The following is a 57,671-nucleotide window of genomic DNA, read 5'->3' on the forward strand; positions in this document are numbered from 1 at the left end:
ATTCATTTTTAATCCGATTCTTTTTGCTTTTAGATCTTTTTCCATTCTTTTAACCATAGTAATTGAAAAAACATTTCCATCAAAGCCCACAACGCTTCCTTCATTAAGAACATCTGCTAACCATTCCGAATAAAAGGGTACCCCTGGATCCACCATTCGAAATAATCTGATTCCTGAGCCCTCAAGCTGCTTTTCTGCTTGAATATAGTATCTACCATCTGTCCATAACCCAGCATCCTCTAAGGTAATAACTACTGTACCTGCAGACCCTGTAAATCCTGATATCCACTCTCTACATTTCCAATGCTCTGCTACATATTCACTCTGATGTGCATCAAAGCTGGGAATGATATAAGCATCCATTTGATTTGTTCTCATTAGCTGTCTTAACTTTTCGACCTTATCCCTGATATCCATTTCCAATACCTCCATTTTCCTTAGGACCAAATGCATTAAAAGCTATTATATAAATGACGAGTTCTTAATAATCCTACTCCCAAAATAATGGCAAAACAAATATTGGTACCTCCTCATTCTAATCAATCGAGGGAATTTTGCTGTTTTCCGGAAAAAGATGCTGCGATAATACAAGCAATTGTTTATTTACGGAAACCTGCTTGTGCGAGAGTCGCTTAGCAGGTTTCTTTGTTGTGTACAGCGTGTTGGAAGTGTGGTGAACCAGCGGATATAGGGAGCGTACACCCGTAATTCCCAACAAATTTTATATAAAAATAAGGGGATATTCTGCCGATAATTATCTTGTTACAAGAAAAGTATGAGTCTGAAGGGGCATTTACGATTAACCCAGACGGTAGAGTCTAAGGAGGAGAAGGATTTATGAGAAAAAAATGGCTTGTTTCATTTTTGGTTTTATTAATGTGCGCGTCTGGCAGTACGGTTTATGCTGAGGCGAAGACTTCGGCAGACTTCACTGATCTAAAGGATTTGGATGCGGCGACGAAGGCAAAGTTTGATGCAATGATTAGCGCTGGGATTTTCGATGGCGTCAGTGATACGACGTTTGGGCTCAAAGAGGAGATGAACCGCGCCCAGTTCGCAAAGGTTGCGGCATTGATTACGGGTATTGAAGTCAATAAAGATCTGAAGATGTCCAGTTTCAGTGACGTCAAGGCGAATGATGCCGCCAATGGTTATGCGCTGCCCTACATTGAAGCACTTAAAACTGCTGGCGTAACGGACGGCTATGGCGAAGGTACATACAATCCGGCTGGCAAAGTGACCAAAGAGCAGTTGGCTACGTTCTTGGTTCGAGTGCTAGGCAAGGACGCGGAAGCAAAAGCGAAAACTGGTACCGATACAACCGTATCCAAATGGGCGCAGGGCTATGTGTCCGAGGCATTGGAGCTTAAATTGTTATCCAATGGCGCTGATGGTACGTTTGGCGGCAAAGCAAATGCTACGCGCGATTTGCTGCTTACCGGTGCCTACGAAGCGAAATCACAATATATAGCGCCGACACCGACACCGACACCAACACCGACACCAACACCAACACCAGCACCAGCACCAGCACCAGCGCCAGCGCCAACACCAACACCGACACCAGCGCCAACACCAACACCAACACCGACACCGACACCGACACCGACACCATCGCCGACGCCGACACCAGCACCAACACCAACACCAACACCAACACCAACACCAACACCAACACCAACACCAACACCAACACCAACACCAACACCAACACCAACACCAACACCAACGCCAACACCAACACCAACACCAACACCAACACCAACACCAACACCAACACCAACACCAGCACCAACACCAACACCAACACCAACACCAACACCAACACCAACACCGACACCGACACCAACACCGACGCCGACGCCGACACCAAAACCGACACCAACACCAACACCGACACCAACACCGACGCCAACACCAACACCAACACCAACACCGACACCAACACCAACACCAACGCCGACACCGACGACGACACCAACACCGACGCCGACACCAACACCGACACCGACACCAACACCAACACCAACACCAACACCAACACCAACACCAACGCCAACACCAACACCAACACCGGCGCCATCCAATGTCGCACTAGATATGATTAATGCATCTGTTGGGACATGGATCAATGTTGATGAGACGACTTTTGCTGAAGCCGGTATTACGGGCGTAACGACATCCAATGTATCAGCTGTTCAAGATGCACTTGACTCTGATGGAAGCTCTCCGTGGACGGTTTCAGAAATTCAGGCCATCGTCAATGCGGTTATTGACGGTATTACGAAGCAAGCGGCACTGGATTTGATCAATGCTGCATCGGCTTCGGGTTCATGGACGAATGTTGATGTGACGACTTTTGCCAATGCAGGTATTACGGGCGTCACATTAGAGGACCTTTCCTCCTACGAATACGCATTGGAAACCGGATTAACACCACTTCCAAGAACATTGTCTCAAATTCAAGCGATTGTTGACGAGACTAATCAGGCAATTATCTTAGCTGCAATCTATGATTATTTGAATCCTTTCAGTGAAGGATCTACTCCTAACGAAGAAGTATTCGCTCTAGCTGGTATAACCGGAGTGACAGCTTCGAACTTAAGTGAGGTCTTATCTGCCCTTGAATCGGCCTATCAGGAGGCCAAAAACAATCCTTTTGGAACGCCTATGTCTACTAAACAAGATATCCAGGACGTAGTTGACTTTGTCTTAGGCTACTATACGGATTAAGAAAAGTCATAATCGTAACACCGCAGAGGGGTTGCTTATTCTATCTTGAGTTGAAGGCAGCTCTTCAGCGAGAAGAAAATTTCAACTAGAAAAATAACGGCGTAAGGGAGGCTATCCCTTCACCGTTATTTTTTGATTTTGGTTCAATGGCGGTCTCACCCCAAGTAAACGTGTATTGATGGAGCGATGATCTCCTTGACCAATTCTCAGATACTGCTCACTACCTACCCCAATCGCAGAGTCTGCCGTCCGGGCATTTATGTACGCCATAATCTGACCGCTGCCGCTGTTGGATTCGCTCCCGCCATCATATCGCCAGAACCATCCCTTTGGCTACCTATACAATCTCTTTATTAAAATGTCCTCTTGTGTCTGTTTCCTGATTAAAGACAGCATTATTCATTGAGCCATTTAATTTACCTGACGCCATATTAATGACTTTCACAACCTGCTCTTTTGATTCAACTGTGAAGTTTAATCTGAGCGCCTCGATTCCTTTGATGTTTTGTAGCTCATCTAAAAGATTAAGCGTCTTCCCATTAAGGAGAGTCGTTGTACAATCATTATGGGAAATTATAGGGAACGTTCCGTGCTCATCTTTTAACTCATAGCTCTTCGTTTTGCAAATTCTGCATTGATTCATTTTTTTCATCGGACAATATTTTGTAAACATCAAAGGAACCTTACCATATATAATCATTTCCAGTGCAGGATAGCCGTCATTTTCTTCATAATAGGCATTCATTAAATCTTCAATTTGGCTCTTATTCAATTCATAAGATAAAGTGACTCGTTTTGCACCTAATTTATATAATTCATAGCAACTAGTAGCATTAACAACATTTAGAGAATAGTCCGTAACAAACGGATTAGTTTCTCTGTAGTGATAAATTCCACCATATCCTCCGATTAGTAGCTGCCCTTCTTTTTCCTTATAATCATTCTGATTTCTTCTAACAACGTTTTTAAAATAGATTTCCTTAATTCCATAGCTCACGCAAGCATCGTACTGCTCCTTAGTCGTTACAGAGGCCGTAAGGTATGGTTTTTCAGGGGCAAAGCTTATTTTTTCTTTTGCTTTCAAAGCCTTGGTTCTTTTCTTTTGGCTGTTAAGCTTTAAGTCATATAAGCCCAGTACAATATCTCTTCTTGCTGCATTTAACAGTTTAGCTGGAATAAATGCATTGCATTCCTCAAAATCGACATGATTAAGTTCGAATATAGTATCATTTAATCTTGAAAATTGCTTTATTACCTGGCCTTTCGTTGTTGGATTATTAATGGCTTCGCCTAATATTTCCTCGCTTTCATATGAATAATTAAAGCCTAAGCCCTCCGCATCTATGAAAAGCTTTGAATCTGGACATGCATATACTCTAATATCGAGGTTAAACCGCTTAAATTCTTTTTCCAGTGATGATTCTAATTCTTTGGAATAGAAATAATCCTTCGTTTTATATACTACATCTCCCATAGACATCTTTTCTTTGATTTTGATATAGCAGACATCATCTGCTTTGTTGATTAATTCGCCCTCTTTATCGTACAGTTTTACAACAGTTAAATTAACATCTTCATTGTTGTGACTTATTCGAATGGTATCGTTCTGATTTAAAGGACGTGTAAGTGTTATTTCATACCTATCTTTAACAATCTTGCTGATTGTTCCAATTTCATAACCAAAGTTATTAGGTCTTAAGATGTTTGTAATATTTCTCCTATCTTCGTGAAACAAATACCCTTTAGTAAATGTTCTATTGAATGTTTTTTTCAGATTTTCTTTATCTTCGTCGGTTATTTTATTATCTAAGGCCATGCGATATTTTGATACAACATTAGCAACATACGTAGGCACTTTCATTCGACCTTCTATTTTTAAAGAATCGATTTCTTTTAAATCATGAATATAATCGATTGTGTTTAAGTCCTTAGTAGATAGAATATAGTTTTTCCCTAAAGATGTATCTGTTGTCTTATCCATTAGTTCATACTCCTTACGGCATGAACCCACACATCTTCCGCGATTTGCGCATCGATAGCCGATTAATCCTGACATTAGACAGTTTCCCGAATAAGATACACATAAAGCACCGTGAACGAAAATTTCTAAAGGTATTTCAGCTATTCTTTTGATCTCTTTTACTTTTTCAATCTCAACCTCACGGGACAGAACAACTCTTTTAGCACCAAGTTCTTTAAATAATAAAGTTCCGTCTAAATCGTCTATTCCCATTTGAGTTGAACAATGTGCTTCCATATCAAGAAAGTTTTTAACGATATAATTGAAAGTAGTCAAGTCCTGGACGATAATGCCATCAACACCGATTTTATTTAATTCGTGTATCTGCTCTTTCATCTCTTCAACTTCGTTTTCGAAAACGATGGTATTCATTGTAACATAGAGTTTAACGTCCCTCAGGTGCGCATACGTAACAGCCTCTTTTAACGATTCTAAATCAAAATTAGATGAGTATGCACGTGCACCAAATTTTTGCATTCCTAAGTATATTGCATCACAACCATTAGAAATTGCAGCTTTTAAAGCCTCCATATTTCCTGCTGGAGCTAGTAATTCAGTCATTTTTTCCTCCTTATGACCCATAAATTATACGCTAGTTAAAGCGACATTTCTTTATCAAAGATATTTTTTGTTATGCCTATATAGCCCTGGTCTTTCGGCAGCTCAGACTCAGCACCATTGATCATAAAATAAGAACTACACTTAAGCTACGGCAAAAAGCACAAACCAATGGCTTGTGCTTTTGATTCTAACGACCTTATTTGCCCTGAGAGGCTTGCCTCATAATAATTCTTTATTCACATCTAGAATCAGTTAGCTACCCCTGCCTTATGTGATCGACGTTCCGGTTCATAAGATGCCGAACCACCCTGCTATAGATTATTTTCTTGAATGGACTGAGCCCTTGCGGATGACCCGTGAAGAAGGCATCAGGGCTGTCATAAATCCCGAAATCCTGAACGATTCCTTCTTTTTGCACGTAGGTATCATTTTCGTTCCAATGTATATCCGGCTTTTGAAAATTATCGGTTGCAACGCCATAACCGCAAAATGAACCCGTACACTGTTCAAATTTTTGCTGAAGCTTGGTCAAATAGGGAATATCCAGTATAAATCCTTCGATATTCAACCACTTGCCTTCATATAGCACTTCAACCCAGCTATGAATGATCTCCTGGGGAGACAGTTGGTAATACCACCCTTTCATTGCCCCCTTTTGCAGCTTCTTATCAATGGCAAATCCATGCATACAGCATGGCACTCCCACAGCCCTTAGCAACGCCATAAAAAGCACACCCTTTGTATTACACTGACCGTAGCCATCCTGTAATACTTCCGATGCCGGAATATCATCTGCCCGGTTATAGCCGAACCGGATTTCGTCACGCACGTAGTTATATATGCCAAGAATTTGTTCCCTCCTGGACATCGAATCCCACTGGCGGCTGTGAACAATTTGCTGGATCAATGGGTGAGAATAGTTTAGTAATTCGGTTTCCTTCAAGTATGCACTCATGGAACACACCTCCTGCACCCATTGTAAGGTTAATACAGGCAAGAAACTTTTAAAAAGACGCTATCTTTGCGAATACCCTTCGCCGTCATTCCCAGCAACTGCTTGCTGGTGGCGGCTAAATGTGACGGACTGTCAAATCCTGCTGCCATAGCCGCATCCGTAATGCTGAGCCCCTCAAAAATTAAATAGGTTGCCTTCTGCAGCTTGTGCAGCACCATGTACCCGCTAAGCGAAATGCCTGTATTTTCTTTAAAGAGGTGCGACATTCTGCTGTTGGATAAACCAAATTGCCGGGCGTATTGACTTACGGAGTGTTCGGAGTTCGTGCAATCTTTTATGAGCTGAATAAACTCTCTTATTCTCGGATCAACAATAGCTGTATTCACCTGTTCTACGCCCAATAGCATCATGAGTTGTCCCAGAAAAGAACGATAGCTGTCCGGGTCCTTAACGCCAGCATACTCTTTTTGCACAAATTCGCGAATGCTCTTCATCATTCCTTGCGGAAACACATAATACTGCTGCCCCTCCAGATACCGCCTAAAGCTTGCAGCCATCTCAGAGGTGCTATCTATCAGAAGAAGCATCAACGGGTGTCCCGCCTCTTTTAAGCGATGAACGACGTTCGAATTGATAATGATTCCTGGACAACTCAAGCTTTGCCCCGCTACATCAATATCAAATTCTCCTGTTAATGAGATCGTCACCTGTAAAAAGGAATGCCGGTGTTCTTCCGCATCAATAGCGTCTGACACCACCATCAAGTGATGCTCCGCTCCATATAAATTCATCATCCCCTAATCACTCCATGTTCATCTCTTTATAGACTAAGTATATCAGCTCATATGTTAGGTCGTTACTGATGGTCATATCAAGCAAAAATCTTTATCTCGACATGTTTTTAAGCAAGTAATTCGGATATCTCTACATTTTTAAAAACATTGCTCAATAAAAGGATTACTTTCTAAAGCCAGTGGCTTGTGCGTTTACTTTCAATGACCTCATTTGCTCTGAAGGACGTATCTCATAATAATTCTTTAAGTACATTTTTCGCCACGCGTATCTTCTCGTCATTAGCGTCACGAAGCATACTTACAATATCCTGAATATCGCTCTCAGCTGAAGTAACCATAAACTCTTCATTCTGATATGCAAATAGCTGAACTAAATTAACTTCAAGCGATTCTGCTATCTTATGTAAATTCAATAAAGAAATTATTCTCCCTTTAAAATCACAATTTTTCCTCGTTTGGGTTGTTGTTCACTTTTACGGTAGGCATCGAACAAACCATTAGCAGTAAATGGATATATTTGATCTACATGAATCTTGAGCTTTTCTTCTTGCATTTTAATGGGAATTTCGTTCAGGTCGAACCGATTAGGATTTGCTTGGAAAAAGATCGGTTCAATGTTACGAACTCTTGGAGATATTCCAATACCGAATGATATGATTGAAATATACTTTCCAGCATCCTTCAAAATAGCATAGCTATTATCTCCAAACTCTCCTGGCAGTCCTGTTTCTAATTGTTTTTTTTCCAACATAGCTGTATCAAGAACAATATCTACAGGCTCTGATATACTTTTAGTGAAGTCAATTTTTGTAAAGTCAATAAACTCATCAGCACCTAAACCCATGACAAATTCGCGATTATGCTCTCTTGCAGTTGTAATTACATAAGCACCGTGCTGTTTTGCCAACTGAATGGCTACATGTCCTACACCACCTGCACCACCATTGATAAAAATACGTTGACCTGCTTGAAGGTTGCCGTGCTTAAAAAGTGCTTGCCAGGCCGTCAAGGCTATTGTGGGTGCGGCACTGGCTTCTTCAAAGGATACATTTTCCGGTATTGTCGTCAAGGTATTCTCTTCTACTGCCACATAATCCATATATGAGCCGCCACGAACCATACCCATAACACGATCACCAAGTTTAAGATGGTGTACCTCCTTTCCAACCCCCCTTACAATTCCTGCAACATCACCCCCAAGAAAATGAGGGAAATGAATTTTAAATTGATCTCCTACTGCACTCTGCATTAGATCGCCGGAACGTAAATGATTATCGCCAGGGTTTATAGATGAGGCATACACCTCCACAAGAACTTGTGTATCTGTTAACTCAGGAATTGAAATTTGACACTCTTCAAAAGATTCAGGGATACCAAAACCGGTTAGAGCAATAGCTTTCATAGTATTTTCCTCCAATTAGATTATTTAACACTCGTTGAAAATTCAACGTTTGTTTGATAAAATCACAATATAAAAAATCAAAGGAATGTTCAATCGCTAAAACGATTATAATTGTTGAATAATCAACAAACACCTAAGGAATGTTTAATATTCTGACTCCGAAGGAGAAATAAATGGACAGACGTATTCAAAAATCCAAAAAGGCTATCATGGATGCTTTTATAGAGCTATTGTCGGAAATGGACATTGAAAATATCACAATAAATAAAATTGCTGATTTAGCAAATGTAAATCGTGGAACGGTATATTTACATTTTCTAGATAAATATGACCTGCTTGATCAATATTTAGAAGAACAAATTAATCAATTATTAGAAAAGTGTGCTCCCAATGAGGTCACAGATAAATTCACTTCGAAATCCACATTGCTTCGAGTTTTTGAATATTTAGAACAGAACTCCAATTTGTATTCAACTATGCTGAAAAATAGAGGAATACCTGTCTTTAGGAATCGCTTACTTCTTATTGCCCAACAAAGTCTCAGTAAACAATTTGATTTAATCTCTTTCGGGCCAGATTTTAATAAAGAAATAACAGTACAATTTCTAGCGTCAGCTATAATAAGCTCTTTCGAATGGTGGATTACCAATTCGATTCCATATCCAGCTTCAGTTATGGCAGAACAGATTTGGGCATTGTTAGAACGGATGATGATAACGTCTCCATGAGCAGAAACCCTGCGTAGAGCTGCAGATCAGCTAATTTCAAGATAGATTATTGCAGGACATCACCAGTACACATTCAGTCAAACTAATATTATGCGTAATAGAATTAAACTCCAGTTACTTCAACGAAAAAGGGAGCAGCTGCCTGCCACGGCGATCTGCTCCCTAATTATTTAACCAACGTTCCCAGTTAGCTTAACGCCATTTCAGGAAGAGTAGTTAGTTCTTTGTAAATCTTATCTGATAAATAGTCATATCCAAGTTCACCAAAATGAAGCCCATCATTTCTGAGACCTCTCAAAATTTCGGGCAAATTATGAAGGTTGACCATGCTTGAGAATATTTCCATATAATGGCTGCTAGTTGCTTCGCTCACTCTTCTTACGATACTGGCCGAAGAACGGCTGAAGGAGTTGCATTTGTCCAACCGCTTTCGTTAAGACCAAATTCTCGGAGGCTTTTAATTATTTTTTCATATGCATAAGCTTCCTTGAGCGGATACTCATTCGGTTCTAAATGATTTAATCTATCGGGAAGCGTTATATTATTTTTAGCTGTTTTTTTCCTCATTGTATTCTCCTCTAATAGCTCAGTCCTTTAAATAAAATGGAATTGTTCACAAGAATGGATTGATATTCCAGCGCATGTGATAATACCATTAAATGGTTACAAGATCCAAAGACAGATCCATGCACAGGAGACAAACCTAAAACCGTTCATCTCGGCTTGCTTGTGTTAATCAGGCTGGACGATAGGAGGCGCGTCGGTAGCGTCATGCTGGCCTTTGAGATACCATCGGCTAATTTGCTCCTGTGTCGGCTTGAGTTTCTCATTAACTCAATACCTTTTACATACCAACTGATTTTGGATATGTGTATTCAAACCCGTATTTCTTATATAGATTATCTGCTGGTATATCGGCGATTAAACTAACATAGGAACCCTTCGGAGCCTTCTCGTCCAAATATTTTATTAGCTCGGACATAATCCGTTTACCAAGCCCTTTTCCTTAATGGATCGGATCGACTGCAATATCAACAATATGAAAAAAAACAGCCGCCATCTCCAATAATTCTACCCATTCCAACTAGCTTATCAGCTTCCCTCAAAGTAACAATAAAGAGGCTGTTTTGAAGGGCTATTGTCGAGCCTGCCAAATCTTTTGGGCTTAGACCAGCAGCAACCCTTAAGGAAATATATTCTTCGGTTCAGGTCAGCAGTTCTTTATCTCAATGCTACTTGATATTTAAATCCTCCATTTAGGCTCTAACATCTGAATTCTTCAATAGTTCGCCCTACTTATGATACGGTTCCCCGCGCTAGCTGAAGCGGCAAGTTTCATTTCAGCAATAAGAAGCTCGCAGGAATAAACCAATGTATCATTATGATAAATCAATCACCATTAACGAGGCGACACGCTCATTCCTCTCCGTTACTCTGATTAGAAAGGTAATTAGCTCTTCCACTGTTAAACACATATACTGGCTTTGCTGTCCGCTTTAAGCATGTGAATGAGCTAATCCCATTCAGATCAATGCATAAGTACGTCCCTGAAAGTTCTCCTGCAGCTCCGAGGGCAACAAAAATATTAAAACAAGTAAATCCACACGTTATCGTGCTCCACAAAAAAAGCACTTGAATACACAAAAAGTGTTTTCAAATGCTATATTATATTCCAGCCAATTTTGTATGTTTGAACAGGTATGACTCTTTTTTGATACAATTAACTATTACACAACACAAACCTTGTTCGCCTTCAAACATATACCTATTGTGTGCCTCAGCAAGCGAGTCAATACATTAAATTGGAATTCCCATGCTAATCATTTTCTTTTGTTGAGAATTTAATACCGAATTATCTAAAAAGATACTATTCTGCTTTAGATACTCACAAGAAATTTTCCTTAAATCATTTTTTTTATCTATTTTCAAGACATTAAACAAATCGATATTTTTTTGTTCCCCATCATAGAATGCTTCAATAAAACGCTCCGAATTATTACCCATACTTAAAAGTAAATCAAAAACAACCTTGAAATTGCTCATGTTAGATTTTGAATTTAACTCAGTGGTAATATCCATTAAATAGGTAAGTGGTGTTTCAAATGATGTGGAAAGTACGAGATATTCAAAGTCATCGCAACTCAACTGTAATAATTCGTAACCTTTCATCATTATCCCCTCCTTACCGGGTAATCAATTTATTATAACACAGTTAAATTTCAAAATAAACCCTATACCTTATGGTAATGGTCGATAATGGAAAATGCGTCGGTTATGAGTCCTTTTGCTTCCCCTAAATTTTCAATTATTCTGGTATCATCAAAAGCTATATCTTGATCTGCCCAATGAAATAATCTGTGGCGTTGGGTTTGGTGAAAATTATAAGCGTCTTCAAGATTCCTTACCTTATGTGTGTTATTTATTTGATTGGAATATTCCTCATCTAATCTATATCTTCCCCCATTAGATTCACGTCTAAACATATTGAAGCAACTGTTGAACCCTAAGGGAATATTATAAGAATGCAAAGAAATTTTCAAGTGACCTTCAACTGCCCTAAGTGCGGGAAATACAAGGTATGAGTATTCAAACATATCCCCTTTTAGCTGTAAATTATATATCCCTTGGTGGAGAACTTTTTTATACTTAATACCATGTTTATCATGCGATGATGGGAAATAGTACTCGTATTGTGCTTCAACGTCAGACTTTTTCACATCAACCTTGTAGTTATCATTAAAGGTCTTTGGTAATTCATCTAGATCAATAAGTTCAGTTATACATACAACTGCCTCGTTATATAATAATAGTGGTCTGCCTTGTATCATTACGGTTTTTGTTTGATAACGGTGAATGACCAAGTTTTCATCATATATTCCAGTAAAGCGATAGCTACCATCCGTATGATTACAGTAGGATTTTGTGTACTCACTTATTTTTAGCAATTCAATAACAGCTAAAAAATCATCCTCTTCGATATTTTTCGCAACAAACCACTGGTTATTAGAGTTTCCCATTGAACATTCCGGGTCATCCTTTATAAAATTAGCCAATTCTTCCTTGAATTCATTAGTTATACCACTTGATAAGTCAATAGAAGTGCCTCCTTTACTTAGAAATTGAAAATCAATATATGTACTGCATTCTCCATTAATATATATTCTTCTTCTCGTTCCACCAAAAGGTTCAAAAGATGAAAGGGTACATGTCAAACTTTTCACCCTCAGGAACTTATCAATAGAACTATGTATTTTTTCTCTATTTAAGTTAAGATTCCTAAACAATATAATTCCCTCCTAATTTACTAACATGTAATATCAATTTCTGACTCTCACCGTTCTTAACCTTTATGTTCATAGTTATTTTAATATCTAAATTTTCCCATTCTAACTGTATTTTCAGATCCTCAATTTCGTTTATTTTATGACCGGTTTCTTTCCAGAAGGTTTTTGCAAACTTCCTTAGCTTACTTTCAGTTATTTCAACCCCATTGTGAATAAAAGAAATTTTATTCTTTACGTTATCGTTTTCTGCCATAATTGAATAAAAAAGTTCTATTTCCTTGGTCTTTTGAGAGCTATCCAACCTAGACATTACTAAATTGTTATTTATATATTTTTGTATAGCACTTTTAGCCAATATATCCGCTTCTTCATTGTAACGAACGCCGGTATGTGCTGCTACTTTAATAAATTCAATTTTTATAACTTGCCTATACTTTTCTATAAATTCAATGTAACCCTTGGTACCTTTTTTTTTTGCCCTCCAATCTCCACTAGCCCACTTAGCAATACCTTCATAATCATGGTAAATTGTAATATTTTTATGATTATTATTACTAGCCCACTCAATAGCTTTCATAGCACCGGTTAACTCACCCGCTACATTCCATAGATCAATTAAATCCACATCATTTCCTACATCAGACAATCTCTCGATTTTATCTCCATCAATTATTATACAACCATAAGAGTATAGGGAGTTTTCCTTTGAGTAACTTCCATCGACATATGCCCTTAATGTTTTGGTTTTGGTTTTATTTTCAGTTACATCTGTATATCCTTTTACTGATCCCGATTTACCTGTACTAGTTGAAAGTCCTAAATATTCGTTAGCTTCCTCAAGTGTTGAAAACCCCTTATATTCAGCATTACTATGTCCTTCAACCTGCTTTTTGCATTCGGTCCAACTATTATAAATGCCTGCTTCCTTCCCGTTTCTCACTGCATAGTATTTTGCCACATTAGATCACCGCCATATTTGGACTAAACATATTATATAAGACAATCACAATTATATTTGTCAAATATTGTCGAACTGTTATTTAATTTTAGCAATTATGAACATAAATTAAAAAATGAATTTCTCTTCCCGCAACACTACTTTAGTACTATCCGTTTATGATAAAATGGGTATATGTGGACATGTAATCAAACCACCTATATTTCCATATAGAAACAAAAACTTTATTTCACAAAATTGAATTTAAATAGTTTAGGAGCCACAGTTTCAAGTTCAAATTTGATTGTAATAAAATGCGAGAAAATTTGCCTAAAGGACTGTAGAGAATATAATAATTAATGTCGTCATAGCACTTTCAAGATTAACCAAAATATTGAGTAATCGAACTGGAGCTAAATAAAAATGACTACTACGGGTGAACTTAAACAACAGGCAAACAACCTTCGTAAATCGGGTAATTTAATAGATGCGCTTCATATCTATAGAATCTTATGGGAAGAAAGCTCTGACAAATTTGATGGCGCGGGTTTTCTACACTGTCTTAGAAAACTAAAGTTATTTGATGAAGCTTTACCTCTAGCAGATGAACTTTTATTAAAATATAAAGATTTCAATTGGTGTAAAATTGAAATCACTTGGACATATATAGAGGGCATACTAGAGCAGTTCGGAGAAAAAGAACCTTTAGAAAACGTGTTACTGGTGGCCAATAAAATTTTAAGCTTACAGCCTGAGGATATCGCATTGAGGAAAGTGGTTTTTTCTACATTGAAATTCGCAAAAAACACGAACAAATGGGATATTATTAATGAATGGGTATCTAAAGTTGACCCCTCAATATTAAGTAAAAATCCAATACTTGAGAATAAGCGAGAAGGTTGGAGCTATTATACACTTTGGTATAACTATAAAATTAATGCATTAATCAAATTAGGTCTGTATTCTAAAGCTATAGAATTATTAAATTTACTTTTACCGGAAATTCCATATGGACAACAAAAATTTTTCATTAGACTTGAAGCTCTAACTTACTACCTTATTGGAGAATATGATAAAGCAGAATTAATTTATAGCAATTTGTGTAAACACCCAAAAGCCGATTGGTGGTTATTACATGAATATGCGAAAGTACTTAAAAATACAGATAATTCAACTAAAGCATTGTCATTAATGTATCAAGCTGCTGCAAGTAACCCTAAAATTGAATCTATGGTGACCCTTTTTTTAGATATAAGTATCCTTTCCAAAGAAAACAACAACCTTGAAAATTCCAGAAATCATTTATATTTAACCCTCTATGTTAGAGAAAAACAGGAATGGAAAGTTACAGAAGAATTACTTTCGCAGATTATTTACCTCAATAAGGAAATAGGTAATGATAACAAACCTAAGAACCTATTTGAGGCTTTGAAATTATGTAAAGAGGTATGGAATTCTAATCCTGATAGCACTAGAGTTATAAATAATACTGTTCTTACTAATCCTAAAAAAGCAGAAAATCTTATTGGTAATGTACGAATTGGCAAAAATGAAAATCCTTTTTGCTTTATATATTTACCGAATGGCGAATCTATTTTTTGCTATAAATCAGAATTACCTGCTAATATAAAGGAGAATGATACTGTATTATTTGATAGTATACGGTCGTTTGATAAAAAGAAAAATACTCAGTCATGGAAGGCAATAAATGTTCGATTTCAGAATATATAAATTGAAAGTAACACCCGTTCGTTAGAACAGGTGTTACTTTCGCAAATGAGTATGTATCAATTTTAAAATATTTTTATATTACAAGGAGAAACAACGTTATAAGCCTTTCCCATAGTACAATTATTGATAAGGTATCGTCTGCCATCAATTACGATACGTTTCACCGTGCTTTCTGTAACGGCTAGATATAAAGAAGGACCATCCCATACTAAGGATGGTCCTTCTTTAATTTTACATCATCTTCGTCTTCCAACAACTCGGATAATTACTGCAGCCCCAGAACATTCTTGACAAATGCAAAAATAATAACTAATATTTACCTAAAATAAGATTAACACATGACGTGAACGAAATTAATATTACATGTGAATATCATTCACAAGATAGGCGTGGGGATAATCATAGAAAGGACTGAAACTAATGCGGCTGGTTGGTTTAAGAGAGATCGCTGATATATGTGGTGTTTCCTCATCATCAGTAGCAAATTGGAGAGTAAGAGAACCTAGCTTTCCAAAGCCTATGCAGGAAATAAAAGCAGGACCAATTTTTGACCTATATGAAATAGAGCAATGGATGCTTCAAAAAGGCAAAGATACCAGTGGAATTATATCTTTAAAAAAGAAAGGCGGAGATGAAAATATGCTTACAAAAAAGATTTGTATAGTCGGTAGATCAAGGGTAGGAAAATCAAGACTTGTTTCAAGGTTCTTGAAATACGCAAGATTAGCACGTAGACAATTGGAGTCAAGCGGTAAGGATTTCACAAAACTTAACTTTAAATTTTATCTCACAAAAGGACTTGAAAAGAAAAGCTTTATGCGTTATTTAGCAGCTGATTCTACTCTAAATGGTATTGAAGTACCGTTTAATGATGAACACGAGGATGAAATTAAAAACTTTTTAAAACGAATCGAAAAAGAAAATACTTATTCTCAGAAAGCAGAGAGTGAATTGGCAGGTAAGCCAAGACAGTTAAACCTTTTAACTGATATTATCGAAATTGTAACTGAAGCAAGTTCGTTTGCAAGAGAAATAATGGGTAATTCCATTGATTGTCTCATTATTACAGATACTCCTGGGGTTTCAGGTAATGTACCGCTTAATGTTGCTAACGATGCAGATGTATATCTATTGATGATGAAAGATGATAATGATAAAGAATTTCACGAATCCATTGAGAAAATTATACCAAAGATAGCTGGTTCAAATGTATTGTTTATATATCGTAATGGTAACACATATACAACATTAGAAGGTTATAATGAAGTACTAAGACAGGTAAAGGCCGCAGTTGAAGATTTTACTGATGACTTATCAAAGTTAGTAGGTAATTCAGTACTTAATACATCATTAGAGGTACTAAACCCTTCCGGAAAAGTAATACCAATGGGTGCATTTGATATAGTAACACTTAATTATGTAGAGGAATGTTTTAATAAAGATTTATATGATAAGTTAAATACAATATTTTCCACAAAGAAAGGAGTTAACGAAGAACAGGTAATTATTGATTCTCTTATTGAGTGCAGTAAACCAAATGCAGCGGTAGATTATAGAACTAGCGATGTAATTAATTATTTTGATAAAGTTGTCAAGGAATTCATTTTGCCAAATATAGGTGCTAATTGGAAAGCTAATTTTAGTACAGAGGGACATGATAGGGTAAAGACGAAGGATAATTATAGAATTGAGTATTTTGCAGATTTAAATTGTAACTCTGTGCTAGATAATCTGTATAATTTATATAAGGTTATGAAATATGATAGTTCTTATAACGTTCCAAAGATAGTACAAGAAGCAGTTATTAAGTTAGTATATCTTAAATTAACAGAGTCCCTCAAATTTGACTGCGGGATATTTGCAGGTGGACATCCATTTGAAGACAGTACTTGCAAGACAATGTTTGTAGAAGAAGCTATATTTGCCGATGAGTTGTTAAACAAGGATACAGCACCTAATTTAACTGTTTCTGATTATTTTGATGTAATGCGTGCAAACGGTATATCATCAGCAACATGGGATTGGGTATATAAGAAGTCACCATACATTGGGGAATATGCTTATTGCAATACCAAGTTAGATGTTATACAGCATTGTGGCTTAAATAACTTGCAGTCAAATAATACACAGCAGTTGATATATAACTCTTATACAATGGGTTTATTTAAGTTAGGACAGTATAATCTTTACAGTTTTTTATTACGTAACCTTAGCGTAAATGATGTATCAGACAAGCATACTGCTATGTCTTGGTTGTAATTTTACTATTTACCCCTCCTCTGTTTATCAAATAATTTTTTAAAACTTTTCTATTTATGAAAGTCTCACCGCGACAGCTGCAGGGGCAAGTTGATATGAAAAGGACACCTGTGATCGAGTGTCCTTTTCAAAAACCAAGTTATTTTCTTCTCACACTCAAACCTGAGTTTGGCTTCGGTATCGCCTTAAACTTGCTTTCCGGATCTCTGAGAGTTGACAGAAGTTTCGCGGCATCTACAGTTTGTCCTAGCAGCGCTTGTGACTCTGGCCTAGGATCGAAAACTTCTTTAGCACGGTAAATCTCTAATTGACCCTCCTCCTCTTCAATCACACGTGCACAAAGACCTCTAATATAGTATGTGTTAAACTCGCCTTCAGCCAGGGTCTCATTCGCCGTATGAGGAACATCCTTTTCAATATATCCTACTCCACGTGGCTTCTTTGCTAATTCTTTTGCAGCCATGTACTCTCTTAACTTTCGAGCGAAATCCTCATCGTCTCCGTTTTGAGCATATTCCTTTAATAATTCTGGATAAACTGTCTTACCTGTTTCTGTAAGTCTTCCACTAAGATATAATTTACCTTTTTGCAAGTCATAATCAATTTCCCTTATCATGTACTCTCTTGTAATTGGGTCTAAATTCTCAAGGTATAATGCCATTGTATCCTCTCCTTCAATTAATAATTAACCTGAAACACTCACCACAACAAATCTTCTAGCACTGACAAATATCCTGTTGAACGAGGAAAATTAGTACAATCTAAAGCTAATTTAGTAAGGGTAAGGCGTGAATATTTCTGCTTTTGTATCAAGAAACCCTCTCTTACGTAGTTCAGCTATCTCGTATCTTGCCGTCTCATCGGCTAGCGACCTTAACAAGCCTATCCTTTCAACTCCGTCCAGAGTATATAACTTTGGAGGTGTAGTCGGATTGATTCTATATACGTTATTATGCGTATGGTTTTCTGCTAGAAGGGTAGCAATTCCATAGGAACTTGATGACTGTGAGCGCATAAAGACTTCAATAAGCCCCATTTTCCAATCAGCTACCCCCATGTTTTCTTTTTCTAAATTAATATCAAAAGGCTCTTCAGTACAACCCAAGCTCAAAACCCGAAGTTCTTTTGGCTTCCATTTTAACACTCCAACAGCTTCAACCGTAGCAAGTCCAATTGGATTGTTAGCAAATACTCCCCCATCCACAAGCGGTACGCCGCTTTCCGTTCTAAAAGTTTGAAAGTATAGCGGAGCCGCAGCAGTTGCCAGGGCTGCTTCTACCGCGCTTTTCTTCCAATCTAACTCAAACCTAGGATGATGTCTTGTTTTGTAAATTCGAACAATGCCTTTTTGAATATTAAATGATGGGATAACCAATCTCACTCGGCTATCACCAATAATGCGATTTCCGAATAATTCATCCAATGCACCTTTGAGGACTTTAGCATCATATTTTGTATCGAACAACATATCTGCATGACCGGTAGTCACCCTTCGGGCTAGCCTAGCAAAATATCCTTGTTTTTTGGGTTGAAAGATACTCGGGCCATAGCTCTGGTAAAAATTGAGGATTTCTTCAGCCGAAAAGCCAAGTCCAAGCCCAAGTGCTATAATCCCCCCTGTAGAAGTTCCTACTATTAAATCAAAATAATCAGCTATCGGTTGACCTAATTGCCCTTCTATTTCGGCTAGTAGTGCAACTGGGAAGACACCTTTGATTCCTCCGCCATCGATTGTCAATATTCTTTTCATTTGCGCCCCCGCACTGTCTCATAATACTTGTAGCAATAATTCAATTCATATTCAAACTCCTTAGGTGTCTGGAACCCTTGAATTTTTTTAAGAATAGGAGCATGACATTTTCTAATTATTGCTCCTCCTCCACATGGACAAGGTAAGTGACCCCGCACCTTTTCATATGCCAATAAATACAAGAGATTTAATGCTAAAATCGGTTCAGTAACTTCAAATAACTCCATATAGTATTTCATTATTCCTTTAGCACCATGATCAAGTTCACCGTAAGGCAACACACTCTTTTGAGATAAGTGCTTATGTGTATATAGATAGGGAACTAGAAGATTTTCGACAAATCCAACTAATGTTGGATCTGCCGAAAATTTTTCTTTAATTGCCAAAGGTGCACCTAAACATAATGTTCCATCTGAAAAGGTATGGAATGTTCTGGGGATCTCCCCCTTTAATTCACGAGCTTTTGGAGGGGAAATTGGATAATTAGCACTTAGCTCAATCTCCACCGTATATTCCACCTCCATAATCTCATTATCTTGATATTGTGCGCAGAAGCGCAGTTCTCCTCGAACGAAATGTTTATCTTTCTCAAAATCAAGGATAACATTAGGGTATCGTTCCCGCAGTTTTCTAAAATGATCCTGCACAATATGACCATTCACTGCTAGTTACCCCATGGTTTAATAGGAACCGAAATTTGTACTAATGGCGGGGAGATAACAGCAGCACTTGTCGGCAATCCTAGAGTCCTAGCTGCATTTATAGAAACCTTACCAAAAGTTGTCTCATACCCTTTTACAATCTTTCCAACATCATTGGTTCCAATAATCTCAACAATGTCTTCCTTGACCCAGCTAGTCCATTCGAAAAAGGCTCTTGCTTTTTGGTTATTATTTTCATGCCAACGATCTGCAAAATTCTCATTTGGATTAACAGGATTCGGTATGACCCAGGTTCCATCGTCTTTTCTGGTAATTAATGATTGTGTTTGAAGTGATTTATTCAGGCTGTAATCGGAAGATAGCAAGGCGGATAACATATCAAACTGATTTACTATGTTTCTAAGAGCTAATAAAACAGTAGGCTCACCATTGTAGAGTTTAGCTGCCAAAGTAGTAATAATCATTGAGATAGGTCTGTCTAGAGCCATGGGGTGATTGATAAAACGGACATCACGATGTCGCTTTAAGATTTGGATTGCTCGTTGTAGGGGAGTCTTGAGAAGTGCTTCGGGAACTTCATCAATACTGGCGTATATTTCCCGATTAGTTTCAAAGAGATTTCGTTTCTGAACGGATTTAACTATATCTAAAGCTGGTTTGTTAATATCATCAAACCAATCAGCATACCCACTTGGATTACTGCAATACCAGTCATATGTTTTATTCTTATTCTTATGGGTAATAGCAATAGCCTTTTGGGCTATTCGCGGATCAATAAGATGGTTTCTTAATACGGCCTCTTCAGGAGTTGCCGGTAGAACATCCAGATGGAAACCCACTCCCTCCTCTTCGGCATAAAGCAAAGTCCAGCAGCGCCTTCCCTCTTCATCAAGCATCTTTCTGTACTTTTCATGTTCCGTAATTCTCGTTCCAACAATCCGCTTCAGATCTTCTGGAGTGATGCTATCCTTGGAAATCTGGAACTCGCTCACTAAATCAATATCATAATCAGCGTCTTGTCCGTTTTTAATCGGTCTCACGACAGTTCCAAGTCTAAAAGAACCTTGGGGGTAAAAATGTATATCCTCAACACCCTCAAAATCCCCCTCAGCAATCCAACTACTAACAGCAGTATATCTTTCAACAGCTTGTTTATACTTTGTAGGAGAAATGTCTAACCGAGAAGCAATACCATCTAACAAAGAGGATACTTTGGACTCAATCTCTATTGTCATACGCAACCCACCCCTCTATAATTTTTTTGAAAATAAGAAGGATATCCGTCATTCATGACGTATACATAGGTATAGCCATCACAGCTTTACATATGAGGTATGGAAATTCTCCATACTGATATCTTCTTCATGCTCAGAAAAACTCTAAGCATATTTCATTCTGAAATGAAGAACACCAACCCTTAAAGACAAACCAAGTGTACCACCACTTAGGTTTGTCTTTTTATTTTTCTCTCAATACGCATCACCTCACCTGAAGAAATTAGCACTCAAAATAAAAGAGTGCTAATTTCTTCTATTATACTTCATTCTTAGATTTATATACAAGTATTATGGGAGCATAAGTTCCCCTAAAATCGAGAACACGGATTGTATCATTTCGAGTTATCAAATCTGTGAATGAAGAACCCCATCGTTGGTGCTCTAGGTCTAGCAACTAGCGTTTAAGATTAGGACTTATTTTTTCGCAGAGTAGCAATCCATAAATAAATATCATATCTTTGAAACCAAAAGTTTGGAGGAGTAGAATATGAACCCAGATTTTTACACAAATGAATTGATGAGACAAGCCTTGGTGGAATTCCTGAGAGGAGCATTCAATTACGACGGTACGCTACATCTGCTTGCAGTCTCAGCAAGGAGAGATGAGACGAATATGGTCTGAGCGACACCGCTGGAGATTAAGAGTCGCATTGACCTACAGGGAAAATGACACCTCGCTTAACCCTTACTGGGACGGAACTGAGCTTGATGTCGCTTTGCTTGTAGGGAATATCTGGCTGCTTGACGAAGCAGCTCTGGCAGATGAACCCCCGATCATTGAAGGAAGCCCAAACGCATTGGCCATAGAATGGGTAGCGGAAATAGCTCCGCCGTTGTGGGTATCGAACGAGGCCAGAGAAGCAGCAGCCACTGAAGCGATTATTACGGAAACGAGAAACGAAACACATAAGACAAACCCTCACACCGAAGACCCGTTCACCGACTATTTTGAGAAGTAGTTTACCGTCTGCTGGATGAAAGCATTTTCTGAAGGATTTCTTGCGGAGTAAACAACCGAAGGGAGAATAACATGATTACATTAAGCGATAAAGAAAAGCGTGCCGTGGTTACCAACGTTCAGGAGCGCATCAACGAACATTTGGGGCGTTTTCCTTACGCCCGATATCCGGTAGAACCGCTAGAGGAGTGGCGCAAAATTTTCTGCGATCCGGCCTCTGTTCCGCCTGAGACGATCAAAAAGGCCCTCAGCTGGCACTTCGGAGGCTGGCAACGGCAAAGCCTGCCCTCTGCCGTGTCGCACACGATCGCTGCCATTCTCAAAGCCTGGACGGAGCTCTTGCCGCTGATGTCAGCTGAATCGCAGGAAATTTTCAGATTCTGGCAGGGACAACTTCCAGATTGGGACACCGGCTTTTCGGCAGCAGCCCTTCTGCTCCATCTTCAACGTCCGGACGATTTTGAACTTATGGATCGGCACCGAATGGAAGCCATGCGGGATCTGCTTCAGGAAAGCCTTCATTCTGAAAATGAGGCAAGCCTGGGACTTGAGTTTGCTGATCTGGAGGATTACACATCCTTTTTCCGATCCATCATTCCCAAGTTACATAAGGACGATTCACAAATCAAGCTCGACCGTTTCTTGAAGGCCTACGGTAACAGGCACGCCTACAAGCAGGTGTACCGCATTGAGGTGTCGGAAATATTTATACATTAACACCTACCAGTAAATCATTGCTCCAAATCCCTTTTATATACTCAGTCAAGCACTGTGGGGTTTCAGCATGTTGTGAAATTTGCGATATTAATTCAGAATCTGTAGCCCTGAAAGAAATATTTCTTTTCTTAGAAAAATAATTTCCATAAAGGTTTTTATCATTTAACACAAGTATAAGTTTTGTTAAAAACTTTTCTAAAAAATCTATCTCATATTTCCCTCGAAATACTTGTTGATAATTTAAGGAACTCAAAGAGGCAATCATATCTTCAATTTCTTCGGATGTAACTTGGGCTGCTTTTGGAAATTTAATGCGAATACTTTCTTGATTATAATTCTTTTGTACATCTGTAAGGCTGATAGTAATAAATTCTCTCATTATATTATTATGTTGCTTATTTAGATTCAATTCTACAAATTCATTTTTACTTTTGTTCATCTGACATATTATCCATGCATTCAATTCTAACATTTTCTCATGGAATTTTCTTTGTGTGCTTATGTATAAATCAACGCATTTCTCAAAGTCTGCTTCATCATCGTTCATTTTAAATTCATCTTCTAGTATGGTTCTAAAAGCAACCTCTGAAGTATAGAAATTTTCAATTGAATGGCATGGAGTCTCATAAATTAGAGCATTATTTAGAGTATCATCAAAATCTTTATCAACAAAAGCAAGTATTTTCCCTTGTTTATAATATTGATTTTTTGATATTAACTCACGGGTAGCGATAACCTGTTTCTTTCCCCCACATTCTATAAACTTTGATCTGTTTCCTTCACAAATACTATTAACTCTTACTCTATAATATGTTGCGTCTTTGCCCTCAACAAGGCATATAGCTCGCCCCCTTTCTTTAGCGTAAATCAAGCAAAATTTCATGTAGCCTACTGTGTCAGTTGCTAATTTTTCTAACATATCGTCTACATTCATTCTGACAACTCCTTGTTAAAAGAATCTATGCTCTTTGCATAAACTTTAAGAGAGTTATTGAAAACAAATGGTGAATGTGTAACAACAAACATTAAATCGCATTTACCTGTATTCAAGATATCAACTAATAATTTTTCTTGCCATTCGATTGATAAAGATAGTTCTGGTTCGTCAAATAAAATAACGAACTTTTCATGATTAGATAAATATATTTTTGAAAAAATAGAAACGATCTGCTTCTCGCCTGAAGAAAGGTTACTTAAATCAACAGTTTGTTCTTGTTCATTATAAAGATTAATAGCTCCCAAGCTATCATCATATTCGAAATACTTCTTAATAAGATATCCATTACACGTTTCAATAAAATCTAGTAAGTATCCTTTATATTGCAATGAGATGCTCTTATCTCCGGATATTTGATTTAATACTTTCTTCACATCGGTCATTCCGAACTGAATGATTTCATTAAAAATCGTTTCACCAAAGTTTTGTTTAAATACGTCTTCTTTCTTAAAATCTTTTGAATCATGATGATATGTTATTAATTTATAAAGATCCTCTTCAACTCTTCGATAAGTTGGAAAATGAAGGAGTTCACTACTAACATTCTCTCTTATTGATTTCATCTTGGAGTATAGAACCTTATCTTCGGAATTAATCGTTTTTTTTAAAAGTTCTTCTTTATCTAAAACCTCACATAATTTCCTGATTTCACCTATTCTACTATCATTCTTTTCATGATTTTTATTGAATCTCAATTCCTCGTAAGTTATTATTACTGTTTGTTTCTTGAACTTTATCCTTATAGATTTAAAAATAATTGGTTCTAACTTATCTAGTTCACCTCTCAAAACAAAGTTAAATATTTTTAAAAAGGTGGACTTACTCTGACCATTTTCACCAATAATAATCATTACATTATCAAGAAAGGGAATTATTATGTTTTTTTCATCGAAAAGTCCAAATATTGCAAATTCAAGAATATTACTACCATTCTTACTCAAATTATCACTCCTAAATATGATAAAGTCCTTAAAAAATTCGACGTAGTATATGCTTTAACCTCTATAATAATTGATCCTAAGCATATATTTAATTTGACCAAATCAGTAAAAGGATTTCGGAACATTAAGCAGAATTATACAATTATACGCTTTATTTAGGAGGGCTTATTATGGGCGGCGGAGATTTTTCAAGTTTACCATCAAATTCTTGCGATAGTACACCCAGCTTTTTAGTTATTGTAAATGAAAATCAAGATGTCATATCTTTCTCTTGTGAAGTTGAACAAGAGGTTCATCTAGAGTATTCCAAGGCTGAAGGTTCATATTTTCCAACAATTTTAGTTAAAAGAACTTCTGATGACCTACTAATAGGTCTAGTACCTCCAAGCCATGTATGGATAATAAAATGTCTGGAAGAAGGCTGGGAATATCGGGGTAAAATAAGACGCGTTATAGATCCAGGTCCAGATCCTAAAATTTCTGTTATATTTCGTGGTGTGAAAAAATGAATGATTCTTCCAAACCAGAATTAATATTAGAACAGTTATGGAATACCTATGGCTCTTCAATAGTTCCAGAACTTGACATAAAGGTGCTTTCAAACGATAGGTTAATCGAAGAATTCTTTTTTATTGTTCTTGGTGGGTACGGTATTACTTATGAACAGAATAATTCTGCCTTAGAAATATTAACTCAGAAAAATTTATTTAATCCTCATTATTATCAAAACAAAGATACCCTAATTCAAACTACAGAGAAATTGAGAAACGAATTAAATACCAAGCAGTTTGGTCCATTAACAAAAGAGGGCGAACTTCGAAAGTATCGATTTGTCAATATTAAGGCAAAAACATTGGCTTATGCAGGGCATTGGTTATGGAATGAATGTCAATGGAATATTAAATTAAAATTAGAAGAACTAAATTCACTAAATGAAAGAACATGGCTTTGCACTTGTCCAGGTGTCGGCTTAAAATCAGCAAGTTGGTTTTTACGAAATACTGGAATAAATTACGATTATGCAGTTTTAGATGTACATGTAATAAGATTTTTAAAAAAAATTGGATTTGATATTCCCGATAAAATAACAGATACTACATATTTACATTTAGAGGATTTATTTAGAAAAAAATGCAAATCAATTAAAGTTTCGTTAGGTTCGATGGATTATTTACTCTGGTTGCTTGGAAGAAACGGTTATATTGATTATGTGAGGTGAATAAATTGAACCTGAGCGTTTATGGAGAAATTGGACATGATATATTATTAGACTCCGAAACAATTATTCCTCGCACTGGAGGTGCTGGATTGTACGCAGCACTGGCTGCTGCTAGACAAAGCGTTAACGTTAATTTTTTGACGGTTTATGGCCCGGAAATAAACAAATACAGTATAGCTGTTTGGAACAAGATGGGGGTTAGTTTTGATTATGCGCTAGAAATAGACAACTATAGCTTACCTAAATATCTAGTTACGGGCTTCAAAGCTTATGAAAAAAAGAAAAGTGTCGCAATGACCGATATTACACTCGGAATTGAGTATTCACCTTCTCTTTCTTCTGAATCTAACGGATTACTTATGTTTCCAATTGATCACAGTTTGCCAGTTGAACTATGTATAGAGGCATATGAAAAGGGTATCCCTGTATTCCTTGATCCAAAAACAAATAATAAATCTATTTCAAGTGCAAGAAACTTATTAAAATATACTACTATTTTATTGGTAAATGAAGAGGAAGCTTTTCAAATTACTAGCACCAATAACCTTAAAGAAGCTATAGAAGCTCTTTTACATTGTGGCTCAAAATACACAATATTAAAGAGAGGGCACCACGGCTCAATTCTTATTTCAAAAGATGGTATACTCAATTTCCCCGCTTATCAAAGCAAAGTAAGGTGTACGCTTGGCTCTGGAGATATTTTCGCAGGAGCACTTGCAGCAACGTATCTTAGAACCCAAGATATAGATTACTCAATTAAAATCTCGACCTGTGTTGCTGCTAATTTCATAGAGAGTTTTGAGACAGAATCTATAATTAATCGTGCAGGGGTAGAGCAAGATATATTAATTAGAGAATATCGTTTGTCAACCACTCTAAAGAAGGCTATCTACTTAGCAGGACCTTTCTTTAGCGAGCAACAATTGATTTGGTTAAATTTAGTTTGTAACAGTCTTAAAAATGCAGGTTTTCAAGTACTTTCCCCATCCAGTGAAAATGGCATTATAACAAAGGATACTACTTTTGAGGAGAGAAAGCACATATTTAATCAAGACATTAAATTATTAGAAGAAGCAGAGTTTATGGTTGCACTTTTAGATCATGATGATCCAGGTACTTTTTTTGAAATAGGATATGCTTTCAAAAAGAAAATACCTGTATTTGCTTTAAAAACTTCCCCGTTTCATATAAATAATATGATTTTATTTGGGTGTATATCAGTAAGTTCTTCAATTGAAGAACTTGTTGATTTATTATATCGTTATGGAGAATAAAGTTGTTCTGTTATTATCAGGGGGAATTGATTCGGTAGTACTGTTATATTGGCTAATAGAAAATAAATATAAGGTTTATCCCCTACATATTAATTATGGTCAAACAACAAATGAAAGCGAAATAAAAGCTATTAAGCAGATTCTATCTAAAGAATTATTAAGTCATACTTTTTTTATGGATGTACCATCTTTAATTACGATGGGTTCTGGCACATTAACGGGGGAGTATCCTAAACAAGTTGGATCTAGAGAAGCTTGGCATGAAAAGGAGTTCTTCCCAAACAGAAACTTAATATTACTTACTCTCGCATCATCTTATAGCTCTAACATTAATATTAATAAAATTTCCATAGGTGTTGTGGGTAGAAATTCCTACTCTGATACTAAAAATTCTTTTTTGAAAAGTGCTCAAAAAACACTCTCACTCTCACTAAATCCAATTGAAATAATTGCTCCATTCGCCGGGAGATCTAGAAAAGAAGTTATTAGAAGTGCTATCAATTTTAATGTACCTATCGAATTAACTTTTTCCTGCAATTCTCACAGTGGTAATCACTGCCTTTTCTGCAATAGTTGTTTAGAAAGACAACAAGCATTGGACTTGATGGGTAAACATAACCAAATGTAGAAGATCAACGATTTGGGTGATCATTCCCGAATCTCTTTTAGGTTCCGCACAAGGACACTATTTCATCTGATGCCAAGTAGGAATAAATCCGTTCAACACTATGCCATTAAATAGGTGCAAAATGCCTCTATAGCAAGCTTTTTCGCAGGAAGTGACTTCGGGTAAACCTCTACCATTCTAATCCTTTTTCACGCCTTTTACGCAGTTCTCCACCAAAAAACTTGCCCCTACTTATGATACGGCTCCCCCCGGTTTATCTTCACCGCCCGATACACCTGCTCCACCAGCACCAGCCGCATGAGCTGGTGGGGCAGCGTCATGCGGCCGAAGCTCATGCGCTGCTGGGCGCGGCGCAGGACCTCATCGGAGAGCCCGTGGCTGCCTCCGATGACGAAGGCGACATGGCTCGTCCCGTAGGTGCCGAGCCGGTCGATCTCTGCGGCAAGCTCCTCGGAGCTCCAGAGCTTGCCGTCGATCGCGAGCGCAATAACATGCGCCTCGCTCTTGATGTGCGCGAGGATGCGTTCGCCTTCGCGTGCCTTAACCTGGACAACCTCTGCGGCGCTTAGGTTGTCGGGCGCTTTCTCATCGGCTACTTCGATGAGCTGGAGCTTGAGGTACGGCGTCAGCCGCTTGGCATACTCCGCGATGCCGTCGGTCAGATATTTCTCCTTCAATTTGCCCACACCGATAATTTGAATTAACATAATATCCTCCATATGCCGGCCTCCGGGCCGGCTGCTGTATTCTTCGTTGTATGATTAGCAAGGCATCCGCCAGCTATCAGTCTTAAATCAATTCTATGCCCGAGGCTGCACCAGCTGCTCTTTCCTGCTCTTCTCTACGGCCTCGTCGCGGTCGCCCACCTGAAGCTTCAAATAAATCGCCGAAATATAGTTTCGGACGGTTCCCTCTGACAGATGCAGCTTTTGGGCAATCTGCTTATTGCGCAGCCCTTCCGTTAATTCTTGCAGAACCTCCAGCTCCCGCTCGGTCAGGTCATACGGATTAAGTGAAGTATCCAACTGCTGATCCTGGAACAGCTGCTGGGCCACCTCCTGCGAGATCATCGTACCGCCTCCGTAGACCAGGCGGATCGTCGCCGCCAATTCCTTCGGATGGAGTGCCTTTAGCAGATAGCCCTCAGCGCCAAGCCGCAGTGCTTCCGCCGCATAGGTAATCTCCTCGAAGGTTGTAATGATAATGACCCGGATCTCCGGCCACTTCTCCTTAAGCTGCCGGGTAGCCTCCAGGCCGTCCATTTCCGGCATGTGAATATCCATCAGGACAATATCCGGCTGCTCGGCGGCGCATTGCTCCAGTGCCTGCTTGCCACTCGCGGCAGTACGGATCCGGAAATCCTTCTCCTCTCCAAGCAGCAGCCTCAGACTCTCGCGGACCAGCGGCTGATCGTCAGCCAGCAGGATATCAATCCGCCGCTCCCCTTCCTGCGTCTGATTCGGGATCATACAGGTTACCAGCGTGCCGTCATTTTCCTGGGAATCAATATATAGCTTGCCCTGCAATGCCGCTAGACGCTCCTTCATACCGGTGAGGCCGAAGCCGTAGCGCAGCTGAGCAGTTCCCTTGCCGTTATCCTGAATCTGCAGCATGAGCTGGGCCGGATCATATTGCAGGACCACCCGGATGGCACTCGCCTGCCCATGCCTGCTGGCATTGGTCAGTGCCTCCTGCAGCGAACGGCATAACGTATGTTTGGCCTGCTTAATCACCGCATAAGGCTCGCCCATCGTGCGGAACGACAATGCGACCCCCGTATTGGATTCGAACTGCCCGGCAATCTGCATCAAAGCCCGGTCCAACGTCACCGGCTCCTCCAGCGGGTCCATCTGATGGACCTGCCGCCTCACATCTTCCAGCCCCTTGCGGGCTAGCTCCAGAACACTCTGAAGCTTATGCTCTCCTTCCTCCGTGGCTACATGCGGCCTCAGCGTTTCCAGGCCCAGAATCATCGAAGTATAGCTGTGTCCAATCGTATCATGCACTTCCCCGGCCATCCGGTAACGTTCCTCCAGCAGGGTCATGCGTTCAATCTGAGAGGAATACTGCTCCAGAATGGTATATTGCTCGTTGACTAGCGTCAGCTTTTGCCGGATCGCGTTGATTGACTTCGCTCCCATCTGCAATCCATATCCGGCTGCGTAGACGAACAACCCATCCGAGAGGCTCTTCCAGATCAGCGGGTGCGACAGTCCTTCCCCTATGGCGGGTCCGGCGCTTAAGCTGTACAGCAATAAGGTGATTGGAAGCGTATATAAGTGCGCCTTGCCCCGGGTATGGAAGGCAAGCATCATTACAGCAGGCAGGAATAATCGCGTTAAGCCAAAATAGTACGCCAGCGCGAACGCGATCCCGCCTGCGAATATAAATTCCAGAAGAATATACCGCGTCTTGAAATCCCGTCCAACCCATGAAGGAATTAAGCCGCCCAGCAATACCGCTGGCAGCACCAGCCAGAGCGGGAAATCCGGCTTATCCAGATACATCAATATAACGACCGCTATGCTCCATAACAGGCGTAAGAGCAGAACGGTTAGATCTTGCCACGCCCGCCGGGCTTTATTTTTTTGCATCAATCAGCATCTCCAATTCAGCTTGATCTGTTGTCACATCCAGCATATGACACGCAGTAACTGTTCAATATGACAGTCCGCTTGGTAGGTTATGGGCAGCGGGATTCAGCTAAGCGATATGCAGAATTATATCCTACTACAATCATTTGGAAAAGGGAGGGGTAGCTTTGCCGCTGCTTCAAATACGGGATCTGACCAAGGTCATTGGCCGCAAAACTCTTGTAGACCATGTATCACTGGAAATGGAAAAAGGAGAAATCATGGGCCTGCTGGGCCCCAACGGAGCTGGAAAAACAACGACAATCCGCATGATCGTGGGACTGGTCTCCAAATCGGAAGGACAGGTCATTATTGACGGAATCGACACCCGGCAGCAATTCTCCGCAGCTATGGGCAAGGTTGGCGTTATCGTGGAACAGCCCGATCTGTACAAATATTTATCCGGATATGACAATCTGATCCTCTTCTCAAGAATGAGTCCGGGCGTCACTGAGGACCGGCTGAAGGAGATTATCAAGCTTGTAGGACTGGAGCTGAGCATTTCTGCGAAAGTCAGTACCTACTCGCTGGGGATGCGGCAGCGTCTCGGCCTGGCTGTAGCGCTGATGCATAAGCCCTCTCTGCTGCTGCTGGATGAACCGACCAATGGCCTTGATCCGGCGGGCATCCACGAGCTGCGGGAGCATCTGAAGAATCTGGCCCGCCAGGAGAATGTCGGCATTCTGATCTCCAGCCATCTGATGTCGGAAATGGAGATGATGTGCGACCGCGTTGCCGTGCTCCAGCAAGGCAAGCTGATCGGAGTGCATCGTTTGTCGGAGCTGGTTCAGGAGGATGACGCGCTCGTCCAGTTCGAGGTTGACCGGCCCGAGCTGGCGGTGCAAGTACTGCAAGCGTTCCTGTCAGGTGCGGAAATTACTGCCGGCCACAACCAGCTTCGTGTACGCCTACCCAAGAACCGCATTCCCGAAATCAGCCAGAAGCTGCTGGATTCAGGCATCAACGTATACGGGGTGAACACGGTGAAGCGGACGCTTGAAGACAAATACCTTGAGATTACAGGAGGACAAGGACATTGAAGCTGATCAACTATATCCGAAATGAGAATATGAAGATTTACAAAAGAAAACGCACCTGGGTGCTCATTGCTCTCGTTGCAGTCTTCGTCATCCTTCAGATCATCAATGTGCGTGCTGGAGATGGGGGCACCGCTGCGGCAGACTGGAGGTCGCAGCTTGAGCAGGAGAATCACCGGCTGGCAGAGGAAGCTGCCGAACCGGATGCGTTGCAGATTGAAATACGGCAAGCGGAGAAAAACATTTTGCTGAACGAGTACTCCCTGCAGCATAATTTGCCGCCTGAGACGAATGCCTGGAGCTTTGCGGGGGATCTTTCAGGAAACATTATAGTTGCCGTCTCGCTGATCTCAATCATTATTGCCGGAGAGATTGCAGCTGCCGAATTTGTGTCCGGCACGATCAAGCTGCTGCTGACCCGCTCGGCCAGCCGGACAGAGGTGTATACCGCCAAATATATTGCCGCGATCCTGTTCGGACTGGGGTTGACGCTGCTCGGCCTTCTGCTCTCCCTGCTGTTCGGGGGAATCATGTTCGGCTGGGGCGGTCTTGGAGACAGCTATATGTATGTGCGGGATCACACCGTGCACCAAACGCCCATGCTGCTTTCAATCCTTGGCAGTTACTTGTTCCATCTGCCGTTTCTGTTGATTTCAGTTACATTGGCTTTTATGATATCTGCGGGTTTTCGCAGTCCTATCTTTGCTATCGTCATTCCCTTGTTCGTTTCCGTGGCCGGATTTGTCATTTCCATCGCCATGAACGGCTGGACGTGGACCCGTTTCTTTATTTTCTCCCATTCCGACCTTAGCGGTTATTTCTTGGGTGATCCGGCGGTGAAAGGCATGACGCTCGGCTTCTCTCTGGCTTTTATAGGACTTCATCTGGCAGTCATGCATCTTCTTTCGCACACCCTGTTCGTCAAACGTGATGTCTCATAACGGTACACAATGCTCTTCCATATTAAATTTAGAAAAGGGGAATTCCAATGCGCTGGACATGGAGATTATTAATCGTAGGTTGCCTGCTGCTAGTAACCGCTTGTAGCAAGGGCGCAGAAACATCGTCAACTCAGAAGCTTGAACTGGAGGCTGACAAGCTGACGAAGCTGGTTATAGATAACCGCAACGGAGAAATTGAAGTAAACGGTGCAGACACGGATACGATTGAAGTCACCGCCGTGGTCACCGCCAAAGGCATAAGTATGGATAAATTGAAGCTGAAGCTGCGGGCAGAAGAGGCTACTGCTTATTTGGAGGCTTCCTTTGGCGGCCAGATGCTGGCTATGGGTTCCGGGGCCGTAGATCTGGAGATTACACTTCCGCGTGAACTCGCTGTGAAGCTGGACTCGCATAGAGATGGCAAACTTAAGGTTGCCGATCTCTCGGCTCCGCTGGAGGTGGACAACGTGAACGGAGATCTGGAGGTTATCGACACCAAAGGTCCGGTAACACTCTCCAGCCGGGACGGCGATATCACCGTGCGCAATATTGGTACCGATGTTGATATCGATAATATCAATGGACATGTTGTGGTAACCCAAGTAGAAGGTTCGGCCGAGGTTGCTGTCGGAGACGGGTCCCTGGATATGGATCACATTACGGGCGATGCCGTGATTTCCCAGACCGGGAATGGTGAAATTAAGCTTGGAACCATTGGCGGAAACGTTAGCCGGAAATAGCAGCCGCCAGACCATCCCAAATAAGCCGGATTTCCGTTCCTTTGCCGGGGGCGGAACTCACGGTGATCTGTCCACCCATCGCCTCAACCAAGCCCTTGGAGATCGCCATGCCCAGACCCGAACCGTTCGTTGTGGAATCCGTATCTCCCCCGCGGTAATACCGCTCGAATAAATTCGCCGCCGTCTGCTCATCCATCCCCTGGCCATTGTCGCGGAAAATAATAACCAATCCGCCGGTATCCATCGCACTCAGTGTTACGGTAAGCTGCGTATCCGAAGAATTATGCAGCAGCGCATTGGCCGTTAAATTGCCGACGACCCTCTCCATCCAAGGCCGATAGATCCTGGCGGTAATTTCTGTGTCAGGGGATTGATAAATGATCCGCCCCTCTCCATACTCCGGGTTGGCTGCGGCCTGTTCCAGCGCATTGCCAAGCCAGGCTCTCATCTCCACGGCCTCGGTCTGCGGGACATGAATACCCGACCTCAGCCGGTAGGTAATGGCCAAATCGCTGATCAGCGTATCCATATGCGCCGACTTCTCCAGCATGATTGCAGAGAACTTGCGGACTTCTTCAGAGGACCAGTCATAAGTATCCTCGGCGAGCAAATGGGCATAGCCTTTAATGGAGGAGAGCGGGGTTTTCAAATCATGGGTAATGCCGGTAATCCATTCTTCCCGCAGGGTCTCTGTCCGCTGCCGCCGGTCCTCGTCACGCCGCAGAATCTCAGTCAGCTGGTCCAAGGACAGCATGACATCGGCAAAGATAGAATAACGCCGCTTCCACTTGCCTGACTTCAGCCGGCTTCGCGGACGGCCTTTGCGGTCCACCGGTTCGTCATAAGAGCCCTGCCCGAGGGAATCGAGCCAAGCCAGCATATGGAACATCGGAGCGCCGAAGCGGCGCGCGTTCAAGAAGGACAGCAGCGCAAAGATCAGCAGCGTCGCCCCCAGCATCCCGGCAATTCCAGTCAGTACAATACGCATTTCTGCGGAGATCAGGGGGGCCTTGGCCGATGACTTCGCCGCATCATTGGGCAAGCTTACCACCCAGGTCTGGCCGGTATCTTCATTATAGTCAAACGCCATACGGTATCCGTATCTTCCCTCATACTTCGAGCGCAAGGCAAGCTCTTGTACAGTATATTTGGCTGGAGCAGAATCCGGCCGGTTAAAAGCCGCCACCTCACTGCCCTCCGGATTAAGCAGCTGCACATAACCGCCAAGCGCCTGGATCCGGCTTTCTGTCTTCGCTGAAAGCAGCAGCTTCCCCTCCGCATAGGAGGAAGGTTCTTCGCTGACCGCTTGCAATAGCGGCTTAAGCACCTCAGGCACCCCATAGAGAAGCGTGTACATTCTGCCGTGTTTCTCCTGAATCCAGAGGTAGACGTCATACGGGAAACCCTGCTGCTGCTGCTGCCAATAGGCGGCCAGCTCTCCCGGATTATACTGCGCCGGAACATCAGAAGGCGTGTTGTAGGACTTCTCTACTTTTCCGTTCTCATCCAGACTTTGCAGCCATCCTTTATTTTGCTTGACCTGCTCCAGCAGCTTCGGGTCGAAGATAATGCCGTCCGCTCCGAACTCGGAGGATTCAACCAGCCTTTCCAAACCCACAGAAACAAAATTATCGGTGAGATTAATCTCCGAGAGCCGCAGCAGCACCCACATAACGGTGATTGCCGCAATAAGCAGCACAACCAATCCGGCGATGGCCGAATGCAGCACGAACCGGAGGGTCAGACGCCTTTTCATCTTCATACCTGTCCCTTTTCCCTCCCGCTGCGCTGTACCAGCTTATATCCCAGTCCTCTAACGTTGACCAGATACACGGGATTGGCAGGCTCCAGCTCTATCCTTTCGCGTATACGGTGAATATGTACCATAACTGTATTATCGTCACTCAGCGCGGCCTCGCCCCATACCCGTTCGTACAGCTCGCTTTTGGTGAACAGCCGGTTCGGATGCTTGCAGAAAAATAACAACAATTGAAACACCAGCGCCGGACAGGTGACCACTTCCCCCTCCACTCTCAGTTCGCCCGCCGTCTCATCCACCTGGAATCTTCCGAAATCATAGCTAATGTTCTGCTGAAGCGGCTGCCGCTCCTGCCTGGCATTTCCCTGGGGAGGCTGTCCGTGTTGCCCCTCTTTATTTTGAACAGGCTCCGGCCCGCCCGCGTCACCCAGATAACGGCGAAGCTGCGAACGGATCCGGGCCACCAGCTCCAGCGGATTGAACGGTTTCGTGATATAATCATCGCCGCCGACCGCAAAACCGGTAAGCTTGTCAAAATCGGAAATACGCGCAGACAAAAACAGCACCGGCGCATTCGTCGTCTGCCGCAGGAAAGGGCAAATATCAATCCCGCTGCGCCCCGGCAGCATCACATCCAGCACAATCAGGTCATACACCTTGCTCTGGCAGGCCAGAATAGCAGCTTCACCCGTACCCGCCGAATCTATATCCGTGAATCCTTCTTTATAAAGTACCGTCTTAATCAGCTCAACAATGGACGCCTCGTCATCGACGAGCAGAATGGCAGCATGGTTCATGCCAGTTCCCCTTTCGATCTAGTAATCGCAACTATCATAACATGATTGGCTCCGCCAGACTGGCCGCACAACCTTAACAATAGCTTAATTCGTCTGCCAAAACCGTTGTTCAAAGTTAAGCAACCGTTAATGCAGTGTTATACTGGCGGAAATACTGACTAGCTACAATAAAGAGACGATAGGACAACAGCACTGCCGGGAGGAACAACATATGCGAAGCATCAGCAAAATAATGGCCGGTACGACGGTCTTGGCCGTCTTATTATCAGCCTGTGGAGGAGAGAATTCGATGAATAACAGTCCGGAGGCATCAGCATCTGCCAACCCCACAGAAGAGGTAGCACAAGTTACGCCTTCCGTATCCCCTGAAATCAGCAAAAGCGGACAACAGCCCGTACAGCCGGAGAATTTGGCGGGGGCCCTGTTAAGCGGCAATTTCAGCGGGATTTATGAGCGGTTCAGCCCTGAATTCAAGCAGCAAATCAGTGAAGATGAGGTCAAGGAGATGGGTTCGGCGTTTATTCAAGGGGTCACTGCCTTTGAGCCTTCCACCGTAATGCGGCTGAATGGCGCCGAACACCGGATATGGACAAGCGATGAGGGCGACAAGGGGATTATTGCTGTTTTTGATGAAGCGGGCGTCATTCACGGCCTGAACATCACGGAGCTGACCACCTATCCCGAGACAGATAAGGCATTGACCCGGACTGCCATGACGCTGCCGTTCCAAGGGGATTGGTTTGTATTCTGGGGCGGCAGCAACGTGCTGAACAATTATCATTATGAGTACGAAAGCCAGCGCTACGCCTATGATTTCGTGCAGGAAGTGAATGGACTTTCATACGAAGGAGATCCGCTGCGCAATGAGAGCTACCATGCTTTCGGGAAGAATGTCACCGCCCCTGCTGACGGAATCGTCACCGAAGTCATAAATGATATCCCCGATAATACCCCTGTGGGCGTGATGAATGAAAAAGAACCCCCAGGCAATCTGGTCGTGATTGACCATGGCGGGGAATACAGCTTTTTGGCCCATCTGAAGCAAGGTTCGGTCACCGTAAAAAAAGGCGATTCAGTCAAAACGGGCGATATCATCGGGAAGCTTGGCAATTCCGGCAACTCCAGCGAGCCGCATCTGCATTACCAGGTATCGGACGGAGCCGACCTGTTCGGCTCCCGGTCCCTCCATATCCGGTGGAAGGACAATCTTAATCCGCTGAAGGGCCAGACTGTAACCGGCAAGGCCGCTGCAAACCGCTAACAGCTCAGGAAAAGAAGAATGAACATGATAGGATACGCCTTAGACAAGCACCTTAATCTGCATAGTACGAACTGGACCCTGCTTATAGCAGGGTTCTTTTTCCTTCTATAGAAACAGCAAAAGGACGTGCTATGACGTCCTCTTTTTCATTTGTTGTGCAAAAGAATCCGAAAGCCTGCCGTCTAGTGCTCTTCCGTCTTCTCCATAAACAGCAGCTTTGACTCGCCAGCCGATTCATAGGCCTCCAATATGGAATCCAGCAGGCCGGGGAACCGCTCTTCCAGGTCATCGGAGCGCAGCGACAGCAGTCGCTGTGTTCCCTGGGCACGGGTGTGGACGACTCCCGCCTCACGCAGCGTGCGGGCATGATGCGACATGGTCGATTTGGCGATAGGAACATTGAAGCTGTTGCAGGCCTGTTCACCATGCTTGCGGATTTCCGAAACAACATATAATCGAAGAGGATCGCTGAGCGCATACAATACGGAAGCAAGCTGAATGTCTTTACGGTCCGGATGATACAGTATCTTCATAGATAAATATCCCCTTTGTGGTGCAGATGGGTGCAAAATATTTTAAAATCCCTAATTGCATTTTACCTTACTGCATGCTATATTTCAATTGTTCGTAAGTAATCGAACTATCAAACAATAAAGGAGTGGCCCTCACATGAGCTCAAGCTCTACATACCCACCTGCAGTGGACAGCTCAGCCCCTTCGGTGGAAGCCACTCTTCCACGGGAAGGGCTGCTGACCGTTCTGTTCAGTGTCGCCATTGTACTCGTTATAATGAATACCGCTATGTTCAACCTGGCATTGCCCGATGTGACTGAAACATTCGGCATCACGGCTGCATCTGCTTCCTGGATCGTAACCGGGTATTCAATCATGTTCTCCATTGCCTCCATCACATTCAGCCGGCTCTCCGACTTCCTGCCGATTCGCAGGCTGCTTACTATAGGTCTGCTGACGCTTGGCCTGGCGGCGATTGCCGGCTTCTTCAGTTCAAATTTTGTATTTCTGCTGATTGTACGTATTGCGCAGGCTTCCGGTGCAGGCGCGGTGATGTCCCTGTCACTCGTGCTGTTCACCCGCTATGTCCCGCTGGCCCGCCGCGGCAAAGCAATGGCGACCATCATGTCTGCGGTTTCGCTTGGCCTGGGTCTCGGTCCGGTGGCCGGCGGAAGTATCGTCGAATATCTCGGCTGGCACTGGCTGTTCGCCGTTACGGCCGCCATCCTGCTTCTGGTGCCGCTGTTTCTGGTACTGTTGCCCAGAGAAGTGCCCCGCCGCGGTTCATTCGATGCGCTCGGCGGACTGTTTCTCGGCATCGGAACGACCGGCCTTCTGCTGTTTCTGACCGGCGGATACTGGATTGCGCTGATCGCCGGAGTGGCCTCCCTTGCCCTGTTCATCCGCCGCATTGGCAGTACTCCCGATCCGTTCGTAATGCCTGCACTGTTCCGTGACCGCTCCTATCTGGTCCTGTCACTGGTCGGAATCGCTTCTTATTTATGCAGCTTTGCCACCTTGTTTCTGCTGCCGCAGATTCTGACCCACCGCTTCGGCTTCAGTGCAAGCCACGCCGGGCTGGTTATCTTTCCGGGGTCACTGCTGGCGATTATCGTCTCCCGGGGGGTAGGACGGATTATTGACCGATATGGCAATGGGGGCATTCTGCGATATGCGCCGCTTCTTGTGCTAACCGCCACCGTCCTGTTTGCTTTGCTCGCCGCCCACTCCTGGATTGCGGTCATGTTGACCTATATGATCATGAGCCTGTCCTTTACGGCGTTGTCCAGCAGTGTATCCAATGAAATCTCGCGGATTCTCCCTTCTGCCCAGATCGGCTCCGGTATGGGATTGTTTCAGCTGCTTCAGTTCTTCAGCGGGGCATTCAGCGTAGCACTGGCAGCCAGCGCCTTGGAGTGGCAGCGCGGATTATCGCTTTCGTCGGCTTACTCCAACATCTATTGGGGACTTTCACTGGCCGCAGGAATTGCTATTCTTTCAGCCTTTATGTACCGCCGCAGCAGCCGGACCGGAAAACTGGCAGATGCTTAATCCCCTATATTTCCACAAAAAAGCACCGGGCCGCTTGTAACTACAGCAGCCCGGTGCTTTCTACTCTTGCCTGATTACTTATTGAAGGTCCCTAGACCACCAAATACTCCGCATTTTTCTCGCATTCCGCACATTTCGCCGGCGGGTCCCAGTCCGAGAACTCGGTTTCCTTCAGATCCACAATATCCGGTGCATCCTCGTACTCGTCCACAAACTTGTCGATGGCCAGCTCCACATGTTCCTTACACACTACGTACATTCAATCAAGCATCCCTTTCTGTGCCGCTGCGGCGTACACTCCTTCTATTGTTCTACCACACTTCCCGGCAAAAAGGAACTACCTCTCCCAAACTGCAGGATATCCTCTGCAATGAGAGCCAGCGCATCCCGCCAGAACTCCAGTGAATACACATCAATGTCCATCAGTTCCGCGGCATCCGCGATGGTTGTTCTGCTGCTGGCTTCCAGGAAGGATTGATACTGGTTCACAAAATCCCCGCCCCGCTTCTTATACTGTGCATATAGTCCTTTGGAGAACAGCAGCCCGAACGAATAAGGGAAATTCAGAAACTCGTTGCCTGTCATATAATATCCGGCTTTGCTGATCCACTGGTATGGATGAATCGATTCCGGAGCGACACTGTCACCATAAGCGGCAGTCATTGCCTCCAGCATCAGACTGTTAAGCTCCTCAACAGTTAACGCTCCTGATTTCCTTCTATTATACAGCCGGCTTTCGAACAGGTAGCGGGCGTAGAAATCAACGATAAAATATCCGGCGTCGGAAAGGCTCCGTTCCAGGATAGGCAGCATTTCTTCCCCCGGGGCAGACTGAAGCAGCGCCTGATGGATCAGACTCTCGCAAAAGATCGATGCCGTCTCGGCAATTGGTATCGGATAATCGGTATTGACCATCGTCTCCCCGGCGAGGCAGCTGCTGTGGTACGCATGTCCAATTTCATGCGCCAGCACACTAACATCCATATAACTTCCGGTAAAACTTGTCATAATCCGGCTCTCTCCGATCGGGAAAATATCGACGCACATCCCGAAATTCCCCTTCCCCGCTCTTGGTTCAGCATCAATCCAGCGGCGGTCGAATACTTTGCGGGCAAACTCTCCCAGTTCTGCACTGAACGTGCTGAACCCGGCTACGATAAGCTCCTGTGCCTGCGGATAGGTGATTCTGGCAGAGGACTCCCCGCCAACCGGAGCAAAGATATCATAGAATGGCAGCGGGCCCGTGTGGCCCAGGAGCTTTGCTTTTTGGAGATAGTACTGCCCGAAGACCGGCAGGCTTTCCTCTATAGCCTGAAGCATGACTTCAAGCGTCTCTTGATCCATGCGCGAAGCTGCCAGCACCTTATGCAGCGGCGAGGCATACCCTCTCAGCTCATAGACTGCTGCCGCTTCTCCGCACACGGCATTGAGGCAGGCCGCACTCTGTTCCGCCACGCTCCGGCAAACCCCGGCCTCAGCTTCATACGCTGCTTTTCTAACCCGTGGATCACTGTCATAGACCAGATTTCGCAGTTCCGATAGAGACAAACTACGAATCGCACCTTCCATTTCCACATCCGCGCGCAATGTAGATAAGGTTCTCATATACAGCCTCTCCCAAGCTTTGGCACCGGTATTCTGCATCCGGGCAATGACCGTCTCAGCCTCTTCACTGAGCAAATACTGTGACTGCTTCTGAAGCTGGCGCAGATAAAAGGCATGTCCGGCAAGATAATCGCTTGATTGTATGATGTTCTCCAGATCCTCCGCGCTCACTTGGGCCAGCCATTTGCTGAAGCTTACCAACGCTTCGCCGGCACCGGCTGCGGTATCCTCCAGTTCATCCATGCTATTCACTGCTTCTGCATTGCCGCTGTCACTGCTGAAGACCAGCTCCGCATAACTGAACAGGCAGAGATATACTCTTTTGAACGCGTTGTAACGCTCCAGGAACTCTTCCGTTTGTTTGGCCGCATTATCGTTATCCTTTAAATGAAGAGCCGCCCATGCCTTGAGGCCGCTGGCAAGGGTCTCCGCAAGTTTAAGGTCCTCTTGAAATTGATCTGACTGGAATGAGGGGTACAGGCTCTCCAGGTCCCATGTTAAGTCCATCTGCATTTATCTCCTTATCATAGACGCAGCTGAAGCTATACGTATCCCGGCAACCAGCCATAAATACATATAGCGGGCTGCGTATAGTTGAATGTATTTTCAGAACTCTTTAACCTGCGGTTGCAACTCACATGCTTCCACCTCTTCCGATGTTTTACAAGAAATTCATTCAAGTATATCACGCTTCCTCATGGTAAAATATGCGGTAAATAACTGGATATAACCCACTAACAGCGGTTCACAGAAAGGAAGATGGCGGATCTTCCATAAGATCATCAGGAACTATCAGGGTTAATGCGTTATGATAAGCTTAATTCTATTTATTCCCGCAAAGGAGTACCTATCATGATCAATGAATCCATAACCGAAGGTGTCATTCGTACCCGTACGAAACTCCGCAAAGATCTGCTAATCTCCATTTTTGATGAATTTGACGGCACCCTTATGGGCCTGACTCCCGGGAAGCGGGCAGAAAAGTACCTGAAGATGTCGCTTAGCCCTTTTTCATTCTACCGGGGCAGCTCTTATCTGTTCTATTTTGACGCCACAAGACAATACTTTCCCTACCACACTTCGGCGGAGCGCCCGACCTGGATTCAAGGGGACCTGCATTTCGAGAATTTCGGGGCTTTCCGCAGCGAAGATGGCTCTATCGTATATGACGTCAATGATTTCGATGAGGGTTATGTCGGCTCTTATCTGTACGATATATTGCGTATGGCAGGCAGTATTGCGCTTGTCGGGCGGCAGCTGGGGTACGGGGAGGCAGAGCAGCTTAACGTAATTGTGGGTTTTGTGCAGGCCTATTCCAAAGGGATCCGCCGGTTCAGCCAAGGCAAGGACAACCCCGGCAACTTCGTAATGAATGAGAACGGGGCCAAAGGGCCGGTGAAGAAGCTGCTCCGCAAGCTGGAGAAACGCCGCCAGGGTCATTTCCTGGAAAAGGTCACGTCCCAAATGCAGAGCGGCAGAGTATTTCTGGAGAACTCCGAGCTGGCTGTTCCAGAGGTAGAGGAGCAAACGTTGCTGGAGAAGGCCTGGAGTTTCTATATGCAGACGATTGTCGCCCGCAGCTGGAATGACGATCATTACCGGATGAAGGACATTGCTGTCAAACATGGCTCGGGCACTGCATCCATCGGGCTGGACCGTTACTATATATTGATCGAAGGCGGAAGCAGTCAAGAAGATACCGACGATACCATTTTGGAAGCAAAAGAGGTTCGTGTGCCAGTCCCGGCTTATTTCATGCCTTATTCGGAATCTTTCTGGAGCTCATTCGGACATCAAGGGAAACGTGTGGCGGCTACACAGCAGGCGATGCATCACAAAGCTGATCCCTATCTGGGCTTTCTGACGATGGATGGCCGGGATTTTTATGTCCGCGAACGCTCCCCGTATAAAAAAAGCCTGAAGCTCAAAGACATCGCAACTGTAGACGATATGCTCCAGGTTGTTGGAGTCATGGGCAGCCTAACGGCCAAAATGCATGCCAGAGCCGACGCCGATGTGGACCAAGGAATCCTCTCCTACCACAGCGAGAAGGAAATTGCCAAAGCGATGGGCCCGGACCCTGATGCTTTTGCCCGCTATATTTCCCAATGGGCTTACGGTTATGCCACCCAGGTGGAGAAAGACTTCGTGATGTTTACAGAATGGGTGAAAGAGCGGTTTGGAGAGGAAGCGGAAGTGCCTCAGGTGGTAGCTGCCCCGGCTGTAGGAAGCGAGAATCGCCCATAGCGTGAAGCATATAAATTCAATTCTTATTAAAAAAGGCTCTTTCCCCCTCTTGGGTGGAAAGAGCCTTTTCGTATACATCTCTATTCTCCTGCTGCCGTGTTCACGAACCCGCTTGGCCGGTCCAGCTCATACAGCTTGCGGTAGCGCGGTTCCTTGTCCATCAGCTCGGCATGGGTGCCGCGCATTTCCACGAACCCGTTCTCCATAAAAATCACTTCATCCATCTGCTCTGCACCGACAAGATGGTGGGTGACCCAGATCAGCGTCTTGCCCTCCATGGCCTCGAACATAGTAGCCAGCAGATCCCGCTCTGTACGCGGGTCAAGCCCGACGGTTGGCTCGTCGAGTACAACTACCGGTGTATTCTGCAGCAGAATCCGCGCCAGGGCTATCCGCTGGCGTTCCCCGCCGGAGAAGCGCTGGCCCGCCTCGCGCACCGCTGTGTTATAGCCTTCCGGCAGCGATGAGATCAGTGTATCCAGCTTGGCCAGCTTGGCGGCCTGCTGAATGTCCTCATCAGATGCATCGGGATCACCAAGCCGGATGTTATTGGCTACGGTAGTGTCAAACAAGTGCGGGCTCTGGTTCAGTACGGCAATAAGCTGCGGAATTCTCTCACCATAAGCGGAAGCTTCAATGCCCTTAATCGTGGCCGAACCGACGGAAGGCGAAATGACGCCCTGAATCACCTTCAGCAGTGTCGATTTCCCTGCCCCGCTGCGCCCGATAACAGCAATCTTCCGGCCTTGCGGAATATCGAGCGTCAGATTGCGGATCGACCAGTCATCTCCCGCAGCATAGCGGTAACCGGCATTCTCCAGCCGGATAGGCGCCAGCCCGGTTTCCTTGATCGCCTTGACCGCAGCATCCACATGGCGTGCAGTGTCAGCCTTCCCCGAATCCGGTGCTGCCCCCGCCATATTTCCTTCCGCGGCTTCCACGCCGGACAGGCGCTCCAGCGAATTGCGGTATTGCGGGATCTTCTCTACCGCTTCCGAAACCGGCAGGAAAGCATCTGCTACCGGAAAGACCACCAGTACAAACGCTGCAATCAGCGTTCCGGCAATGGCCCCGTCCGCGAATTGGCCGGCGGCCCAGTACAGCATCGACAGCACGCCGATGCCGACAACCGCCTGCCCGATGAACATGCGCAGGCGCGCCCAGCGACGCAGCGCTCCGTCGGTGCGGGCGACAGCTTTCTCATCGGCCTCGTAGGTTTCCACGAATTGGCCCTGCCGTCCGCTGATCACCCAGTCGCCCATCCCCAGCACAGCATCCGTCAGCTTCTGGTAGAGGCGGTTACGCTCCTGCTTCACCTGACGCTGGCGTTTTTGCGTCAGCAGCAGGGAAATCAGCGGCAGCACAACTACCAGCACCAGCATATAGAGTCCCATCAGCAGAGCAAAAGCCACATCAAACGTGCCAATGGAAATTACCGCCGCCGCGTAGATCAGGAGAGCAATAATGCTTGGGAATACAGTGCGCAGATACACATTCTGCAAATATTCAATATCGTCGGCCAGCATGCCGAGAATATCCCCGGTACGGAACCGCGAAGATAGAAACAGCGCCTGCGGCTCCAGGATATTGTAGAGCCGGATCCGCATCTTCGAGAGAATCCGCAGAATCGTATCATGCGAGACCAGGCGTTCCGCATAGTGGATGACCGCCCGGCTCGTCCCGAACGTGCGCACGCCGACAATCGGCACATAGATCATCAGTATATTTTCTGGCGGTATGGACGCCTTTGAGATCAGAAATCCCGAAGTGTACATCAGGGACGAAGCTGAGAAAATCGTCAACGCACCCAGCACGATAATCAGCAAAAACCGCCAGAAATAAGGGGAGACATAGGGAGCAAACCATCCTTCACGTTTCAATGGATTCCCTCCAATTGACTTTGAATAAGCTCATAATAAGCACCGCGCCGGGCAACTAGCTCCGGATGGGTACCAACCTCGGCCACCTGTCCCTGCTGCATCACGACAATCAGATCCATATCGATCATCCAGTGCAGGCGGTGGGTGGCGAGAAACACAAGTTTCCCTGCAAATAGCGGCAGCATCGTTTGCTTCAGCTCGTATTCCGTCTCTATGTCCAGATGGGCGGTCGGCTCGTCGAGCAGCATGACCGGACGGCTGCTCAGCAGTGCGCGGGCCAGCGCGACGCGCTGTTCCTGACCGCCGCTGAGCGAACGGCCGCCGCCGCCGATCATTTCATCCAGTCCGCTTGGCAGCGACTCCACCAGCTTGGATAATCCAGCGGCGGCCATCACCGAAGCAACAGCTTCCGTCGAAGCTTCCGGATAATAGAAACGCACATTATCCGCCAGCGTGCCGCTGAAAATATACGGCCGCTGCGGAATATATGAGGTCTGCTTGCGCCACTCCTCATCGGTAAGCGCACTGACACGGTTCCCGTTAATGCTTATGCTCCCTGAGGTAGGATGCAGAAAGCCGCCCAGGATATCGGCCAGTGTGGATTTACCCGCGCCGCTCTCTCCGATAATTCCAATCTTCGCAGAACCCTTGAACTCCAGGTTAATGCCCTCCAGCGAGGCAATCCCGTCTGCTTCATATTTAACGCCAACCTGTTCCAGTTTCAGCACACTATCCTGCCGCCAAGTAAATACAGCGGCAGAAGACGGCACGGCTGTAGGAGCTTCCGTTCCCCCAGCCTCCAATACCTCCGCTGTTACCGTATCCCGGTCGATAATGTCCTTCATCGCTTCACCGGCTTCCTTGCCATCCAGCGTAGCATGGAAATCCGCTCCGACCAGCCGGACCGGCAGGAAATATTCCGGCGCCAGGATCAGAATGGTTAACCCGGTAACCAGGGTCATCTGCTCATTGACCAGCCGCAGGCCAAGGCTTACAGCTACTGAGGCCACAGATAACATCGTGAAGAAGTCCATCGCGAAGGAAGACAGAAATGCTACACGCAGCGTACGCATTGTAGCCGAACGGTAGCGGTCACTGACCTCGGCAATACTGTCACTATGACTGCGGCTGCGCCCGAGAAACTTCAGCGTCTCCAGCCCGCGCAGCGAATCAACAAAATGATTGGACAGCGTCCGGTAGGACTTCAGCTGGCGGTCCATTTGCTTGCGGGCAGTCATTCCGATCAGAATCATAAAGACGATAATAATTGGCATCGTCAAGGTAAGAATAACACCGCTCGACGTATCCAGAGTATAGATGTATACCAGAAGCAAGACCGGTGTTACCGCCATGCCTACCATCCGCGGAATAATAAGCTCTATATAGGTGCGGAACTTCGTTACTCCTTCAAGCACAAGCGTAACCAGATTTCCCGTGCCCCGGTCGCCCGCCAGCCTCGGTCCCAGCTGGAACAGCTTGTCCATCATTTGTCTCCGCATGCTGCTGCCGGTGTTCTCCGCGAAGCGGTAAGAGACGCGGCTCATCAGCATGGCGCAGGCATGGCGTACAAGAAACGCAAGAAGGAACAAGAGCATTGTCGCCCCTTGTTCCTTCAGCGGTTCTCCCGCAAACAGCGCAGAGACTACTTCTGCCAGCGACTTAGCCAGCAGAAGTATGGACAGGCTTTGCACCAGGGTAAGGAAGCCTACGATCAGAAAGACCGGCTTAACTCCTTTGTACCCAAGCAAATTTTTATCCATTAGTATTCAAGATGCTCCTTCTCGTGAACCCGTTTGTGGAAGATGAAATAACTCCAGATCTGATAACCGAGCACGAACGGCAGCAGCGTCAGCGCTACAATCGACATCACCTTCAGTGAATACTGGCCCGAAGCCGCATTGGTGATCGTCAGATTAAACGCCTCATCAATAGAGCTGATCATAACCCGCGGGAACAGTCCCACAAATATCGACATCACCGACAAAGCCATAACCGCTCCGGTCATCCCGAATGCCCAGCTGTCCTTCTTCTTGGTCATGAAATAGCCGGACAGAACGAAGGCGGCAATGCCTAGAATCACTAATACCAGCAGCAATGCACCACGTTGTTCAAACACATCTGTCATATAGTAAGTCATAATTACAAAAGCAACCAGCAGCGCAGCCAGCGGGAACAATAACTTCTGCGCCAGCTTGCGCGCACGAACCTGCAGATCGCCAACCGTACGGAGCGTAGTGAACATCAAACCATGCACCAGGCAAAGCAGCACTACAGTAATCCCTGCGACTACGGTATACACATTCACGATGTCGAAGAATCCGGCATACATCTGCATGTCACCGTCAATCGGCAACCCCTTGATGAAGCTCGCGAACACTACTGCCAGCAGGAACGGCGGAAGGAAGCTGCCGAAGAAGATGCAGGCGTCCCAGGTTCTTTTCCAGGCCAGTGAATCGCGTTTGCCTCTGAATTCAAAGGCGACACCGCGGGCAATCAGCGCCAGCAGGGCAAAGACAAACGGGATATAGAATCCGCTGAACAGCGTTGCGTACCAGTTGGGGAAAGCAGCGAACATCGCGCCCGCACCCGTCAGCAGCCATACCTCATTCGCATCCCAGAACGGCCCGATCGAGTTGATTAGCACCCGGCGTTCCGTATCATTCTTGGCCAGGAACTGCGTTTCCATTCCTACGCCGAAGTCGAAGCCTTCCAGGAAGAAAAATCCGATAAATAATACCGCAATCAGCACAAACCACAATTCATTAAGAGAAAGCATGCGATCCCTCCTTACTATATGGATCATGCGACTCACCGTGATCGTTATCCATGGCATAAGGGCCTTTTTTGATAACTTTGATGAACAATCCGATCAGTACCGCTCCCAGAATAGCGTAGATCGCCGTAAAGGAGATCACCGAGAACAGCACCTGTCCAGCCGATATATTAGGAGACACACTGTCTTCTGTCGTCATTAATCCGAATACCGTCCAAGGCTGACGTCCGATCTCTGTCATGATCCAGCCTGCAGTATTGGCAATTGGCGGAAGCAGCAGCCCCCAGAACATGAACCGCATAAACCAGGTGTTCGGACGTTCCATCTTTTTGCGCCACATCAGATACATCGCATACATGCCGAGCACAATCATCAGCGTGCCTGCGACCACCATGATCCGGAAGCTCCAGAAAGTCGTACGAACAGGCGGGATATAATCCCCCGGGCCGTACTTTTGTTCATATTCTGCCTGCAGCGTGTTCATCCCTTTAACTTCACCGGAGAACTTACTGTAGGACAAGAAACTCAGCATATAAGGAATCTTGATTTCCCCGGAGTTTGATTTATTGTCAGGATCGATAAAAGCACTGGCTGTCCAAGCCGCAGGGTCACCACTGTCCTCCCAAAGGGCTTCCGTAGCTGCCATCTTCATCGGCTGTGTCTCTACCAGATACTGCGCTTGGGCATGACCTGCAACGGCTACCCCCATGGAGGAGACAATGCCGACAATCGCCGCAATTTCGAACGATTTTCTAAAGAAAGGCACATCCTGCTTCTTGAGCATTTTATAGGCACTGATACCCGTTACCAGAAATGCCCCTGTAGCGTAAGCCGCGAGCACCGTATGCGGGAATTCCACCAGCAATTGTCCGTTTGTAATCAAAGCCAGGAAATCATTCATTTCGGCCCGGCCATTATTCATCGCAAAACCAACAGGGTGCTGCATAAAAGAATTGGCTGCGAGAATCCAGAATGCCGATAACATCGTTCCCAGCGCTACCATCCAGATGGACAGTAAATGAATCTTCTTGGAGACTTTGTCCCAGCCAAAAATCCATAAGCCGATAAAAGTAGACTCCAGGAAAAACGCCAGCAGCGCTTCAATCGCAAGTGGAGCCCCAAATACATCCCCGACAAAGCGGGAATAATCGGACCAGTTCATTCCGAACTGGAATTCCTGCAATATCCCTGTTACTACCCCTACTGCGAAGTTAATGAGAAATAGCTTTCCCCAAAACTGCGCCATTCTTTTGTACTCATCGTTGCCTTTTCGGACATACATCGTCTCCATGATCGCGATCAAGAGTGCAAGTCCAATAGATACCGGTACAAAGAAGTAATGAAAGATCGTCGTCGACGCAAATTGTATACGCGACAGCATAACTGTATCCATGTTTCTTCCCCTTTCTTCTCCCCATTCGTTATGTCTATTCTGTCAAAAATTTAAGGCTTAAAGTGTGATAATTATCACATTATACACCCGGATTCGGCCTAAAAAACAATAAATTTGTGACAAATATCACAATATTACGTTCGGAAAGCAAAAAAAATAAGACGGTTTTACCGTCTTGGATTTGTTCGTCGTTCTATAGAAAGCTTGACTCATAAAGGCATTGGTTAGGTAATCGAAATACCCTTCTTCAGCGATTTGAGATCGCCATTAGAATTAAGCAATTGCGGCAGCATCTTCATGCTGCGAACCATTGGGGCATGACAGAGACGGCAAGAAGGCGCATGTTCAAATGCGAAATTATCCCTCATCCATCCGTTGCATCCATCATTGGTACAGGCCCAAATTGCGGTATTTTCTTCCGGTACTTCCTCTAAAGGCTTCTTCCGGTAGTTCATTGCCGTTCCTCCCTTCCTTTATGTTACAAGTTGAGAAACAAGTAAAAAAGCATCCAATTATATTCTTTCTAAGATGCTTACAAATCCTTCATTTGCAGTTGCTCTACTTCAAGATCATGTTGTGGTTTCATGATGATATAGCAGTTGATCTTATAAAAAAAGACCGTCCCAACTTGCAAAAGCGGGGACGGTGCTTCTATTATTACAGTTTTACAACGTTTTCGGCTTGTGGTCCGCGGTTGCCTTGAACAACGTTGAATTCAACGCGTTGGCCTTCGTCCAAAGTTTTGAAGCCGTCGCCAGTGATTGCGCTGAAGTGAACGAATACGTCGCTTCCGCCTTCAACTTCGATGAAACCGAATCCTTTTTCTGCGTTGAACCATTTAACTGTACCTGTTTGCATGTGTGTTACCTCCACAAATTTAAATTAATATGTTCTTTTTATCTTCAAACAAAGAAAAAATTCACACATTGAAAAAGGTTGTATTTGCATTGACAGCCCTTTTCAATACGAGAATTAGGTATCAAATGTATGATTAATCTCATGTTACCACACCGGAGTTACAAAGGCAAGCCAACATCCGAATATATCCGTATTTCCCCTTATAAGGTGTTGTTCCCAATGTAAGGGCTACCAGTCTTTATAAAAAGGGGGATTTGCATCCATATTAAGTAATATACCCAGATGATTTGACTTCGAAACGGATGCCGTCCTTAATTTTATAATAAGGACGGCTGGGCCGTCTCGCTTATCTTGACTGCCACATTATTATATACGGCTGACGCCGCTTTTATTCCTTTTGTTTTTCAAGAAGTTTCACCGTCACCTGTTTTACCTCTCCGTTGCGGTAATAAGTAATCTTCAGATCATCTCCGATTTTGGTGTGATCATACAGATACTTGCGCAGCGAAAGGGTCGATGTGATCGGTTCATTGTCAAACTTGGTAATCACATCATTGAACTGCAGTCCTGCATCCTTGGCCGGCCCTACCGCATCCAGCACAACTACTCCGTCTTTAACGGTCGTTGGCAGATTAAGCTCCTTGCGCTGGTCTTCTGCGAGCGGCACATAAGGGTTATTCAAATCTACGGAATACACTCCCAGATAAGAGCGGGCAATCTTCCCGTTAGCCTCAAGCTCACCCGCCGTTTCCATAACATGATTGGCCGGGATGGCAAAGCCAAGTCCCTCCACGCCTGTATCGGAAATCTTCATTGTATTAATACCAATCACCTTGCCGTTCAGATCGACCAGCGCGCCTCCGCTGTTGCCCTCGTTAATTGCAGCATCCGTCTGAATGACTTCCTGTTCCCAGTCATAGACACCGTCCTGGTTCAGTGATACGGGAATGGTCCGTTCTGTGTAGCTGACAATCCCCGAGGTCAAGCTATCGCCGAGTCCCAGCGGATTGCCGATAGCAATGACCGTCTCCCCAAACCGCAGCTTGGAGGAATCACCAATCTGGGCTACTGTGGTAATGCCTTTAGCATCAATGGAGAGCACTGCGATATCACTTACTTTATCCGTACCCACAAGTGTTGCCTTGCGTGTCTCACCATCTACCGTAACCACTTCCAGCTTGCCGAAGCCCTCGATCACATGATTATTGGTAATAATAAAGGCCTTGTTATCGTCCTTCTTATAGATCACTCCCGAGCCAAGTGCCGACTCGTCGAGAATGTTAAGTTCCTTGTTATCTTCTTTATGATTAATTATGCTCACAACGGCCGGTCGGACAAGAGCCGCAGCCTGAACAATCCGTTCATACGGGTCACCGCTGCTTGCAGTCACCTTCTCAATCACTTTCGGCTGCTCCGCCTTCTCCTGTGTCAACTGACCTGTAGCCAGACTGAACAGAAGCACTGCAACCACCGCACTGATCACTGAGCTAATGACAGACACCTGCCAAGTTGCCAGGCTCCGCCGTGATTTGCGGGCAGACCAATTCCGGCTCGTTAAGACCTTAGAGGGTTCCTGCCCTCTGCCTTCGCGCCGCGGTACCTTGGTTGAATAAAAATCATCATCAAACAGTCCCACCGTTACATCCTCTCCCCTCTATTGCCACTGCATCCATAACCTGAACGCCAAGCAACCACGCCCGAGCTCTCCGCTTTATCTCTTAGACTCCTGAAAGCTCTAAAAGGTTTCACTTCATTCATTCACCACAAATGTGTGTGTTATAAGCGCAAGGGGTCTCCTATTCTTGCAACATATTAAAAAAGGATAAGCTTCAATCCGGAATATTTTCCAACTTAAAAGACTACAATAATAGAAGTACTATTTAAACTCAGGCTTAATTCTGCTCTTTATGATTGTATCACAGGCAGGGCTAGCACCCACGTTTTTTCTGACGCAAAAACCCTACAAATTTTTTACAGATCAGCTTTCATTTAGCTCAGAAGGAGGAATAAATATGGAATCTTTTTCAACAAGTATGGATCTGGTTCAATTTATCGGCAAACTCGGTGACCTGAAGGATGAACACTATCATCTGATCCTGGTTCAAAGCGCCATGATCGAGCTGCTGATTGATAAAGGGCTTTTCTCACGCCAAGAATTGGAACGTAAAATTACGGAGGTAGACCAGCTTATGACTGGCTCACCTTATCCCACGGCGTAGGCTGGTCATAATAGGTATCGCACAATCTGAACTCACTGTCTCTGAAGAAGCAGCCCCGGTCTTCCATTGCCCCGCGCACCGACATTTTGGCCAAATCCATCATATTGTGATCCCGGCTTAAGTGAGCCAGATAGGTCCGTTTGGTCCGTCCGGTAAGAATCTCGCTTAGTGCCGCTCCCGCCGCCTCATTGGAGAGATGGCCTAAATCGCCCAGAATCCGCCGTTTCGTATTCCACGGATAACGCCCCATTCTCAGCATCTCTATATCGTGGTTGGCCTCCAGTACCAGCACATCCGAATCGGCAATCGCCGTCCGCACTTTATCACTGACATACCCAAGATCCGTAGCAACACAAAGCTTCTCCTTGCCGTCATAAAAATTGTACCCTACCGGTTCAGCCGCATCATGGGAGATTGCAAATGACTCTACCCGCAGACTGCCGAAATCCCTGTGCTGTCCGGTCTCCATAATAATCCGGTTATGCTCGGCAATAGTGCCGATCCCCTTCTCAATCGCCCCCCAGGTATTGGAGTTGGCGTAGATCGGAAGATCGTATTTGCGGGCCATGGCTCCAAGTCCCTTGATATGGTCCGAGTGCTCATGCGTAACCAGTATTCCGTCTATCTCCTTGCCCGTCATCTCACGCATCGCGAGCAGCTCGTCGATCCGTTTGGCGCTGAGGCCCGCGTCGATCATAAGCGCCGTTTCCCCGTTTCGCACCACTGTTACGTTGCCGGTAGAACCGCTGGACAGTACCGTAAATGAAATCCCCATATCTCTCTCCTGCTCCTTCTACTCTGTTGTCTTCGGACTGATGATGTCCGCACTGATGGCATCGACGTAATAGGCGTTGCCGTTCTCCAGCATAAAGCGCCACATTGGCGAAGCCACCTGGCTTTCAGAGTTGAACAATTCCCCATAATAGCCAAGCTCAATCTCTTTAACTACCGAATCCGCCGGAAAATATTTCTCAATCAGGCTGCTGAGTGCCTGTGAGGCCGGAAGCACCTTCTGGATATCTTCGTCACTGCTTGTAGCTCCGATTTCAATCTTCGGCCAACGGTAGGCCACAATTTTTTGATCACTGTTGATCAGCTCAAGCCGCACTCTGAACAAAGACCATTTATGGTCGACCAGTGGATGAAGTACAAATTTGCCTACCTCGCTCTCCTGAGAATCAAAGCGATAATTGGCGATGTCTGTGATCTGGTCTGCCAGTGAACTGCTCAGTTCGGCAAATGATGAATAAATCAGCTTGCTGTCTATCGGCACCTTCAGTTCAACCGGTTCCTCATTCTGCTCTTCCCCGGAGTAGCGGTAAGTGATATCGGGCAGCTGCGGAGTGGCAGCCGGAATGGGACACAACACACGAATCCCCTTCTGTTCCATCACCGCCTGCGTTTCTGCGGACAGGGAAGTGAAATCCAGATTGGCACTGGCCTGATCGCGCAAGTCCATCCAGAGCTGATAACAAAGCAGCAGATTCAATACCAGAAAGGCGTAAATCAGCACATTTTTGGCTCTTCCCCAGTCCATACCGCTCCTCCTTAAAGTTTTGTGAGCATTCACTTCGTTGATTCTGCTTCGAACAAAACTAGCTTCGGAAGCATCCGCTTTGTTTGTGAGCATTTACTTCATTGAATCTACCTCGAACAAACTAGCTTCGGAAGCATCCGCTTCGTTTGTGAGCATTCACTTCGTTGATTCTGCTTCGTCGTGTGAATTCCCGCGCGTCTATTACTCTAGTTCAGTGTAAGGAAAGTGCCGTCACGGAGCGTCACCCGCCATACCGGTAGGAGCTTCAGCTTCTCCCCGTTTACTGAAGCAACATAGGCCGGGGTCAAATCCTTCACAGGCGAAGCTTCGCTGAATTGGGCCAGCTTAGCCCGCAGCTCATCGCCACCGGGAAGCTCCACAACCTGTTTAACGGCTTTTCCCTCTTCTGTATACATCAGCGATCGCTCATAGGAGGATACTGTGCCCTGCTGCAACTCCAGGTTAATAGCGCCATACTGCAGCTTCGGCTTGCTCATAATCGGATAAGAACCGTAGTACTGCTGGAAGGAAACGGTCCGCTCCTGGTTGCCCTCCTCCGTTGATGCCAGACGGTATGTACCGTTCCATCCACCATGCTTGTTGACAAAATCCACCGCTTCCAGGGCATCCTTCGCAGGTGTACTTTCACCCGCAGGAAGTGCAGCCGGATCGCTATAGCTCATCCAGTTCTGTTCCTGATCAACCTGCAGGCTGCGTTTGCTGTCTGTATAAATCTTTGAGCCATCCTTCTCTGGAATATATCTGGTGCTGCCGGCATCAAAGAATAGATTGTTCTGCATTTGTTCAATGGTGTACATGCCGGAGGGAATTTCCACCTCAACCAGCGATATTTTTTCTTCCGGCACATAATAATCGCCATTCACTGCGGTATATGGCGTCCAATTCATACCGAAATCCACATGCTGCTGAACGTCCTGAACAGTCAAATCCGCCTTAGCCGCTTCATATACGATATCACCTCTAGTGCTGAAAAAGACGGCATGTGCCTTGGAATCATTTTTAACATTGTAAATCCAGATCCGGTCAATGCTTTCTCCCTGGAACAGCGAATCGGGAGCAAGCTGCATTACCCGCTGCAGCAAGGTTACCGGAATGCCGGCACCGAAGGACAGCTCAATGCCCGAATTCTCACTGCGGATCTTGTCCCAATCGAAATCCTGCACCGAGCGCCGCTGAAAGCTCTCAAACCCGCGTCCTTTCAGCCGGTTCATGATCAGGTCATAGAAGGTGGAGCCGGGATAAAACAGCGTATGCTTGTCCTCCCCCATATGAATGATCATTTTATCAGGGTAGAGCAGATTCTCAACTTTTTCTTCGGGCCCCATATTATCTGTCTTCACATACAAGTTCTCTGACATCACCGCTGAGTCGCTCCCCGGCAGCCGGTAGATCAGATAATAGCTCTCTACAAGACTTCCGCAAACGAGCAGGGCAAGTATCCATGACTTGATTGTTTCCTTCACAATACACTCCCCCTTTGCTCTTTCAGAGGCAGTGTGAAGGTTACCAGCGAGCCTTCATTAAGCTCTGACTGCAGGGAAATTGACCCTCCATGCGCTTTGACAATTTCCCGGGCAATGGACAGCCCGAGTCCGGTGCCGCCCATATTGCGCGAGCGGGCTTTATCAACCCGGTAAAAACGTTCAAAAATCCGTTCGATATCCTTCTTGGGAATCCCAATCCCGGAATCACGTACAGAAACGGCCAGCATTCCATCTTCGGTTTTGAGTGCCTCCAATTGAATGGTCCCGCCTTCCGGCGTATATTTCAGCGCATTGGAGACCAAATTGCCCAGCACCTGATCAATTTGATCGCGGTCCAGCCAGGCCGTGGCGACTTCCTTGCGCACTCTTGTGCTGATATGAATTCGTTTCTGGCGAATCTGGAAGGAGAAGCGGTCCGCCACATCCTCCAGCATCTCGGAGATATCCGTCTGCTGAATGCGCAGGCTCGATTCCCTCGAATCCAGCCGCGAGAGATGCAGCAGATCCGTAACAAGCCGGATCATCCGTTCTGTCTCATTGCGGATGACTCCGACAAACCGCGCAGCAAGCTGCGGATCATCGAGCGCACCATCATCAAGCGCCTCAACATAGCTCTTGATCGTCGTCAGTGGAGTCCGCAGCTCATGCGAGACATTCGCCACGAACTCCCGCCGCGATTCCTCCAGATTCTCCTGTTCGGTGACATCCTGCAGCACCGCAATGGTTCCGGCAATCCCTCCGCCTTCACGGCGGTGAATCGGGGTGAAGGTGACCCGGACGATATTGGGATCGCCTCCGCCCATTGGCGAGAGATGAAGCATCGCTGATTGGGCGTTGCCTTGCGCCAGCGACCCCGACTGCTCATGATCGAGACCGAGCAGCTCATCGAGCGGTGCCCCTTCCGGAAGCGGGCCTTCCGCTCCCAGCATATCTGCTGCCCGGGTATTCATCAGAATCACCACGCCGCTTTCATCAGTAGCTACCACGCCGTCACTCATATTGGTCAGGATGGAAGCAAGCTTCTCCTTCTCCTCTTCATTCTGCGACAGCGCTTCGCGGAGCCTTCCTGTCATGTAGTTGAACGCCTGACTGAGCTGCCCAATTTCATCATTGCCGAACACAGGCATCTTACGGTTGAACCGGCCCTCAGCAACCGCTGTGGCATGCCGGGTCATCTCCTTGATAGGATGGGTGATCGTATGGGCGAGAATGACACACAGAACGGCCGTCAGGGCGAGCGCCAGCAGCAGACCGGAGAGGAACACGCTGTTAATCCGGCTCATCGTGGCGTATAAATCTTTCATATCGGCAGCAATATAAATCGCGCCTACCACTTTGTCGCCGGAGAGAACCGGCTTGGCGACCACCTTCTTGCGCACATTATCATCGGCAATGATATATTCCTCGTTATCGCTGATGCCTTGCAGGGCACGGCTGACCACGGTTTGTGTGTTCCGCTGCCCGACATAATCATTTTGCGAAGGGACAGATGTCGTAATAATTTTACCGCTCGCATCCAGTACCTGAATTTCAGCTCCGCTGATATACAGATTATTGACCATTCCGCGCAGACTCTCCACTGCAGTCTCTTCACCGGCAGTTCCGGCTTCGCTGCCTAGTTTATCTGCCGTAAGGATCGACAACATTTCTGCCCGTGCCTTTAAATCTTTGGTGAAGTTATCGGTTAGTGAATTCTTCATCGAGCTGACAAAATATACACCGATCAGCTGCATCGCGATCAGAATCAGCAGCACGTAAATAATGATAAGCTTGGCCTGAATCGTCCGGAAAAAGGACCGCCCTTTCATCACAGCCCCCCGCTTTTGGGGCTATGCATCAAATAACCGAGTCCGCGCCGGGTGAAGATATATTCCGGCTTGCTGGGATTCTCCTCAATTTTTTCTCTCAGCCGGCGGATCGTGACATCCACAGTCCGCACATCCCCGAAATATTCGAAGCCCCATACCGCCTGCAGCAGATGCTCCCGGGTCATTACTTTGCCGGCGTGGCGAATCATATAATAGAGCAGCTCATACTCACGATGTGTTAAATCGAGCGGCTCTCCGTCTTTATAAACCATGTACATGTCGGTATCAACGAACAGGCCGAAATGATTGACGCCCTGTTTGCTCTCCGCTCTTTCACTAAGCATTTCGGACGGCGATGGCTTATGCTGGCGCCGCATTTGAGCTTTGACTCTGGCCAGCAGCTCGCGCGTGCTGAAAGGCTTGGTTACATAATCATCCGCACCCAATTCCAGACCCAGCACTTTGTCGATCTCCCCGTCTTTGGCTGTCAGCATAATGATCGGGATGTCCAAATGCGCTGAGCGCACTTCGCGGCAGACATCCATGCCATCCTTGCCGGGAAGCATCAGATCAAGCAGCATCAGATCGGGCCGTCTGGACAGAGCCAGCTCCACAGCACTGTTGCCGTCAAAGGCACAGATTACCTCATAGCCCTCTTTTTCGAGATTAAACTTTAATATATCAGCAATAGGCTGTTCATCGTCTACTACCAGAATCGTTCCCATCTGCATATGCTCAGCTTCACCTTTCTAAGCGTACTAATCACTCATTCTCTTATTTTAACATA

53 protein-coding genes and 1 pseudogene (1 of these 54 running past the window's edge) are annotated in these 57,671 nt (G+C 44.8%); 18 read left to right on the top strand and 36 right to left on the bottom strand.

Translation table 11 applies throughout. The features are described from left to right. Positions 1–417, bottom strand: partial view of an aminopeptidase P family protein gene (locus ACAN56_RS10335; RefSeq protein ID WP_379142544.1) — the 5' portion only. It extends 1,362 nt beyond the left edge of the window; the window shows 417 of its 1,779 coding nt (coding positions 1–417); the start codon lies at positions 415–417; its stop codon lies beyond the left edge, outside the window. A 420-nt stretch (positions 418–837) separates the two neighbouring features. Here ACAN56_RS10335 and ACAN56_RS10340 point away from each other — a divergent pair, with 420 nt between their 5' ends. Next, complete coding sequence (locus ACAN56_RS10340; protein WP_379142546.1) at positions 838–2,733, top strand: S-layer homology domain-containing protein; 1,896 nt, start codon at positions 838–840, stop codon at positions 2,731–2,733. A gap of 337 nt (positions 2,734–3,070) precedes the next feature. Here the strand turns inward: ACAN56_RS10340 and ACAN56_RS10345 are convergent, their stop codons facing one another. The 5 genes from ACAN56_RS10345 to ACAN56_RS10365 form a co-directional block, all read right to left on the bottom strand. After that, entirely contained in the window at positions 3,071–5,314 is a 2,244-nt protein-coding gene (locus tag ACAN56_RS10345) for a U32 family peptidase (RefSeq protein ID WP_379142548.1), read from the bottom strand. Positions 5,315–5,570: 256 nt separating this feature from the next. Next, positions 5,571–6,269 carry a transglutaminase-like domain-containing protein gene (locus tag ACAN56_RS10350; protein ID WP_379142550.1) on the bottom strand — a complete coding sequence of 233 codons (699 nt, stop codon included), beginning with the start codon at positions 6,267–6,269 and terminating at the stop codon, positions 5,571–5,573. Between the two features lie 29 nt (positions 6,270–6,298). Continuing rightward, positions 6,299–7,063 (bottom strand): helix-turn-helix domain-containing protein, encoded by a 765-nt coding sequence (locus ACAN56_RS10355; protein WP_038598174.1) that lies wholly within the window; start codon positions 7,061–7,063, stop codon positions 6,299–6,301. 230 nt (positions 7,064–7,293) lie between these two features. Next, the gene (locus ACAN56_RS10360; RefSeq protein WP_340895825.1) at positions 7,294–7,476 is read right to left on the bottom strand and encodes a hypothetical protein; all 183 of its coding nucleotides are present in this window, start codon (positions 7,474–7,476) and stop codon (positions 7,294–7,296) included. A gap of 8 nt (positions 7,477–7,484) precedes the next feature. Continuing rightward, a complete protein-coding gene (locus ACAN56_RS10365) occupies positions 7,485–8,465 on the bottom strand; it encodes an NADP-dependent oxidoreductase (protein WP_379142553.1) in 981 nt (326 codons plus the stop codon). A gap of 173 nt (positions 8,466–8,638) precedes the next feature. Here ACAN56_RS10365 and ACAN56_RS10370 point away from each other — a divergent pair, with 173 nt between their 5' ends. After that, a complete protein-coding gene (locus ACAN56_RS10370; RefSeq protein WP_379142555.1) occupies positions 8,639–9,193 on the top strand; it encodes a TetR/AcrR family transcriptional regulator in 555 nt (184 codons plus the stop codon). Positions 9,194–9,571: 378 nt separating this feature from the next. On the opposite strand, the gene ACAN56_RS10375 is transcribed toward ACAN56_RS10370, so the two are convergent. The 5 genes and pseudogenes from ACAN56_RS10375 to ACAN56_RS10395 form a co-directional block, all read right to left on the bottom strand. Beyond that, a complete protein-coding gene (locus ACAN56_RS10375) occupies positions 9,572–9,760 on the bottom strand; it encodes a hypothetical protein (protein ID WP_076111746.1) in 189 nt (62 codons plus the stop codon). A gap of 277 nt (positions 9,761–10,037) precedes the next feature. After that, positions 10,038–10,386 (bottom strand): annotated as a pseudogene (locus ACAN56_RS10380) (GNAT family N-acetyltransferase). 604 nt (positions 10,387–10,990) lie between these two features. Beyond that, the gene (locus ACAN56_RS10385; RefSeq protein ID WP_379142558.1) at positions 10,991–11,365 is read right to left on the bottom strand and encodes a type II toxin-antitoxin system RnlB family antitoxin; all 375 of its coding nucleotides are present in this window, start codon (positions 11,363–11,365) and stop codon (positions 10,991–10,993) included. 59 nt (positions 11,366–11,424) lie between these two features. Then, positions 11,425–12,477 (bottom strand): type II toxin-antitoxin system RnlA family toxin, encoded by a 1,053-nt coding sequence (locus tag ACAN56_RS10390; RefSeq protein WP_379142560.1) that lies wholly within the window; start codon positions 12,475–12,477, stop codon positions 11,425–11,427. Further along, positions 12,470–13,435, bottom strand: coding sequence for a ribonuclease H1 domain-containing protein (locus tag ACAN56_RS10395; RefSeq protein WP_379142562.1), 966 nt, complete (start codon positions 13,433–13,435; stop codon positions 12,470–12,472). The genes ACAN56_RS10390 and ACAN56_RS10395 overlap by 8 nt, the downstream gene beginning before the upstream one ends. Before the next feature lie 402 nt (positions 13,436–13,837). Between ACAN56_RS10395 and ACAN56_RS10400 the strand changes: the two genes are divergently transcribed. Beyond that, positions 13,838–15,145, top strand: a complete 1,308-nt coding sequence (locus tag ACAN56_RS10400) for a tetratricopeptide repeat protein (RefSeq protein WP_379142564.1) — start codon at positions 13,838–13,840, stop codon at positions 15,143–15,145. Between the two features lie 420 nt (positions 15,146–15,565). Further along, a complete protein-coding gene (locus ACAN56_RS10405) occupies positions 15,566–17,404 on the top strand; it encodes a helix-turn-helix transcriptional regulator (RefSeq protein WP_379142566.1) in 1,839 nt (612 codons plus the stop codon). Positions 17,405–17,543: 139 nt separating this feature from the next. On the opposite strand, the gene ACAN56_RS10410 is transcribed toward ACAN56_RS10405, so the two are convergent. The 4 genes from ACAN56_RS10410 to ACAN56_RS10425 form a co-directional block, all read right to left on the bottom strand. Continuing rightward, positions 17,544–18,065, bottom strand: coding sequence for a hypothetical protein (locus ACAN56_RS10410; protein WP_379142568.1), 522 nt, complete (start codon positions 18,063–18,065; stop codon positions 17,544–17,546). Positions 18,066–18,176: 111 nt separating this feature from the next. Next, positions 18,177–19,154: a CBASS cGAMP-activated phospholipase gene (locus tag ACAN56_RS10415; protein WP_379142570.1), complete on the bottom strand. Its 978-nt coding sequence runs from the start codon at positions 19,152–19,154 to the stop codon at positions 18,177–18,179. Beyond that, complete coding sequence (locus ACAN56_RS10420; protein WP_379142572.1) at positions 19,151–19,816, bottom strand: ubiquitin-conjugating enzyme family protein; 666 nt, start codon at positions 19,814–19,816, stop codon at positions 19,151–19,153. The genes ACAN56_RS10415 and ACAN56_RS10420 overlap by 4 nt, the downstream gene beginning before the upstream one ends. Positions 19,817–19,818: 2 nt before the next feature. After that, entirely contained in the window at positions 19,819–21,051 is a 1,233-nt protein-coding gene (locus tag ACAN56_RS10425; protein WP_379142574.1) for a nucleotidyltransferase domain-containing protein, read from the bottom strand. Positions 21,052–21,580: 529 nt separating this feature from the next. Here ACAN56_RS10425 and ACAN56_RS10430 point away from each other — a divergent pair. The 3 genes from ACAN56_RS10430 (at position 21,581) to ACAN56_RS10440 (ending at position 22,768) form a co-directional block, all read left to right on the top strand. Beyond that, positions 21,581–21,715: a hypothetical protein gene (locus ACAN56_RS10430; RefSeq protein WP_379142576.1), complete on the top strand. Its 135-nt coding sequence runs from the start codon at positions 21,581–21,583 to the stop codon at positions 21,713–21,715. Then, positions 21,696–22,052: a hypothetical protein gene (locus tag ACAN56_RS10435; RefSeq protein ID WP_379142578.1), complete on the top strand. Its 357-nt coding sequence runs from the start codon at positions 21,696–21,698 to the stop codon at positions 22,050–22,052. Before ACAN56_RS10430 ends, ACAN56_RS10435 begins: the two co-directional genes overlap by 20 nt. A 71-nt stretch (positions 22,053–22,123) precedes the next feature. Beyond that, entirely contained in the window at positions 22,124–22,768 is a 645-nt protein-coding gene (locus ACAN56_RS10440) for a hypothetical protein (protein ID WP_379142580.1), read from the top strand. On the opposite strand, the gene ACAN56_RS10445 is transcribed toward ACAN56_RS10440, so the two are convergent. After that, a complete protein-coding gene (locus ACAN56_RS10445) occupies positions 22,758–23,702 on the bottom strand; it encodes a DUF4435 domain-containing protein (protein WP_379142582.1) in 945 nt (314 codons plus the stop codon). The genes ACAN56_RS10440 and ACAN56_RS10445 overlap by 11 nt on opposite strands. Beyond that, a complete protein-coding gene (locus tag ACAN56_RS10450; RefSeq protein ID WP_379142584.1) occupies positions 23,699–24,706 on the bottom strand; it encodes an AAA family ATPase in 1,008 nt (335 codons plus the stop codon). The genes ACAN56_RS10445 and ACAN56_RS10450 overlap by 4 nt, the downstream gene beginning before the upstream one ends. A gap of 170 nt (positions 24,707–24,876) precedes the next feature. Here ACAN56_RS10450 and ACAN56_RS10455 point away from each other — a divergent pair, with 170 nt between their 5' ends. Genes ACAN56_RS10455 through ACAN56_RS10470 form a run of 4 tightly spaced genes read left to right on the top strand, consistent with a single transcriptional unit; the run spans position 24,877 to position 27,827 of the window. Next, on the top strand, positions 24,877–25,215 hold the full coding sequence (locus ACAN56_RS10455) for a hypothetical protein (protein WP_379142586.1): 339 nt from the start codon (positions 24,877–24,879) through the stop codon (positions 25,213–25,215). Further along, positions 25,212–25,925, top strand: a complete 714-nt coding sequence (locus tag ACAN56_RS10460) for an 8-oxoguanine DNA glycosylase (RefSeq protein WP_379142588.1) — start codon at positions 25,212–25,214, stop codon at positions 25,923–25,925. Before ACAN56_RS10455 ends, ACAN56_RS10460 begins: the two co-directional genes overlap by 4 nt. A gap of 5 nt (positions 25,926–25,930) precedes the next feature. Continuing rightward, positions 25,931–27,199, top strand: coding sequence for a PfkB family carbohydrate kinase (locus tag ACAN56_RS10465; RefSeq protein WP_379142590.1), 1,269 nt, complete (start codon positions 25,931–25,933; stop codon positions 27,197–27,199). Beyond that, on the top strand, positions 27,171–27,827 hold the full coding sequence (locus tag ACAN56_RS10470; protein ID WP_379142592.1) for a 7-cyano-7-deazaguanine synthase: 657 nt from the start codon (positions 27,171–27,173) through the stop codon (positions 27,825–27,827). The genes ACAN56_RS10465 and ACAN56_RS10470 overlap by 29 nt, the downstream gene beginning before the upstream one ends. Positions 27,828–28,054: 227 nt before the next feature. On the opposite strand, the gene rlmH is transcribed toward ACAN56_RS10470, so the two are convergent. Continuing rightward, the gene (rlmH, locus tag ACAN56_RS10475; RefSeq protein ID WP_038601220.1) at positions 28,055–28,534 is read right to left on the bottom strand and encodes a 23S rRNA (pseudouridine(1915)-N(3))-methyltransferase RlmH; all 480 of its coding nucleotides are present in this window, start codon (positions 28,532–28,534) and stop codon (positions 28,055–28,057) included. Positions 28,535–28,627: 93 nt separating this feature from the next. Then, on the bottom strand, positions 28,628–30,421 hold the full coding sequence (locus ACAN56_RS10480) for a helix-turn-helix transcriptional regulator (protein ID WP_038598186.1): 1,794 nt from the start codon (positions 30,419–30,421) through the stop codon (positions 28,628–28,630). Positions 30,422–30,588: 167 nt separating this feature from the next. Between ACAN56_RS10480 and ACAN56_RS10485 the strand changes: the two genes are divergently transcribed. The 3 genes from ACAN56_RS10485 to ACAN56_RS10495 are packed head-to-tail and all read left to right on the top strand — an operon-like array spanning position 30,589 to position 33,178. Further along, complete coding sequence (locus ACAN56_RS10485; protein WP_038598188.1) at positions 30,589–31,500, top strand: ABC transporter ATP-binding protein; 912 nt, start codon at positions 30,589–30,591, stop codon at positions 31,498–31,500. After that, complete coding sequence (locus ACAN56_RS10490; RefSeq protein ID WP_231578359.1) at positions 31,497–32,438, top strand: DUF2705 family protein; 942 nt, start codon at positions 31,497–31,499, stop codon at positions 32,436–32,438. The genes ACAN56_RS10485 and ACAN56_RS10490 overlap by 4 nt, the downstream gene beginning before the upstream one ends. Before the next feature lie 47 nt (positions 32,439–32,485). Continuing rightward, entirely contained in the window at positions 32,486–33,178 is a 693-nt protein-coding gene (locus ACAN56_RS10495; RefSeq protein ID WP_379142595.1) for a DUF4097 family beta strand repeat-containing protein, read from the top strand. Here the strand turns inward: ACAN56_RS10495 and ACAN56_RS10500 are convergent. Continuing rightward, on the bottom strand, positions 33,165–34,940 hold the full coding sequence (locus ACAN56_RS10500) for a sensor histidine kinase (protein WP_379142597.1): 1,776 nt from the start codon (positions 34,938–34,940) through the stop codon (positions 33,165–33,167). The genes ACAN56_RS10495 and ACAN56_RS10500 overlap by 14 nt on opposite strands. Then, positions 34,937–35,734, bottom strand: coding sequence for a response regulator transcription factor (locus tag ACAN56_RS10505; protein ID WP_038598194.1), 798 nt, complete (start codon positions 35,732–35,734; stop codon positions 34,937–34,939). The genes ACAN56_RS10500 and ACAN56_RS10505 overlap by 4 nt, the downstream gene beginning before the upstream one ends. Positions 35,735–35,945: 211 nt before the next feature. Between ACAN56_RS10505 and ACAN56_RS10510 the strand changes: the two genes are divergently transcribed. Next, positions 35,946–36,995 (top strand): peptidoglycan DD-metalloendopeptidase family protein, encoded by a 1,050-nt coding sequence (locus ACAN56_RS10510; protein ID WP_379142600.1) that lies wholly within the window; start codon positions 35,946–35,948, stop codon positions 36,993–36,995. Between the two features lie 182 nt (positions 36,996–37,177). On the opposite strand, the gene ACAN56_RS10515 is transcribed toward ACAN56_RS10510, so the two are convergent. Next, positions 37,178–37,528 (bottom strand): ArsR/SmtB family transcription factor, encoded by a 351-nt coding sequence (locus tag ACAN56_RS10515; RefSeq protein WP_038598198.1) that lies wholly within the window; start codon positions 37,526–37,528, stop codon positions 37,178–37,180. 136 nt (positions 37,529–37,664) lie between these two features. Between ACAN56_RS10515 and ACAN56_RS10520 the strand changes: the two genes are divergently transcribed. Then, complete coding sequence (locus ACAN56_RS10520; RefSeq protein ID WP_379142603.1) at positions 37,665–39,059, top strand: MFS transporter; 1,395 nt, start codon at positions 37,665–37,667, stop codon at positions 39,057–39,059. 91 nt (positions 39,060–39,150) lie between these two features. Here ACAN56_RS10520 and ACAN56_RS10525 read toward each other — a convergent pair whose 3' ends face one another. Then, on the bottom strand, positions 39,151–39,318 hold the full coding sequence (locus ACAN56_RS10525; protein WP_063829780.1) for a CxxH/CxxC protein: 168 nt from the start codon (positions 39,316–39,318) through the stop codon (positions 39,151–39,153). A gap of 44 nt (positions 39,319–39,362) precedes the next feature. Beyond that, positions 39,363–41,171, bottom strand: a complete 1,809-nt coding sequence (locus tag ACAN56_RS10530; protein WP_379142606.1) for a M3 family oligoendopeptidase — start codon at positions 41,169–41,171, stop codon at positions 39,363–39,365. A 345-nt stretch (positions 41,172–41,516) separates the two neighbouring features. On the opposite strand from ACAN56_RS10530, the gene ACAN56_RS10535 reads away from it, so the two are divergent. Then, positions 41,517–42,911: a DUF2252 domain-containing protein gene (locus tag ACAN56_RS10535; RefSeq protein WP_379142608.1), complete on the top strand. Its 1,395-nt coding sequence runs from the start codon at positions 41,517–41,519 to the stop codon at positions 42,909–42,911. Between the two features lie 80 nt (positions 42,912–42,991). On the opposite strand, the gene cydC is transcribed toward ACAN56_RS10535, so the two are convergent. From cydC to ACAN56_RS10570, 7 genes are all read right to left on the bottom strand, one after another. Further along, entirely contained in the window at positions 42,992–44,791 is a 1,800-nt protein-coding gene (gene cydC, locus ACAN56_RS10540) for a thiol reductant ABC exporter subunit CydC (protein ID WP_379142610.1), read from the bottom strand. Next, entirely contained in the window at positions 44,788–46,551 is a 1,764-nt protein-coding gene (cydD, locus tag ACAN56_RS10545; protein WP_379142613.1) for a thiol reductant ABC exporter subunit CydD, read from the bottom strand. The genes cydC and cydD overlap by 4 nt, the downstream gene beginning before the upstream one ends. After that, entirely contained in the window at positions 46,551–47,567 is a 1,017-nt protein-coding gene (cydB, locus tag ACAN56_RS10550; protein WP_038598208.1) for a cytochrome d ubiquinol oxidase subunit II, read from the bottom strand. The genes cydD and cydB overlap by 1 nt, the downstream gene beginning before the upstream one ends. Beyond that, a complete protein-coding gene (locus ACAN56_RS10555; protein ID WP_038598210.1) occupies positions 47,554–48,957 on the bottom strand; it encodes a cytochrome ubiquinol oxidase subunit I in 1,404 nt (467 codons plus the stop codon). The genes cydB and ACAN56_RS10555 overlap by 14 nt, the downstream gene beginning before the upstream one ends. A 224-nt stretch (positions 48,958–49,181) precedes the next feature. Further along, the gene (locus ACAN56_RS10560; protein WP_038598212.1) at positions 49,182–49,412 is read right to left on the bottom strand and encodes a cold-shock protein; all 231 of its coding nucleotides are present in this window, start codon (positions 49,410–49,412) and stop codon (positions 49,182–49,184) included. Between the two features lie 202 nt (positions 49,413–49,614). Then, on the bottom strand, positions 49,615–49,815 hold the full coding sequence (locus ACAN56_RS10565; protein WP_019914582.1) for a cold-shock protein: 201 nt from the start codon (positions 49,813–49,815) through the stop codon (positions 49,615–49,617). A 388-nt stretch (positions 49,816–50,203) separates the two neighbouring features. Continuing rightward, complete coding sequence (locus ACAN56_RS10570; RefSeq protein WP_038598214.1) at positions 50,204–51,451, bottom strand: S1C family serine protease; 1,248 nt, start codon at positions 51,449–51,451, stop codon at positions 50,204–50,206. A gap of 376 nt (positions 51,452–51,827) precedes the next feature. On the opposite strand from ACAN56_RS10570, the gene ACAN56_RS10575 reads away from it, so the two are divergent. Then, entirely contained in the window at positions 51,828–52,034 is a 207-nt protein-coding gene (locus ACAN56_RS10575; RefSeq protein ID WP_038598216.1) for a hypothetical protein, read from the top strand. On the opposite strand, the gene ACAN56_RS10580 is transcribed toward ACAN56_RS10575, so the two are convergent. The 5 genes from ACAN56_RS10580 to yycF all read right to left on the bottom strand — a co-directional run bounded on the left by ACAN56_RS10580 (position 52,003) and on the right by yycF (position 57,615). After that, the gene (locus ACAN56_RS10580) at positions 52,003–52,809 is read right to left on the bottom strand and encodes an MBL fold metallo-hydrolase (RefSeq protein ID WP_038598218.1); all 807 of its coding nucleotides are present in this window, start codon (positions 52,807–52,809) and stop codon (positions 52,003–52,005) included. The genes ACAN56_RS10575 and ACAN56_RS10580 overlap by 32 nt on opposite strands. 18 nt (positions 52,810–52,827) lie before the next feature. Further along, entirely contained in the window at positions 52,828–53,571 is a 744-nt protein-coding gene (gene yycI, locus ACAN56_RS10585; protein WP_038598220.1) for a two-component system regulatory protein YycI, read from the bottom strand. 206 nt (positions 53,572–53,777) lie between these two features. Beyond that, positions 53,778–55,055, bottom strand: a complete 1,278-nt coding sequence (locus ACAN56_RS10590) for a YycH family regulatory protein (RefSeq protein WP_379142621.1) — start codon at positions 55,053–55,055, stop codon at positions 53,778–53,780. After that, on the bottom strand, positions 55,052–56,884 hold the full coding sequence (walK, locus tag ACAN56_RS10595) for a cell wall metabolism sensor histidine kinase WalK (RefSeq protein ID WP_038598224.1): 1,833 nt from the start codon (positions 56,882–56,884) through the stop codon (positions 55,052–55,054). The genes ACAN56_RS10590 and walK overlap by 4 nt, the downstream gene beginning before the upstream one ends. Next, on the bottom strand, positions 56,884–57,615 hold the full coding sequence (gene yycF / locus ACAN56_RS10600) for a response regulator YycF (RefSeq protein WP_038598226.1): 732 nt from the start codon (positions 57,613–57,615) through the stop codon (positions 56,884–56,886). Before yycF ends, walK begins: the two co-directional genes overlap by 1 nt. Between the last annotated feature and the right edge of the window lie 56 nt (positions 57,616–57,671).

It is taken from the genome of Paenibacillus paludis (genome assembly GCF_042610515.1).
Lineage (GTDB): Bacteria > Bacillota > Bacilli > Paenibacillales > Paenibacillaceae > Paenibacillus_AQ.

Coding starts and splice junctions, on each gene's coding strand:
- ACAN56_RS10410 (WP_379142568.1), bottom strand. CDS start 18,065: ATGGCATTATACCTTGAGAATTTAGACCCAATTACAAGAGAGTACATG.
- ACAN56_RS10555 (WP_038598210.1), bottom strand. CDS start 48,957: ATGGATACAGTTATGCTGTCGCGTATACAATTTGCGTCGACGACGATC.
- ACAN56_RS10345 (WP_379142548.1), bottom strand. CDS start 5,314: ATGACTGAATTACTAGCTCCAGCAGGAAATATGGAGGCTTTAAAAGCT.
- ACAN56_RS10565 (WP_019914582.1), bottom strand. CDS start 49,815: ATGCAAACAGGTACAGTTAAATGGTTCAACGCAGAAAAAGGATTCGGT.
- ACAN56_RS10350 (WP_379142550.1), bottom strand. CDS start 6,269: ATGAGTGCATACTTGAAGGAAACCGAATTACTAAACTATTCTCACCCA.
- cydB (WP_038598208.1), bottom strand. CDS start 47,567: ATGCTTTCTCTTAATGAATTGTGGTTTGTGCTGATTGCGGTATTATTT.
- ACAN56_RS10370 (WP_379142555.1), top strand. CDS start 8,639: ATGGACAGACGTATTCAAAAATCCAAAAAGGCTATCATGGATGCTTTT.
- ACAN56_RS10425 (WP_379142574.1), bottom strand. CDS start 21,051: ATGACAATAGAGATTGAGTCCAAAGTATCCTCTTTGTTAGATGGTATT.
- ACAN56_RS10575 (WP_038598216.1), top strand. CDS start 51,828: ATGGAATCTTTTTCAACAAGTATGGATCTGGTTCAATTTATCGGCAAA.
- ACAN56_RS10400 (WP_379142564.1), top strand. CDS start 13,838: ATGACTACTACGGGTGAACTTAAACAACAGGCAAACAACCTTCGTAAA.
- ACAN56_RS10455 (WP_379142586.1), top strand. CDS start 24,877: ATGGGCGGCGGAGATTTTTCAAGTTTACCATCAAATTCTTGCGATAGT.
- ACAN56_RS10525 (WP_063829780.1), bottom strand. CDS start 39,318: ATGTACGTAGTGTGTAAGGAACATGTGGAGCTGGCCATCGACAAGTTT.
- ACAN56_RS10460 (WP_379142588.1), top strand. CDS start 25,212: ATGAATGATTCTTCCAAACCAGAATTAATATTAGAACAGTTATGGAAT.
- ACAN56_RS10440 (WP_379142580.1), top strand. CDS start 22,124: ATGATTACATTAAGCGATAAAGAAAAGCGTGCCGTGGTTACCAACGTT.
- ACAN56_RS10505 (WP_038598194.1), bottom strand. CDS start 35,734: ATGAACCATGCTGCCATTCTGCTCGTCGATGACGAGGCGTCCATTGTT.
- walK (WP_038598224.1), bottom strand. CDS start 56,884: ATGAAAGGGCGGTCCTTTTTCCGGACGATTCAGGCCAAGCTTATCATT.
- ACAN56_RS10580 (WP_038598218.1), bottom strand. CDS start 52,809: ATGGGGATTTCATTTACGGTACTGTCCAGCGGTTCTACCGGCAACGTA.
- ACAN56_RS10510 (WP_379142600.1), top strand. CDS start 35,946: ATGCGAAGCATCAGCAAAATAATGGCCGGTACGACGGTCTTGGCCGTC.
- ACAN56_RS10495 (WP_379142595.1), top strand. CDS start 32,486: ATGCGCTGGACATGGAGATTATTAATCGTAGGTTGCCTGCTGCTAGTA.
- ACAN56_RS10445 (WP_379142582.1), bottom strand. CDS start 23,702: ATGAATGTAGACGATATGTTAGAAAAATTAGCAACTGACACAGTAGGC.
- cydD (WP_379142613.1), bottom strand. CDS start 46,551: ATGGATAAAAATTTGCTTGGGTACAAAGGAGTTAAGCCGGTCTTTCTG.
- ACAN56_RS10405 (WP_379142566.1), top strand. CDS start 15,566: ATGCGGCTGGTTGGTTTAAGAGAGATCGCTGATATATGTGGTGTTTCC.
- ACAN56_RS10480 (WP_038598186.1), bottom strand. CDS start 30,421: ATGCAAAAAAATAAAGCCCGGCGGGCGTGGCAAGATCTAACCGTTCTG.
- yycF (WP_038598226.1), bottom strand. CDS start 57,615: ATGCAGATGGGAACGATTCTGGTAGTAGACGATGAACAGCCTATTGCT.
- ACAN56_RS10435 (WP_379142578.1), top strand. CDS start 21,696: ATGAGACGAATATGGTCTGAGCGACACCGCTGGAGATTAAGAGTCGCA.
- ACAN56_RS10560 (WP_038598212.1), bottom strand. CDS start 49,412: ATGAACTACCGGAAGAAGCCTTTAGAGGAAGTACCGGAAGAAAATACC.
- ACAN56_RS10430 (WP_379142576.1), top strand. CDS start 21,581: ATGAACCCAGATTTTTACACAAATGAATTGATGAGACAAGCCTTGGTG.
- rlmH (WP_038601220.1), bottom strand. CDS start 28,534: ATGTTAATTCAAATTATCGGTGTGGGCAAATTGAAGGAGAAATATCTG.
- yycI (WP_038598220.1), bottom strand. CDS start 53,571: ATGGACTGGGGAAGAGCCAAAAATGTGCTGATTTACGCCTTTCTGGTA.
- ACAN56_RS10340 (WP_379142546.1), top strand. CDS start 838: ATGAGAAAAAAATGGCTTGTTTCATTTTTGGTTTTATTAATGTGCGCG.
- ACAN56_RS10515 (WP_038598198.1), bottom strand. CDS start 37,528: ATGAAGATACTGTATCATCCGGACCGTAAAGACATTCAGCTTGCTTCC.
- ACAN56_RS10365 (WP_379142553.1), bottom strand. CDS start 8,465: ATGAAAGCTATTGCTCTAACCGGTTTTGGTATCCCTGAATCTTTTGAA.
- ACAN56_RS10415 (WP_379142570.1), bottom strand. CDS start 19,154: ATGAAAAGAATATTGACAATCGATGGCGGAGGAATCAAAGGTGTCTTC.
- ACAN56_RS10355 (WP_038598174.1), bottom strand. CDS start 7,063: ATGATGAATTTATATGGAGCGGAGCATCACTTGATGGTGGTGTCAGAC.
- ACAN56_RS10535 (WP_379142608.1), top strand. CDS start 41,517: ATGATCAATGAATCCATAACCGAAGGTGTCATTCGTACCCGTACGAAA.
- ACAN56_RS10385 (WP_379142558.1), bottom strand. CDS start 11,365: ATGATGAAAGGTTACGAATTATTACAGTTGAGTTGCGATGACTTTGAA.
- ACAN56_RS10530 (WP_379142606.1), bottom strand. CDS start 41,171: ATGGACTTAACATGGGACCTGGAGAGCCTGTACCCCTCATTCCAGTCA.
- ACAN56_RS10520 (WP_379142603.1), top strand. CDS start 37,665: ATGAGCTCAAGCTCTACATACCCACCTGCAGTGGACAGCTCAGCCCCT.
- ACAN56_RS10375 (WP_076111746.1), bottom strand. CDS start 9,760: ATGAGGAAAAAAACAGCTAAAAATAATATAACGCTTCCCGATAGATTA.
- ACAN56_RS10500 (WP_379142597.1), bottom strand. CDS start 34,940: ATGAAGATGAAAAGGCGTCTGACCCTCCGGTTCGTGCTGCATTCGGCC.